This window comes from Luteibacter sp. SG786 (assembly GCF_011759605.1).
Taxonomy (GTDB): domain Bacteria; phylum Pseudomonadota; class Gammaproteobacteria; order Xanthomonadales; family Rhodanobacteraceae; genus Luteibacter.
Genome location: NZ_JAAOYX010000003.1, coordinates 114,739 through 172,409, shown reverse-complemented (window position 1 = coordinate 172,409; position 57,671 = coordinate 114,739). Strand labels below are relative to the sequence as shown.

At 66.0% G+C, this 57,671-nt stretch carries 49 protein-coding genes (1 of these 49 running past the window's edge); 26 read left to right on the top strand and 23 right to left on the bottom strand.

The genetic code is table 11. The annotated features are described in order from the left end of the window. Positions 1-231, bottom strand: partial view of a protein-export chaperone SecB gene (gene secB, locus FHS47_RS16680; RefSeq protein WP_167030705.1) — the 5' end (the start) only. It extends 261 nt beyond the left edge of the window; 231 of the gene's 492 nt are visible here — the first part of the coding sequence; it begins with the start codon at positions 229-231; its stop codon lies off the left edge, out of view. A 302-nt stretch (positions 232-533) separates the two neighbouring features. Between secB and rpmB the strand changes: the two genes are divergently transcribed. Together rpmB and rpmG are read left to right on the top strand one after the other, a co-directional pair. After that, entirely contained in the window at positions 534-770 is a 237-nt protein-coding gene (gene rpmB / locus FHS47_RS16675; RefSeq protein ID WP_089981369.1) for a 50S ribosomal protein L28, read from the top strand. A gap of 12 nt (positions 771-782) precedes the next feature. After that, positions 783-947, top strand: coding sequence for a 50S ribosomal protein L33 (gene rpmG / locus FHS47_RS16670; RefSeq protein WP_036109728.1), 165 nt, complete (start codon positions 783-785; stop codon positions 945-947). Between the two features lie 797 nt (positions 948-1,744). Here the strand turns inward: rpmG and FHS47_RS16665 are convergent. The 3 genes from FHS47_RS16665 to FHS47_RS16655 all read right to left on the bottom strand — a co-directional run bounded on the left by FHS47_RS16665 (position 1,745) and on the right by FHS47_RS16655 (position 4,403). Next, positions 1,745-2,149, bottom strand: a complete 405-nt coding sequence (locus tag FHS47_RS16665; protein ID WP_167030702.1) for a nuclear transport factor 2 family protein — start codon at positions 2,147-2,149, stop codon at positions 1,745-1,747. A gap of 41 nt (positions 2,150-2,190) precedes the next feature. Continuing rightward, entirely contained in the window at positions 2,191-3,045 is an 855-nt protein-coding gene (locus FHS47_RS16660; protein WP_167030699.1) for an AraC family transcriptional regulator, read from the bottom strand. Positions 3,046-3,209: 164 nt separating this feature from the next. Next, on the bottom strand, positions 3,210-4,403 hold the full coding sequence (locus tag FHS47_RS16655) for a fatty acid desaturase (RefSeq protein ID WP_167030696.1): 1,194 nt from the start codon (positions 4,401-4,403) through the stop codon (positions 3,210-3,212). Positions 4,404-4,638: 235 nt separating this feature from the next. Between FHS47_RS16655 and FHS47_RS16650 the strand changes: the two genes are divergently transcribed. From FHS47_RS16650 to FHS47_RS16625, 6 genes are all read left to right on the top strand, one after another. Next, entirely contained in the window at positions 4,639-5,370 is a 732-nt protein-coding gene (locus FHS47_RS16650; protein ID WP_167030694.1) for an ATP-binding cassette domain-containing protein, read from the top strand. Beyond that, complete coding sequence (locus tag FHS47_RS16645; RefSeq protein ID WP_167030691.1) at positions 5,367-6,122, top strand: ABC transporter permease subunit; 756 nt, start codon at positions 5,367-5,369, stop codon at positions 6,120-6,122. The genes FHS47_RS16650 and FHS47_RS16645 overlap by 4 nt, the downstream gene beginning before the upstream one ends. Further along, positions 6,122-7,468 carry a GldG family protein gene (locus FHS47_RS16640; protein ID WP_167030688.1) on the top strand — a complete coding sequence of 449 codons (1,347 nt, stop codon included), beginning with the start codon at positions 6,122-6,124 and terminating at the stop codon, positions 7,466-7,468. The genes FHS47_RS16645 and FHS47_RS16640 overlap by 1 nt, the downstream gene beginning before the upstream one ends. 1 nt (position 7,469) lies before the next feature. Then, positions 7,470-7,958, top strand: coding sequence for a hypothetical protein (locus tag FHS47_RS16635; protein ID WP_167030685.1), 489 nt, complete (start codon positions 7,470-7,472; stop codon positions 7,956-7,958). Positions 7,959-8,022: 64 nt separating this feature from the next. After that, on the top strand, positions 8,023-8,835 hold the full coding sequence (gene mutM / locus FHS47_RS16630) for a bifunctional DNA-formamidopyrimidine glycosylase/DNA-(apurinic or apyrimidinic site) lyase (RefSeq protein WP_167030682.1): 813 nt from the start codon (positions 8,023-8,025) through the stop codon (positions 8,833-8,835). Between the two features lie 128 nt (positions 8,836-8,963). Next, positions 8,964-9,890 (top strand): hypothetical protein, encoded by a 927-nt coding sequence (locus FHS47_RS16625; RefSeq protein WP_167030677.1) that lies wholly within the window; start codon positions 8,964-8,966, stop codon positions 9,888-9,890. 4 nt (positions 9,891-9,894) lie between these two features. On the opposite strand, the gene FHS47_RS16620 is transcribed toward FHS47_RS16625, so the two are convergent. Together FHS47_RS16620 and FHS47_RS16615 are read right to left on the bottom strand one after the other, a co-directional pair. Next, on the bottom strand, positions 9,895-10,668 hold the full coding sequence (locus FHS47_RS16620) for a hypothetical protein (protein ID WP_167030675.1): 774 nt from the start codon (positions 10,666-10,668) through the stop codon (positions 9,895-9,897). Beyond that, entirely contained in the window at positions 10,665-11,318 is a 654-nt protein-coding gene (locus FHS47_RS16615) for a thymidine kinase (protein ID WP_167030672.1), read from the bottom strand. The genes FHS47_RS16620 and FHS47_RS16615 overlap by 4 nt, the downstream gene beginning before the upstream one ends. Positions 11,319-11,630: 312 nt before the next feature. On the opposite strand from FHS47_RS16615, the gene FHS47_RS16610 reads away from it, so the two are divergent. Continuing rightward, on the top strand, positions 11,631-12,947 hold the full coding sequence (locus tag FHS47_RS16610) for a hypothetical protein (RefSeq protein ID WP_167030669.1): 1,317 nt from the start codon (positions 11,631-11,633) through the stop codon (positions 12,945-12,947). Positions 12,948-13,042: 95 nt separating this feature from the next. Continuing rightward, positions 13,043-15,034: a UvrD-helicase domain-containing protein gene (locus tag FHS47_RS16605; protein WP_167030666.1), complete on the top strand. Its 1,992-nt coding sequence runs from the start codon at positions 13,043-13,045 to the stop codon at positions 15,032-15,034. A 540-nt stretch (positions 15,035-15,574) separates the two neighbouring features. Here FHS47_RS16605 and FHS47_RS16600 read toward each other — a convergent pair. After that, positions 15,575-16,594, bottom strand: coding sequence for an AI-2E family transporter (locus FHS47_RS16600; protein ID WP_167030663.1), 1,020 nt, complete (start codon positions 16,592-16,594; stop codon positions 15,575-15,577). A 48-nt stretch (positions 16,595-16,642) separates the two neighbouring features. Next, positions 16,643-17,662 carry a hypothetical protein gene (locus tag FHS47_RS16595; protein WP_167030660.1) on the bottom strand — a complete coding sequence of 340 codons (1,020 nt, stop codon included), beginning with the start codon at positions 17,660-17,662 and terminating at the stop codon, positions 16,643-16,645. A 139-nt stretch (positions 17,663-17,801) separates the two neighbouring features. On the opposite strand from FHS47_RS16595, the gene FHS47_RS16590 reads away from it, so the two are divergent. The 6 genes from FHS47_RS16590 (at position 17,802) to FHS47_RS16565 (ending at position 26,381) form a co-directional block, all read left to right on the top strand. Beyond that, complete coding sequence (locus FHS47_RS16590) at positions 17,802-18,704, top strand: HAD family acid phosphatase (protein WP_167030657.1); 903 nt, start codon at positions 17,802-17,804, stop codon at positions 18,702-18,704. A gap of 253 nt (positions 18,705-18,957) precedes the next feature. Continuing rightward, positions 18,958-19,932 (top strand): hypothetical protein, encoded by a 975-nt coding sequence (locus FHS47_RS16585; protein ID WP_167030655.1) that lies wholly within the window; start codon positions 18,958-18,960, stop codon positions 19,930-19,932. Positions 19,933-19,964: 32 nt separating this feature from the next. After that, positions 19,965-22,562, top strand: a complete 2,598-nt coding sequence (gene plsB, locus FHS47_RS16580; protein WP_167032280.1) for a glycerol-3-phosphate 1-O-acyltransferase PlsB — start codon at positions 19,965-19,967, stop codon at positions 22,560-22,562. A gap of 58 nt (positions 22,563-22,620) precedes the next feature. Next, positions 22,621-23,370, top strand: a complete 750-nt coding sequence (gene ubiE, locus FHS47_RS16575; protein WP_167030652.1) for a bifunctional demethylmenaquinone methyltransferase/2-methoxy-6-polyprenyl-1,4-benzoquinol methylase UbiE — start codon at positions 22,621-22,623, stop codon at positions 23,368-23,370. A gap of 67 nt (positions 23,371-23,437) precedes the next feature. After that, positions 23,438-25,288 carry a M1 family metallopeptidase gene (locus FHS47_RS16570; RefSeq protein WP_167030650.1) on the top strand — a complete coding sequence of 617 codons (1,851 nt, stop codon included), beginning with the start codon at positions 23,438-23,440 and terminating at the stop codon, positions 25,286-25,288. A gap of 94 nt (positions 25,289-25,382) precedes the next feature. Further along, positions 25,383-26,381 (top strand): alpha/beta fold hydrolase, encoded by a 999-nt coding sequence (locus FHS47_RS16565; RefSeq protein ID WP_167030647.1) that lies wholly within the window; start codon positions 25,383-25,385, stop codon positions 26,379-26,381. Between the two features lie 156 nt (positions 26,382-26,537). Here FHS47_RS16565 and FHS47_RS16560 read toward each other — a convergent pair whose 3' ends face one another. From FHS47_RS16560 to ttcA, 4 genes are all read right to left on the bottom strand, one after another. Beyond that, positions 26,538-27,305 carry a YgjP-like metallopeptidase domain-containing protein gene (locus FHS47_RS16560; protein WP_167030644.1) on the bottom strand — a complete coding sequence of 256 codons (768 nt, stop codon included), beginning with the start codon at positions 27,303-27,305 and terminating at the stop codon, positions 26,538-26,540. A gap of 71 nt (positions 27,306-27,376) precedes the next feature. Beyond that, positions 27,377-28,285, bottom strand: a complete 909-nt coding sequence (locus FHS47_RS16555) for a recombination-associated protein RdgC (RefSeq protein WP_167030641.1) — start codon at positions 28,283-28,285, stop codon at positions 27,377-27,379. Between the two features lie 77 nt (positions 28,286-28,362). Further along, positions 28,363-29,550 carry an amino acid aminotransferase gene (locus FHS47_RS16550; protein ID WP_167030638.1) on the bottom strand — a complete coding sequence of 396 codons (1,188 nt, stop codon included), beginning with the start codon at positions 29,548-29,550 and terminating at the stop codon, positions 28,363-28,365. Between the two features lie 31 nt (positions 29,551-29,581). Further along, entirely contained in the window at positions 29,582-30,454 is an 873-nt protein-coding gene (gene ttcA / locus FHS47_RS16545; protein WP_167030635.1) for a tRNA 2-thiocytidine(32) synthetase TtcA, read from the bottom strand. A gap of 99 nt (positions 30,455-30,553) precedes the next feature. Between ttcA and FHS47_RS16540 the strand changes: the two genes are divergently transcribed. Both FHS47_RS16540 and FHS47_RS16535 read left to right on the top strand, forming a co-directional pair. Beyond that, the gene (locus FHS47_RS16540) at positions 30,554-30,760 is read left to right on the top strand and encodes a DUF465 domain-containing protein (protein WP_167030632.1); all 207 of its coding nucleotides are present in this window, start codon (positions 30,554-30,556) and stop codon (positions 30,758-30,760) included. Between the two features lie 4 nt (positions 30,761-30,764). Further along, complete coding sequence (locus FHS47_RS16535; RefSeq protein ID WP_167030629.1) at positions 30,765-31,355, top strand: GNAT family protein; 591 nt, start codon at positions 30,765-30,767, stop codon at positions 31,353-31,355. A gap of 138 nt (positions 31,356-31,493) precedes the next feature. Here FHS47_RS16535 and FHS47_RS16530 read toward each other — a convergent pair whose 3' ends face one another. Genes FHS47_RS16530 through FHS47_RS16515 form a run of 4 tightly spaced genes read right to left on the bottom strand, consistent with a single transcriptional unit; the run spans position 31,494 to position 35,345 of the window. Then, entirely contained in the window at positions 31,494-32,513 is a 1,020-nt protein-coding gene (locus FHS47_RS16530) for an HlyD family secretion protein (RefSeq protein ID WP_167030626.1), read from the bottom strand. 11 nt (positions 32,514-32,524) lie between these two features. After that, on the bottom strand, positions 32,525-32,722 hold the full coding sequence (locus FHS47_RS16525; RefSeq protein ID WP_167030623.1) for a DUF1656 domain-containing protein: 198 nt from the start codon (positions 32,720-32,722) through the stop codon (positions 32,525-32,527). Next, positions 32,712-34,838, bottom strand: a complete 2,127-nt coding sequence (locus FHS47_RS16520) for an FUSC family protein (RefSeq protein ID WP_167030620.1) — start codon at positions 34,836-34,838, stop codon at positions 32,712-32,714. The genes FHS47_RS16525 and FHS47_RS16520 overlap by 11 nt, the downstream gene beginning before the upstream one ends. Positions 34,839-34,853: 15 nt before the next feature. Beyond that, positions 34,854-35,345 (bottom strand): MarR family transcriptional regulator, encoded by a 492-nt coding sequence (locus tag FHS47_RS16515; RefSeq protein ID WP_167030617.1) that lies wholly within the window; start codon positions 35,343-35,345, stop codon positions 34,854-34,856. Between the two features lie 219 nt (positions 35,346-35,564). Here FHS47_RS16515 and FHS47_RS16510 point away from each other — a divergent pair, with 219 nt between their 5' ends. Beyond that, positions 35,565-36,794, top strand: coding sequence for an SGNH/GDSL hydrolase family protein (locus FHS47_RS16510; protein ID WP_167030614.1), 1,230 nt, complete (start codon positions 35,565-35,567; stop codon positions 36,792-36,794). 62 nt (positions 36,795-36,856) lie between these two features. Here the strand turns inward: FHS47_RS16510 and FHS47_RS16505 are convergent, their stop codons facing one another. From FHS47_RS16505 to FHS47_RS16490, 4 genes are all read right to left on the bottom strand, one after another. Then, complete coding sequence (locus FHS47_RS16505; protein ID WP_167030611.1) at positions 36,857-39,097, bottom strand: NADP-dependent isocitrate dehydrogenase; 2,241 nt, start codon at positions 39,095-39,097, stop codon at positions 36,857-36,859. Positions 39,098-39,270: 173 nt separating this feature from the next. Further along, a complete protein-coding gene (locus tag FHS47_RS16500) occupies positions 39,271-42,396 on the bottom strand; it encodes an efflux RND transporter permease subunit (RefSeq protein ID WP_167030608.1) in 3,126 nt (1,041 codons plus the stop codon). Between the two features lie 133 nt (positions 42,397-42,529). Beyond that, a complete protein-coding gene (locus FHS47_RS16495) occupies positions 42,530-45,772 on the bottom strand; it encodes an efflux RND transporter permease subunit (RefSeq protein ID WP_167030605.1) in 3,243 nt (1,080 codons plus the stop codon). A 70-nt stretch (positions 45,773-45,842) separates the two neighbouring features. Then, positions 45,843-47,090, bottom strand: coding sequence for an efflux RND transporter periplasmic adaptor subunit (locus FHS47_RS16490; protein WP_167030602.1), 1,248 nt, complete (start codon positions 47,088-47,090; stop codon positions 45,843-45,845). A 360-nt stretch (positions 47,091-47,450) separates the two neighbouring features. Between FHS47_RS16490 and FHS47_RS16485 the strand changes: the two genes are divergently transcribed. Further along, a complete protein-coding gene (locus tag FHS47_RS16485; protein ID WP_167032278.1) occupies positions 47,451-47,948 on the top strand; it encodes a c-type cytochrome in 498 nt (165 codons plus the stop codon). Positions 47,949-48,435: 487 nt separating this feature from the next. On the opposite strand, the gene FHS47_RS16480 is transcribed toward FHS47_RS16485, so the two are convergent. Then, positions 48,436-49,020: an ACP phosphodiesterase gene (locus FHS47_RS16480; protein ID WP_167030599.1), complete on the bottom strand. Its 585-nt coding sequence runs from the start codon at positions 49,018-49,020 to the stop codon at positions 48,436-48,438. Positions 49,021-49,068: 48 nt separating this feature from the next. Between FHS47_RS16480 and FHS47_RS16475 the strand changes: the two genes are divergently transcribed. The 4 genes from FHS47_RS16475 to FHS47_RS16460 all read left to right on the top strand — a co-directional run bounded on the left by FHS47_RS16475 (position 49,069) and on the right by FHS47_RS16460 (position 52,198). Next, on the top strand, positions 49,069-49,767 hold the full coding sequence (locus FHS47_RS16475; protein ID WP_167030596.1) for an alpha/beta hydrolase: 699 nt from the start codon (positions 49,069-49,071) through the stop codon (positions 49,765-49,767). Continuing rightward, the gene (gene zapE, locus FHS47_RS16470) at positions 49,764-50,876 is read left to right on the top strand and encodes a cell division protein ZapE (RefSeq protein ID WP_167030593.1); all 1,113 of its coding nucleotides are present in this window, start codon (positions 49,764-49,766) and stop codon (positions 50,874-50,876) included. The genes FHS47_RS16475 and zapE overlap by 4 nt, the downstream gene beginning before the upstream one ends. Before the next feature lie 90 nt (positions 50,877-50,966). Next, positions 50,967-51,413, top strand: coding sequence for a hypothetical protein (locus tag FHS47_RS16465; protein WP_167030590.1), 447 nt, complete (start codon positions 50,967-50,969; stop codon positions 51,411-51,413). After that, entirely contained in the window at positions 51,410-52,198 is a 789-nt protein-coding gene (locus tag FHS47_RS16460; protein WP_167030587.1) for an N-acetylmuramoyl-L-alanine amidase, read from the top strand. The genes FHS47_RS16465 and FHS47_RS16460 overlap by 4 nt, the downstream gene beginning before the upstream one ends. 64 nt (positions 52,199-52,262) lie before the next feature. Here FHS47_RS16460 and ltaE read toward each other — a convergent pair whose 3' ends face one another. Continuing rightward, on the bottom strand, positions 52,263-53,273 hold the full coding sequence (ltaE, locus tag FHS47_RS16455; protein WP_167030584.1) for a low-specificity L-threonine aldolase: 1,011 nt from the start codon (positions 53,271-53,273) through the stop codon (positions 52,263-52,265). A gap of 139 nt (positions 53,274-53,412) precedes the next feature. On the opposite strand from ltaE, the gene FHS47_RS16450 reads away from it, so the two are divergent. Both FHS47_RS16450 and FHS47_RS16445 read left to right on the top strand, forming a co-directional pair. Further along, entirely contained in the window at positions 53,413-53,910 is a 498-nt protein-coding gene (locus FHS47_RS16450) for a gluconokinase (protein ID WP_167030581.1), read from the top strand. A gap of 64 nt (positions 53,911-53,974) precedes the next feature. Continuing rightward, positions 53,975-55,198: an MFS transporter gene (locus FHS47_RS16445; protein ID WP_167030578.1), complete on the top strand. Its 1,224-nt coding sequence runs from the start codon at positions 53,975-53,977 to the stop codon at positions 55,196-55,198. Here the strand turns inward: FHS47_RS16445 and FHS47_RS16440 are convergent. Next, entirely contained in the window at positions 55,191-57,647 is a 2,457-nt protein-coding gene (locus FHS47_RS16440) for a glucose/quinate/shikimate family membrane-bound PQQ-dependent dehydrogenase (protein WP_167030575.1), read from the bottom strand. The two genes, FHS47_RS16445 and FHS47_RS16440, sit on opposite strands and share 8 nt — an antisense overlap. Positions 57,648-57,671 lie beyond the last annotated feature (24 nt).

Genomic DNA, 57,671 nt, shown 5'->3' with positions numbered 1-57,671 from the left:
GCCCAGGTTGCAGGTGAGCGTGAGGCTCAGCACCACCTCGAAGAGGTCGTTGCCGAGGTCGACGGCCTTGTGGCCCAGGTTGAGCTGGACCTGGGGCTGTGCTTCGGTCTCGCCCATTTCCTGGAACACCTGCGGGGCGTTCGGGGCTTCGAAGGAGGCGTCCTTCACGTAGATCTTCTGCAGCACGAGCTGCGGCTGGCCGGCCTGGCCGTTGGCGTTGATGTCTGCCATTGCGTGGTCCTCGAAAGAGCGTCGTGTGGGGTCGTGTGCCGCTGGCACGAAAGCACGGATTGTTTCACACAACCCGCCGCGCCGCACAGTCCGGCTTGCGTGCGGGCCCCGGCTTCTGAGAGAATGCCCGGCTTCCCTATGCCAGCCCGACACGTCGGGAAAGTCCGTTACGCGATGCGGGCTTATACGGGCGGAAGCGCACCACCCTCCAGCCATCGCGTGGCAGCCGGTCGAACGGCACGCCGCTGGGCCGATGCCGTCCTGGCCAAAGGGCGGTCCAACGAATCTATAAGGAGGCCCCCATGGCCCGTAGATGCCAAGTCACCAATAAGGGTGTGCAGACCGGCAACAACGTCTCGCACGCGAACAACAAGACCCGCCGCCGCTGGCTGCCGAACCTGCATGAGCGCCGCTTCTGGGTCGCCAGCGAAAACCGCTGGGTGAAGCTCCGCGTTTCCAACCACGCGCTGCGCACCATCGACAAGAACGGCATCGAGGCTGTGCTGGCCGACCTCCGTTCCCGCGGCGAAAAGATCTAAGGAGATCGAACCATGGCAAGCAAGCGCGATAAGCACCGCCTGATTTCCACCGCGGGCACCGGTCACTTCTACACGACCACGAAGAACAAGAAGAACACCCCGGAAAAGATGGTCTTCATGAAGTACGACCCCGTCGTCCGGAAGCACGTGGAATACAAGGAAGGCAAGATCAAGTAAGCGCCCCGCGCTTCGGATCTTCTGAAAAACCCGCCTCACGGCGGGTTTTTTTTAGGTTCATCGCGGAAGTCCGGGAACGCATGCCGCATGCAAAGGTTCATTCGCCATGGCGAATGCATGTGCCCTAGCGGCTGGCGCCGCCGTCAGCTTTGGCGGTGAGGCCAGAGCCTTCGCCGTCCACCCTCGCTGCTCAGACAGGTCCTCCGCGTTCGGCAAGGAGGGGCCGCTGACGCGGCCCGTTTATCTATCTGGCCTTCGGCCGCTCTCTTGTGCGGAACTCGCCTCGAGGATGGACACCGAAGACTCTCCCCATCTTTGAGGTGGCCTGTCCGGAGAGCCGGCACAGCCCAAGCCAGCCGCTGCGAGCGGGATTGCATCGCCTCACCACACCCCGTGAACCTCGGCCAGGTCTTTCGTGACTTCGGGAGAATTCCTTGTGGCGACCCCTGCCGCGCCTCGAGCATCGCTCGCGCAGGCCACCGCCTCGGACGCCCGCCGCTCTCCCATCACGCGCCCGCACCGCCCGGAAGGGTCCTTGGTGTCCACCCTCGAAGCGAGTTCCGCACAAGTGAGCGGCCGAAGGCCGATAAGCACATGGGCCGCGGCAGCGGCCTTCCTTTTCGAACGCGGAGGACCTGTCTGAGCAGCGAGGGTGGACACCAAGGGCCCATGCGAAACGCTCAGGTGCATAGCGCTTTGGCGATACCGGGCAAGTGAACGCCACGACGACTCTGTCGAAACCAGAGGCTTCGACTCGACGCCCTTGCTGCCTCCGGTAACACTTGAGGAATCCTTCTTTATGGCAAGCACGCACCAGGCGACGGCTGGAAGACGCTTCTGTCGCGCACGATCAATCCGTCGGAAACGGTAATGAACGCGGCGATCGGCACTTCAAACGGTTGCCCGCCCGCCGTGCCCCGGGAGTGGAACAGCACCGCCACCCGATCGCCCTGCACCACCATCTCGTCGATGGTGTCGACGATATCCGGCGCGTCGTCGAAAAGTGCCTGGTAGGTGCGCCGCACATCCTCGTGCCCGCGCCGCGGGGCACAGAAGTCGGGCGACAGCAGCTCGGCATCGGGCGCGTATGCAGCGACCATGGCCGCGGCGTCGTGGCGATTGAATGCGTCAAACATGGCGCGAACCACGCTGGCGGCGTCCTTGCACTCCCCCGCGACGGCGGACGTGCCGACGATCAGCATGGCCGTGGCGACTCCCATGGCTTTCATCATTTGAAGTCCTCTCACAGGGGCTGCAACGGCAGGTAGATGTCCGTGCGGAGTGCGTGCTCCGGCGTCGATTCGGGATCGTCGATGTAATGGTGGAAAAGTGGCGCATCGGCAGGCTCCCGACCCGAGGCCGGCAGCCAGTCCCGATAGAGCGCCGCGCACGCTGCGTCGATACCCGCGTAGGGGCCAATCACTCGGGTGACCGCATGATCCCCGCCGTCCAGGACCATCACCTCCAGCGGTGCCGGCGGCGGTGGGCAGGCACCCAGATCCAGTCCCGCGAAGAAGACGGGGACCTCAGCGGCCTCGGGGTCGTTCCAGGGCACCCCGTAGATGCCGCGCAGTGCCTCCAGGCACCCCTCCCCTTCGGCCCATGCCCATGGCACCTGGAAATCCTCGGCAATGTCGCTGTCGGTGTAGGCGCCCGTCCGCCGCATCGCCACGATGGATAGGGGCTCCATGTGCACGACCCTCACTTCGAGCAGGGAAGCCGCCGGGGGCGAGCCAAGCGCGGGAGCCGCCCACTCCGTGGAGGCGACACGGTACTCGCTCGGCGTGGCACCGTAGGCCGCGCGGAAGGCCCGTGCAAAGGCCTGCGCAGAGGCAAATCCTGCGGAAAGCGCGATATCGGTGATCGGAGCGGCGGAGGTCCGAAGCTGATGCGCGGCGTGTTGCAGGCGCAACCGGCGAATGCTCGCCGCGACGGTCTCGCCCACCATCGCCGTCCAGAGGCGATGGAAATGGAACGGCGACATGGCCGCCACCTCCGCGAGCCGATCGAGCGACAGCGGCTCGTCGAGGTGGGCGGCCAGATGGTCGGCCACGCGTTTCAGCCGGGACTCGAAGCGATTGACGGTTGTCGGTTTCATGGGCGCAAGATAATGCGCCCCGAGGGCAGCCAGCGTTACATAGCTTGCGCTTTTTACGGCCCACTGCCGCGGGATCGCCGGCGTAGCCGACTTCCCAATGAAGAACCGCAAAAAAAAACCCGCCGTCTTCCGACGGCGGGTCAGGCTTTGCCGCGCAGCGACGCTTATGCGCCGACGGCGGAATAGCCCTTCAGGCGCTGGGCGAACTGCTGGAGCGAGCGGATGCCGCTCTGTTCCGCTTCGACGATCCACTGCTGCAGCGCCTTCAGCGACTTCTCCGCGCCACGCTCTTCCATCAGGGCGACAAGACGCGCGCGGAAGTCGCAGACCGTCTTGAGGGCCGGGCGGTTGGCCAGCGCAGCCTGCAAGCGGTCACGGGCGTCGTTGTCGAGCCAGCGGCCGCCGTCGGCCAGCGCGCGGCGCAGCCGGCGCGGCACGGACTTGATGCTTTCGCCGGCCTGGCCCATCTCCTCGCGCATCGTCGGAAGGATGACGTTGCGGTAGTAGTCGGTGGTGGCCTGGAAGCGCAGCGCAAGCACGCCCTTGAGCGTTTCGGCGTCCGGCAGGTGCACGTTCGGACGGATGTTGAGCGTGGGCGCCACGCGCAGCACCTTGGCCAGACCCACGAAGCGCAATCCGCAGATGGCCACCCAACCGATGTCGAATTCCCACTTGCGCAGGGCGAACTTCGCCGAGCTGGGGAACGCATGGTGGTTGTTGTGGAGTTCTTCGCCGCCGATCCAGAAGCCCCACGGCGAGATGTTGGTCGCGGTGTCGGAGCTTTCGAAGTTGCGGTAGCCCCACCAGTGGCCGAGGCCGTTGACGAAACCGGCGGCCCAGAACGGGATCCACACCATCTGGATGGCCCAGATCGCCATGCCCACCACGCCGAACAGCGCGATGTTGATGATGGCCATCAGGGTCGGGCCCCAGTACGGGTGACGACCGAACAGCGTGCGCTCGAACCAATCGTCCGGCGTGCCGCGGCCGTACTTTTCCATGTCCGCCTTGTTGTAGCTGGCTTCGCGGTAAAGCGAGACGCCGTCGAGGAAGACCTTCTTGATACCGAACACCTGCGGGCTGTGCGGATCTTCCTCCGTCTCCACCTTGGCGTGGTGCTTGCGGTGGATGGCCACCCACTCCTTCACGACCATGCCCGTCGTCAGCCAGCCCCAGAAGCGGAAGAAGCCGTTGAGCGTCCAATGGAAGTCGACGCCGCGATGAGTGGCGCTGCGATGGTAGTAGAGCGTCACGGTGAAAATGGTGAGCTGCGTGACGACCAGCAGATAGACCAGCATCTCCCCCCAGCTTGCGCTGGTGAGGCCGTTGGCCAGGAAATCGAGCAGGGTGTCGAGCATCGGAGTCGTTACCGCACGGGTAGTTAGGGAGTTTTGCCGTACCAGTCTAGCGAGCCGTCGCCATACCCACCAGCATGGAAACCGGCAAATTGTGAAGAGGGCTGTTGTCGGACCGAGAGGCCATTGCGCACAATCGCCTGATGACAGCCCCTCCCGATATTCAGACAGGTCAACGCCTCTTGGCACGATCCGCACACGATGGCCGCCGTAGCGCGGCGATCGGCGACGTAAGCGCATGAGCGTGGCACCGTTGCTGAATGTCGAGGGCGTGTCCCGGCGCCGGGCCGGACGCGCGGCCGTCATCGACGTGTCCTTTTCCCTGAACGCCGGTGAAGTCATGGGCCTCCTGGGCGTCAATGGAGCCGGCAAATCGACGTCTCTGGCCATGCTCGCCGGCGCCCTCCGGCCGGATACGGGCGGCATCCGGCTCCGGGGGGAGGACTTCGTGGCCCATCCCGGCCTCGCCCGCCAGCTGGTCGGATGGCTTCCCGAGAACGCGCCGTCCTGGCCCGAGTTGTCCGTCGAGGAACACCTCGTGGCCTTTTCCCGGCTGCGCGGCGCCACCCGTCCGGCGGCGCGCCGGGCCGCCGATGCGATGATCGAACGGCTGCGGCTAGGCGATCTGCGCCGGCGGCTGGCCGGCGTACTGTCGCAGGGCCAGCGGCAGCGCCTGGGCCTTGCCTGCGCCCTCGTGCACGAACCGGCCCTCATCATTCTCGACGAACCCGCGAACGCACTGGATCCGGTGCAGGTGGGCGAACTGCGCCGGCTGATCCGCGAACGCGCCGCTGCGGGCGCCGCGGTGATCCTTTCCACGCACGTGCTGGCGGAGGTGCTGGCCGTGTGCGACCGGGTAGCCATCCTCCACGAGGGGCGCCTGCGCCACGACGCGCCGCTGCGCGGCGACGAAGGCGGGGCCGCACTCGAGGCCACCTTCTTCGCCATCGCCACGGGAGCGCCCGCATGAGCACCCTCGCCGTCGCGCGCCTCGAACTCCGCCGCCTCGCCGTGCGCCCCCTGGCCTGGGCACTGGCCGCGCTCACCATCGCCTGGCTCGCCTGGACCTTCATCCTGGGCCTGGGCCAGTTCCTCGGCGCGCAGGTGAAGCTGGCGGCCGTCGCCGATGCCCCCGGGTTCACGGATCTCGTGGCGATTCCCTTGCTCGCCGAACTGGCGAAACTGGCCTTCCTCGTCGTGCCCCTGATGACGATGACCCAGCTCGCCGGAGAACGTCGCGGCGGCACGCTCGCCCTGCTTGCCTCGACCGGCCTCTCGCCGCGGCACATCGTCATCGGGAAGTACCTCGCGGTGCTCGTCTGGCTGGGGCTGTGGCTGCTCGCGACCGTGGTCATGCCGCTCGCCGTCGGCGCGGAATCCACGGCCGACTGGGGCAAGCTGGCGGCGGCCACGCTCGGCACCGCACTGCTTCTGGCCACGCTCGCGGCCATCGGCATCGCCTGCTCCGCCGCCACCTCGTTTCCCGCCATCGCAGCGGCAATGGCGCTGATCGTCACGCTGATCCTCTGGACCATCGACCGGGGCGCGCAGGCCGCCGGCGTGACCGGCGGCTTCCTCGAGTGGCTCACGATGGCCACGCATCTGCAGAACCTGCTGCGCGGCCTCGTCGTGACCAGCGACCTCGTGTGGTTCGCCCTAGCGATCGCGTTGTCGTTGGCCCTCGCCATACGCCGTCTTGGCGCCGACCGGGAGCGCCAGTGATGCGCCGTTTCGACCGCTGGTTCGTCGTCATCGGGCTTGTCGTCGCGACAGGCTGCATCGGTTTCCTGAGTTCCCGGCACGCGTGGACGTTCGACTGGACGCGCGGCGCGCGTGCGAGCCTCGCCCCCGAGAGCGTCGCGGTGCTGGAAAAGCTCCGCGGCCCGGTCGACGTCGTCGGTTACATCTCGCCTACGGGCCCGCTTCGCGAACAGATTGCCGCCGTCATGGAGCGCTACGTAAGGGAAAAGAACGATCTTCGCCTCTCCTTCGTGGATCCCGACCTCGATCCCGCGGCGTCGCGTCAGTTGGGCATATCCGGCGATGGCGCGCTCCTGGTTCGCTACGCGGGCCGCGAAGAGCGCGTGGAAAGCCCCATCAACGAACGCAACCTCTCGAATGCACTTGAACGACTGGCGCGAGGCGGTGAACGCATCGTCGCCTTCGTCACGGGCGACGGCGAGCGGCAGGCCGATGGGCACGCGAACGCGGACCTCGGCACCTTCATGAGCCAGGTGGAACGCCGTGGCATCCGCGCGGTGCCGCTCAATTTCAGCCAGACCCGCGGAGTGCCGGAGCATACCGACCTCGTCGTGCTCGCCAGTCCGGTCGCACCGCTGCCGACGGCGAGTGTCGCGGCGCTCGTCGACTACGTGCGCGGGGGCGGCAACTTGCTGTGGCTGACCGAACCGGACAACCAGGACCTCGGCACCGGCCCGCTGGCCGACGTGCTCGGCATCCGCGTCCTGCCCGGCGTGCTCGTCGACGGCCAGGGCAGTACGCTCAACGTGAACGATCCACGCATCGTGGTGCTCGGCGACTACCCCTTCCACGCGATCACGCGGGCGTTCCGCGACACGACGCTATTCCCGCAAGTGTCGGCCCTCGCGCAGGTGTCGGCACACGAATGGGCCGTCGTCCCGTTCCTGCGTTCGGGCGAGCGCAGCTGGACCACCTTCGGCGGCATCGACAACGACAAGCCTTCGACGGTCGCCTTCCATCCCGAAGCGGGGGAACTCAAAGGCCCCCTCGACTTCGGCTTCGCGCTGAACCGCCTGTCGCCGAGTCCGGCGAAAAGCGAGCAGCGTGCCGTCGTCATCGGCGACGGCGACTTCCTCTCGAATACCTATGTCGGTAACGGCGGCAACCGCGCCCTGGGAGAACGCATCCTGGACTGGTTGCTCGGCGACGACGTGCTCGTCGACCTTCCCTCCCGCGGCGCGCCCGACCGGGTGATTTCCCTGTCGCAGGACGGCCTCAACCTGGTGACCTTCGGCTTCCTCGTCGCTCTTCCCCTCCTTTTGCTCGGCCTCGGTGGGGGCATCGCGTGGCGCCGGAGGCGGCGCTAAGGTGAAGGCCCGACTCGTCGGCATCGCATGCGTCGTCGCGCTCGTCGCGGCGGTAGCGTGGCAGTGGCGCGCCGACGACGCCGACGCTCGCGCCCATACGCTGACCGGGCTCGACCCGGACGCGGTGCGGCATATCGACGTGGAGCTGCGCGGCATGCCCGGCCAACGTTTCGACCGGCATGATGGCCATTGGACGAGCGCGGGCGCGAAGGCGGACGAAGGCCGCGCGGAGGACCTTGCATCCCTTGCCGCCACGCCTGTCGCCTCCTGGCGGGCCGCTTCGGAATTCGACACGGCGAAGATCGGCCTGTCGCCGCCCGTGGCGGTGCTCGTGCTCGACGACGTGCGCCTGGAGTTCGGCGACATGACCGCGCTCGGCAAGCAACGCTATGTGAAGGTCGGCGATCGCATCGCCATCGTTCCCGCGCAGGCGTTACCGCGCGCGCCGCGCACGGCGTCGCTGCCGACGACGGCCGGGGGCTCGCCTTAGCGGGTCGCTTGCCGGGGAACCGGCACGGCTTGCCAGCGGCGCCCCCGCGCCCCATCTTTCCGCCATGCCTGAATTACCCGAAGTCGAAACCACCCGCCGCGGCATCGCCCCGCACGTGTCGGGCCGCCGCATCACCGGCGTCGTGCTGCGCCGTCCGGACCTGCGCTGGCCGATTCCTCCGGAAATCTCGGCGCTGCTGCCCGGACAGGTGATCGACAATGTCGAGCGCAGGGCCAAGTACCTGTTGCTGCGCACCCGGGCGGGCACCGCGCTGTTCCACCTGGGCATGACCGGGGTGCTTCGTGTCCTGCCTGCCGATACGCCCGCGGGCAAACACGACCATGTGGATATCGCGCTCGACTCCGGCCAGATGCTGCGCTTCACCGATGCGCGCCGCTTCGGCGCTCTGCTCTGGCAGATGCCGGGCGAAACGCACGAACTGCTCGAAGGCATCGGCCCGGAGCCGCTCACCGACGCATTCGACGGCGACCTGCTCTGGAGCGTCTCGCGTGGCCGTTCGGCGGCGGTAAAGACCCTCCTGATGGACAACGCCGTCGTCGTCGGCGTGGGCAATATCTATGCAAGCGAGGCCCTCTTCGCCGCCGGCATCGACCCTCGCACGCCGGCGGGCAAGGTCTCGCGCGCGCGCTACGCAAAGCTGGCGGGCGAAGTGAAGCGCATCCTCGCCTACGCGATCGAACGGGGCGGCACCACCTTGCGCGACTTCATCTCGCCCGATGGCGCCCCGGGTTACTTCTTCCAGGAACTGTACGCGTATGGCCGTGCCGACAAACCGTGCAAGGTTTGCGGCAAGGCCATACGCGTGGCAACGCTCGGCGGCCGGGCTTCGTTCTATTGCCCGGGCTGCCAACGTTGAGCGTCAGGGCTCCAGGTACACGTACGTGAATTAGGGCCAGGAACTACAAGCCGCGATGGCGTTGCCCTACGGTGGCGCGAGGGCGCGCCTTCCTAGACTCGGGTTTCCCATCAAGGAAAGCCCGCATCATGACGTCCAACTCCCTGGTCACCCGAGCGGTGTGCCTTCTCGCCATCGCCTGGCTGGCCGACACCGCGCGTGCCCAGGCGCCCATTTCCAAGGATCTTCCCTTCGATCGTTACACCTGGGTCACGACCCACAATGCTTTCACCAGCAATGGCCTCGTTCCCAACCAGAGCCAGACGATCGCGCAACAGCTGGAGGCAGGGGTCCGCGCATTCATGCTGGACCTTCATTACTACGACAAGCGTGTGCGCCTTTGTCACAACCGATGCACCGGACCGTCGTCGGTGCCACTGGCCGACCTGCTCAACGACACGATCCGCCCTTTCCTCGAGCAGAACCCGGACGCGATCCTCACATTGCAACTGGACGACTTCACCGAACGACAGCAACTCGTAGCCGAACTGGACCGCGCCCCGTTTCTCGCCGGCGCGACGTTCGACCCGTACAGCTGGTCGACTCCCACCTGGCCGACCTATGCGGACATGGTGAAACGCGGGCAACGCGTCCTGATCTTCAGCCTCAATCGCGACCAGAGCGGCACACTCATGACACGCGGGGGCGGCGTGACGATCATGCCGAGCGAGGACTTCACCGTAGAGAACTACTGGAGCCTGGGGACGACACCCTTGCAGCACGACCGCCGTTGCTACAGCCGATGGGGAGCGAGCCGGCCGCTGTCCACGCCCGAGATCGAGGAAAAGCCCGGCTGGCCTCCGCTCTTCACGATGAACCAGTTCCATGGCCTGCCGGTGCGTTCGCACGCGTACTACGACAACGCGTTCGAAGCGTTATGGGACCGCTACACGAAATACTGCCAGCCGGCCGCGAGGCGCAAACCCAACTACGTTGCCGTGGACTTCCACGAGGAAGGAGACGCGCATGCATTCGTCGAGTGGCTGCAAGCGCAGCCACACGACGCCGGCCCCTGACGCGTCAGTCGGGCCAGCGCATCGCCGCGTGCGTATTGTTGAAACGCGGGTCTTCCTCGTCGCCGGAGAGTTCGACCGAGAGTCCGCCCGCCACGCCGTCCACCTCGATCGGCTGGGCCGGATCGAAGTGGGCACCGAGTGCGCCAAGTTCCACGAAGCGTTCCGACAGAGCGCCGGCGCGGTCGATCTCGCGATCGGGCACGTTCGTCAGGCTGATGTCGGGGCGGCCGAACTTGCGCATGCCGCGCGTGCGTATCCAGGAGCGGCCCTTGGTTTCCTCGGGGCTGCACAGGATGAGCACGTGATGACGCGGCGGCGCACCGCCTGGTACCAGGTAGTGCTCACGCCAGGCAGCGGCGTCGAAAAGCGTCAGGATCTGCGGATCGACCACAGCCTTGCCGCCGATGTCGGTCAGCGCCGCGACCACGCCCAGCGTGTCACGCAGGTAGTCGAGGCGGTCGCGGTCGGGAAAGCGGCCGCGTATGGCCACGACGTGCGGCGCGGCCTTGGCCTCCTTGAAGGCCTCGGCGTTGTCCTCGCGCAACAGCTCGCCAAGCGCACCCGACAACGGATAACCCTCCCAGCGCGACAGCACCGCATTCTGGAAGCGCTGCAACTCGACGCCCTCGGGCAGCCCCGGGCTGCCGTAGCGCGCGGCCGGGATGGCCAGGTCCTCGGGAAAGGCGCCAAACACGAAGAAGAGCAAGACGGCCTGCTCGTCGCTCGGCTTCCAATAAGGGCGCGGCCATTCGGCGGCGTTGGTCGTCGTCTCGGTCACGCGTGGTTTCCTTCTTCCGAATCGTTTTCGCCGAGCGGCAGCACGGGCTGTTGCAACTCGATCCTGCCGTCGCCGCCGGTGATGCTCTTGAACTCGGCTCGGCTCACCGAGACATAGCGGTCGTTGCCCCCGATCTCAACCTGGGGGCCCTGGGTGACCGCGCGGCCGTGCTCGTCCACGCGCACCACCATGGTGGCCTTCTTCCCCGAGTGGCAGATGGTCTTGATCTCATCAAGATTGTCGGCCCAGGCAAGCAGGTACTTGCTTCCCTCGAACAGTTCACCCCGGAAGTCCGTGCGCAGGCCATAGGCGAGCACGGGAATGCCCAGGCGGTCCACCACATCCGTGAGTTGCCAGACCTGGGACTTGCTCAGGAACTGGGCCTCGTCGACCAGCACGCAGTGGAGGGGCCCGCGCTTGCCGATATCGGCCTCGACGACGGCGAAAATATCTTCCTCCGCCGCAAAACGCATGGCGCGGGCCTGCAATCCGATCCGCGATGCGACCACGCCCTCGCCATAACGATTGTCGAGCGCGGGAGTGAGGATGAGCGTGCGCATGCCGCGCTCGTGGTAGTTGTGCGCGCTTTGCAGCAGGGTGGTGGTCTTGCCGGCGTTCATCGCCGAGTAATAGAAATAGAGCTTGGCCATGCGGGTCTGGTCCGGTCGTGACCGCCTATGGTAACGAAACCGGCAGGGTGGCTTGGCCGACTCTGAGCCCGGGTGAGGAAAAATCTCACAGACCACCCTTCCTCCTGCCGACGCCCCCTACCTTACCGGCTGCTTGCACCGCCCGCCGAACCGTTGGTGGAAGCGGCCTGGCGCCACGGCGAGGCTAACGCCAACCCGGTGTCGCAGTAATGACATGCGAGGCATCGCAGGATCGCTCCCGCGGCGGTAGCCATCCCCAGGACTGCCTCAGCAAGGTGCTGATTGCCGCTTTCCCAACGAAAGGATTCCATCATGCGTCCACGCATCCTCTACCCCCTCGTGGCGGCTCTCTCGCTTTCCCTTCCCCTACTGGCACAGGCCCAGAAAGCCGCCCTGCCGGTTCCGCTGGACAAACCGCTCAACCAGCTGACCTGGACGGCCACGCACAACGCGTTCGCCTATAGCACACCGATCGCCCGCAACCAGGACAACGACATTCGCACCCAGTTGAACGACGGTGTAGGAGCATTGATGCTCGACCTGTGGGAGCACGAGGGCCGTGTCTATCTCTGTCACACCGCATGCACGAGTCTTATCAACACCCGCATTCGTACCTTGGCCGAGGTGCTCAATGCGGACATCTTGCCGCATCTGCGGAACCACCCGAACACCATCCTCACACTGTTCCTCGAAGACTACGTATCGCCGGACAAGGTACAGGCCGAGCTCAACGCCGTGAGCGGCCTTGCCGGCATGACCTTCGATCCATCGCAATGGCCGGATAGCCGCGAGTGGCCCACGGTCGCTCAGCTCGTGGACAAAGGCCAGCGGCTTCTGATCTTCACCGGAAGCCCATCCATCGCGGGCGACTACAACGTACCTGGCGGCAAGGCGACCTTCATGTTCGGCCAGGACGGCACCGTGGAAAACTATTGGAGCCTGGGCGATACGATCTTCCAGCATGACTGGTCGTGCCGTAGCCGATGGGACTACATTCCCCTTGACGCGAAGCATGTCGATTTCCGGGGCAAATCGTGGCCGCCCCTCTTTGTCATGAACCAGTTCCACGGGCTGAGCCAAACCCTGCATGCCCGCTCGGACAACAACCTGTCCAACCTCTGGATGCGGGTCGAGGACCAGTGCCGCGCAGCCTCCGGAAAGACACCCAATTTCATCGCGGTCGACTTCTATCATCAGGGCGACGCACTTGAATACGCGGCCACGTTGAACCACGGCGGTATCGTGCTGTGGGAAGGGAAGAATGCGACAGAGGACGCGGTATGCGCCATCCCCTATACCGGCGACCCGCTGCGCTTTTCGTTCAAAGACAGCAACGCACCCATCAAGGGTTGCGAGAACGACGAAGCGAGTTCCGCCACGTTGCTCAACCTGAAGGCGGGATCGACCTTCACCGTGTTCGACTCGCCCAACGAGTCGCGTCAGGACGACTGGACGACCGTTCTCGTCAAGCGTGACATCGTGCGCGTCGACATCGGCTCCTTCGAGCAGAACGTGGACAACGCCGACATACGAGTGACCCACCACCGGTATAACGGCCTGGACAGCAAAGTCTCGTTCATATCGCTCGCCACCGGGGAAGCGGCACTGGCGGTTCCGCCAGGGAAGTAGCGCGGCACGACCGGGGATGCCCCCACCCGCCAGGTGGGGGCGTTCGCGGTGCCCACCTGCTACCATCCGTGGCCTGGCCCGTCCCGGTCGATCCCATGCTCAATCCCCAACAACACGCGGCCGTCGAATACTGCGACGGCCCCCTCCTGGTGCTGGCCGGTGCCGGCTCCGGCAAGACCCGCGTCATCACGGAAAAGATCTCGCACCTCATCTCGCGCCGGCACCTCGCGGCCGAGAAGATCGCCGCCATCACCTTCACCAACAAGGCGGCGAAGGAAATGCGCGAACGCGTCGGACGGCTGATTTCCGACGATGCCGCGAAGGCGCTCACCGTCTGCACCTTCCACGCGCTGGGCCTGAAATTCCTCCAGATCGAGCACGATCGCGCGCGCTTGCGCCGCGGCTTTTCGGTGCTCGATGCAGACGACAGCGCCAACATGATCAAGGAGCTGTCGCCGAAGGGCGTGAAGCCGGAAGTGATCCTCGGCATCCGCAATCTCGTCGGCCGCGCCAAGAACGCCGGCATGACACCGGAAGAGGCGATGGCTTCCGCGCGCAGCCCGCGTGAGATCGAGGCGGCCACCATCTACGATCTCTACCAGCAGCGTCTCGCCGCATTCAACGCCGTGGATTTCGACGACCTCATCCGCCTGCCCCTGCGCATCCTCGAAACGGACGACGACGCCCGCGCCATCTGGCAGGAGCGCCTGCGCTACCTGCTGGTCGACGAATACCAGGACACCAATGACGCCCAGTACCGCCTGCTGAAAGCCATCGCAGGGCCGAAAGCGCGATTCACCTGCGTGGGCGACGACGACCAGAGCATCTACGCCTGGCGCGGTGCGAATCCGGAGAACATCGACCAGTTGGGCCGCGACTTTCCGCAGTTGCGCGTCATCAAGCTCGAGCAGAACTATCGCTGCGCGAAGCGCATCCTGCGCGCGGCGAACCACCTCATCGCCAATAACCCGCACGTGCACGAGAAGAAGCTCTGGAGCGACCATCTCGAAGGGCCGCCGATCCGCGTGCTGGAATGCAAGGACGGCGACCATGAAGCCGAGCGGATCGCAGCCATCGCGTTCAATCTGCACGAGAAGTACAAGGACAAGGGCGTTCGCTGGGATGACTTCTGCATCCTCTATCGCGGTAACTTCCAGGCTCGCGCGCTCGAGAAGGCATTGCGCCTGGCCCGTGTGCCGTATCACCTGAGCGGCGCGCTCTCCTTCCTCGACCGCGCGGAAGTGAAGGACGTCCTCTGCTACTTGCGCCTGCTTACCAACCCGACCGACGACGCCGCCTTCCTGCGCGTGGTGAACGTGCCGAAACGCGAGATCGGCGCCACCTCGCTCGAAAAACTGGGGCAGATCGCGCAGTCGCGCAATGCGTCCCTGCTCGATGCCGCGCGCAGCGACGCCGCGCTGAAAACCATCGCTCCGCGAGCCGCCTCGGCCCTGGCCGGGTTCGCCCGCCTGATGGACGAACTGCGCAGCCACGCCGTGCACGAAAGCGCGGCGGACCTGGTGAATTCCGTCATCGAGAAATCCGGCTACGGCGCGCATATCGCGGCATCCACGCCCGACGAGACCCTGCGTGAGCGGCGCCTGGGTAACCTGCGGGAACTGATGGACTGGTTCCGGGCCATGGGCAAGGACGGGGGCCGCACTGGCGACATCGCGGCGCAGCTGGCCCTGCTCAGCCACGCCGACCGCGACGATCCCGGCAACGCGCTGCGCATGATGACGCTGCACTCGGCGAAGGGCCTGGAATTCCGCTTCGTCTTCATCGTGGGCTGCGAGGACGGCACGCTTCCCCATGAGGGCGCCATCGATGAAGGCCGGCTCGACGAGGAACGGCGCCTGATGTACGTGGGCATTACCCGCGCGAAGGAAATGCTCACCCTGTCCTTCGCGGCGAAATCACGCAAGTACGGCGAGATCCTTTCCAACGATCCCAGCCGGTTCCTCGCCGAACTGCCACAGAACGACCTGCACTGGGATGGCAAGGACCCTGAGGCGGATGCCGAGGTGAAGAAGGAAACGGCTGAAACGCACATGGCGCGCATCCGGGCGATGCTGGCCGGAGGCTAAGGGTCTCGGTTCTTCTCGTGCGCGTCTCGCCGGGGGGCTTCCGGGCTGCGCGGTCGCATGGTGGGAGAGCCGCAGGCGTTCGATGTGGTGGCCTGCTTGAGATGTGACACGGTGCCCCGACAAGGGACCGTCAGGAGCTGCTAAAGGCCTGACCAAGGCTTACAGGGCGAGGCGATGCGATTCGATGCTGTGCCGGTCGTGCCTACCGTCTATGCCGTTCCGCTCTCCGGACACTTTGCTTCAGTCATGGGGAGAGTCTTCGGTGTCCACCCTCGAGGCGAGTTCCGCACAAGTGAGCGGCCGAAGGCCAGATAGATAAACGGGCCGCACTAGCGGTCCCTCCTCTACGAACGCGGAGGACCTGTCTGAGCAGCGAGGGTGGACACCGAAGGCTCTGGCCTCACCGTCCGAGCCGACGGCGGCGCCAGCCGCTGGGCACACGCATTCGCCTTGGCGAATGAACCGCTGCATCCGGGCAGCGTCCCCGGACTTCCACGAATAACCGAAAGAAGGCCGCCGCAGGCAGTGCGGCGGAAGTCCCTAGATAAGCCGCTCCGCCTCCAGCTCGCTCTTCAAATACGCGTAATAGATCGGCGCCGCCACCAGCCCGGCAAGGCCGAAGGCCGCCTCGAGGACCAGCATGGCCACGAGCAACTCCCACGTGCGTGCACGGATCTGCCCGCCGACGATGCGCGCATTGAGGAAGTATTCGAGCTTGTGCACGACGATGAGGAAACCCAGCGCGGCCACGCCGACCCATAGCGACACCGACAGGCCCGCGATGGTGATGAGCACGTTGGACACAAGGTTGCCCACGACCGGCAGCAGGCCGGTGACGAAGGTGACGATCACCAGGGTCTTGGCCAACGGCACGTGCACGCCGAACGAAGGCAGCGCCACCAGGAGGAAGATCGCCGCCAGGGCGGTGTTGATGGCCGAGATCTTCAACTGCGCGAAGATGATGTTGTGGAAGGCATGCGCAAGGCGCCGCGTACGTGTCGACAGTTCGAACGACAGGGGACGCGCGGCGCGACCGCCCGCGCCATGGGATACCGCCACGATCGCGCCCAGCACCAGGCCGATCACGATGTGTACGAACACCCGCGCCGCCGTGGTGCCCACCAGACGCAGGTCCGCCGCGTGCTCGTGCGCCCAGGCCATGCCCTGCTCACGGAAATCGACGAAGCTGTCGGGCAGGTTCGTGGTCAACCACGCCGGCAGTTGTTCGTGCGCCTTGGTGAGCAGCGGCAGGAGCTTTTCGTCCCAGAGACCCTGCGGGTCGCCGAGATCGCGGCGATAAAAGGCCAGCGTGGCAACCACGAGCAGGATGATCACACCCACCACGACGGCCGTGACCAGCGCCACGGCAATGGGGCGTGCACGCTCGTTGGGGGCGATGCGCCGGATGAGCGGCGTGAGGCTTTCCACCACCTCGTAAACGAGCAGTCCAGCCAGCAATGCCGAGATGAGGTGGAGCCAGAGCACCGCCCACAGGGCGACCGCCGCCAGCACGTAGGTGGCGATACGAAGGTTACGCGTGTCCTGCGGTTTGCCGACCATGCCGGGACTCCTTGGGGTGGCGCGATTCCAGCAGGCGATGGATGAACGCTAGATCAAGCGCTCGGCTTCGAGTTCAGCCTTCAGGTAGGCGTAGAAGATGGGCGCCGCCACCAATCCGGGCAGGCCGAACGCGGCCTCGAACAGCAGCATCGCCACGAGTAGTTCCCATGCGCGGGCGCGGATCTGTCCGCCGACGATACGGGCGTTGAGAAAGTATTCGAACTTGTGGATGACGATGAGGAAAGCCAGCGCGCCCAACCCCACGTATAGCGATACGGAAAGGCCGACGACGGTGATCGCCGTATTCGAGAGGAGATTGCCGATGACCGGCAGGAGTCCGACCACGAACGTGATGACGATGAGTGTCTTGGTCAGCGGCAGGTGCACGCCGAACATGGGCAGGACGGCAAGCAGGTAGATACCGGTGAAGAGCGTGTTGAACAGCGATATCTTGATCTGCGCGAACACGATGTTGTGGAACGCGTCCGCCAGGCGCGCACTGCGCAGGCTCAGTTCGGCCGCGAAAGGCCCGATCTGGTGCGTGGGCCGCGCACGGCTGAGGGCCACGATGGCACCAAGCACCAGACCGATGATGATGTGCACCACCACGCGCGCGGCTTCCTTGCCGGCAAGTTGCAGCGTCACCGCATGCGAGCGCGCCCAGTCCATGGCGGTGATGCGGAGCGCGTCCACGCTCTCCGGCAGGCGGTCGACCACGGCCGGAGGCAGCTGCTGCCGCGCACGCTCCACCAGCGGCATGAGGCGGTTCTGCCAGAGGTCTTCCGGGTTGCCGATCTCGTTGCGGAAGAAGCTGATGCCACCCAGCACCAGAAGGGTGAGCAACCCCACCACGACCACCCCGACCAGCGCCACGGCCAGTACCCGCGCCCGGTCGCCCGACAGACGCCGGCCCATGAGGGGCGCGGTCGATACCACCACCTCGTATACCAGCAGGCCCGCCAGCAAAGCCGGCAGGAGGCGCAGGTAGAGCACGAGGAAAAGGCCGAGCCCGGCGGCGATGTAGCTGGCGATGCGCACGGCTCGTGTCCGCGAATTGGCGGCTTCCATGGACGGTCCCGTCGTGGATGAGCGCGCAGTCTGTCAGGACGCAGGGGGGCGTGGGAAGCGCGCCCCCGCCTTCACAGTGTCGTAAACTCGCCCGACAATCGCCGCCCTCGGCGCGCGATGCGTCATCCAAGGGGTTTCCATGCTGAAGTTCGTTCCGGCCGCCGTCGCGCTCGCCCTTTCGCTGGCGGGCTGCGCCCACACGCCACCCGCCGCGCCCGCTCCGGCCCCCGCCCCGGAGGCCGCTGCGCCCGCGTCAGCCGGCCCGGCGGCGGACGACAACCTCAACGCGGTTGCCTGGACGCAGAACGCCAGCGAGCACGACTTCATCTACCTGCAGACGTACCGCAATGCGCAGGAGAAACTCCTCAAGGCGAAGAGCGATCCGACCTGGGACGCACTGCCGAAAGATGACCGGGCGGCGCATGCATCCCTCAAGGGACTGAAGCCCGCCATCGTCCTCGACATCGACGAAACCGTGCTCGACAACTCCCCCTACCAGGCGCGACTCATCCGCTCCGGGGGCGAGTTCAACGAGGCGGACTGGGCCGCGTGGTGCAAGGAGGCCATCGCGCGTCCCCTGCCCGGCGCGCTGGCGTTCACGAAGTTCGCCGCGGCGCACGGGATCGCGGTGATCTACATTTCCAACCGCGCCAAGGACCTCGATGACGCCACGCTCGCCAACCTGCGCGCGGCCGGCTTCCCCGTGGCCGGCAAGGATTCGTTCCTCGGCCTCGGCACGTTCGTCGAGGGCTGCGAACAGGTGGGCAGCGAGAAAGGTTGCCGCCGCCAGCGCGTGGCGAAGGATTACCGCGTGCTCATGCAGTTCGGCGATCAGATCGGCGACTTCGCGAACGTGTTGGGCAATACGGCGGAAGGCCGGGAGAAGGCCATGGCGCCGTATACCGGTTGGATCGGCGAACGCTGGTTCGTGCTGCCCAACCCGACCTATGGTGCATGGGAAAGCGCGTTGTTCGACAATGACCACGACCTGCCGCGCGCGGAACGGCGTCAGAAAAAGATCGATTCGCTTCGCGCGAAATAAATCAACAACTTAGATGTCATAAGCTGACATATTGCTTTAGCAATGTCAGCCAACTATCATTTCTCACGCCGAAACCTGTGGCGCCAAAAGCAATGCAGGCAAGGCCATTTCCCTTTCCGGCTTCGGGCTGGATAACCCCGTGAGACCTCGCGTCTCCGGGGTTTTTCTTTTTCGGCCTCCGGAACTCGGGTACCTGGGCTACCCGCCCGTGTATCCTCCACCTCCCCCAAGCCCATCGCGCCGCCCGAACCCCATGCGCCGCCATCGTTCCATCCTTCGTATCGCCCTCGTCCTGCTCGTCGTGCTCCTGGCTGCCTGCAACAAGCAGAAAGAAGCGCCCGGCACGCCGGGCGGCGGATCCCCCGAGGACGCCACCCGCGAATCGCTGGCGCTGTTGCGCGACGGCAAATTCGACCTCTTCTGGAAGCACGCCCTGCCGCCCGCGGATTTCGCCGCCTTCAGGGCCGACTGGCCGCGCCTCAACGCCGTTCAGACGTCGGTGGAGCCGGACGACAAGGCGAAGTTCGAGGCAGGCGTGAAGCGCCTCACCGAGCCGGATGCGGAAAAGAAGCTCTTCGCGCAATTGCGGCCCACGCTCGTCCGCTTCGAGCGCGACTACAAAGACCAGATGCCGCTCGTCGCGGGCATCGGACAGTCGATGGCACTCACGGCGATCGACCAGGCGAAAGACCTCACGCTGTCGCAGAAGCGGCAGCTGCGCGAAGCGGTGAACGTGGTCGGCCCCTGGGCCCAGACGGTGCCCTGGGGCGATCAGGCAAAGGCCAAGGAGGCCATCGCCATCGTCGTGGACACCGCCAGAAAAGCGGGGCTCTCCACGCCGGAAGCCTTGCATGCCATGAATTTCGAGCAATCCATGGCCACCTGGTCCACGGCATGGCTCGGTTTCAAGCGACTGCTCGACGTTTACGGGCTCTCCGTCGACAAGAGCTTCGACTCCGTGAGCATCGACACGATCGAGAGCAGCGACGGATCGGCCCACGTGAAGATCACCTACACGTTGCTGGACAAGCCCATCCAGACCGACGCGACCCTGGTCCTGCTGGACGGGCGCTGGTATGACAGCGATCTGCTCCAGCGCGTACGGGACGAACATGCCAGGCTGGCGCCCCCGGCGCCCGCCTCCAGCGTGCCTGCGCCGTCGGGCACCGCGTCCGCGCCGGGCTCGCCGATGTCGGGCGCACCGGTCGCGGACGCCAAGGGCCGCTGAAGCCTTACAATCCCGGGATGTCCGAAATGCAGATGAGTGCGGATCCGCACGTCCACGTCGCCCGTTCGCCCTGGTGGTTCAAGCTGCTGGGTCGCATGCTCGAACCCTGGGTGCGCATCAAGCGCGATCCCGCCGAACCCGCTGGCCTCCTCGGCAGCGGTGCGGCCGTCTGCTATGCCATCGAGCGCGACGGCACCTCCGACGCGCTGATCCTGGAGCGCGCCTGCCGCGAGGCGGGCCTGCCCAGCCCGATGCAGTTGCTCGACCTGCCGGGCCGCCGCCGGCGCTCGGTATTTTCCCTGAGCCGCCGCCATGGCTGGCTGTTCGGCCGAACCGACGCGCGTGGTCCGCGCGAGCCCATCGGCCAGCTCATCCGCGCCATCGAGGACGATCCGTCGCGCGACATCCAGATCGTGCCGGTGTCGATCTACGTCGGCCGCGCACCCAATCGCGAAAGCGGCTGGTTCAGCGTGCTGTTCGCGGAGAACTGGCTGGTCGTGGGCCGCTTCCGGCGCATGCTCGCCCTGCTGCTCAACGGGCGCGACACCGTCGTGCACTTCTCGGCGCCGGTGTCGCTGCGCAGCGTGCTCGCGGAATCGCGCAACCTCACGCCGGAGCGCCTCACGCGGAAGATCGCACGCGTCCTGCGCACGCACTTCCGCCGCATCCGCGCCGCGGTGATCGGCCCCGACCTCTCGCATCGCCGCACCGTGGTAGACGCCGTGCTGAACACACAGCCGGTGCGCGACGCCATCGCCGCCACGGCGAGCAAGGAGAACATCACCCTTGCGAAAGCGCAGCGGCGCGCGCGCGATTTCGCGCTGGAGATCGCCGCGGACTATTCGCATCCGGTCGTGCGGTCCACGTCGTTCCTGTTGTCGAATTTCTGGAACAAGCTCTACGACGGTATCGCCATGCACCACTTCGACAAGGCCCGCGCGGCGGCGCCCGGGCATGAAGTGGTGTACGTACCCTGCCACCGCAGCCACACGGACTACCTGCTGCTGTCGTACCAGTTGCACCATTCCGGCGTGGTGCCGCCGCATATCGCGGCGGGCGTGAACCTGAACCTCCCCGTGGTGGGCCCGATCCTCCGCCGGGGCGGCGCCTTCTTCCTGCGCCGCAGCTTCAAGGGCAATGCGCTGTATTCCGTCGTGTTCAACGAATACCTCGCGCAGCTCGTGGATCGCGGCGTGCCGCTGGAATACTTCATCGAGGGCGGCCGGTCGCGCACCGGCCGGCTGCTGGCGCCGCGCGCCGGCATGCTGGCGATGACCGTGCGCGCCTTCCTGCGCGCGCCGCGCCGTCCCGTGCTGTTCCAGCCCGTGTACATCGGCTACGAAAAGCTGATGGAAGGCAAGTCGTACATCGGCGAACTCTCCGGCAAACCCAAGGAAAAGGAATCCCTGCTCGGACTCCTGCGCGGGCTCAAGGTGCTGCGCCAGCGCTATGGCCACGTCACGCTCAACTTCGGCGAACCCATCCTGCTCACCCCCCTGCTCGACGAAGCGGCACCCGATTGGCGTGCGACAACCGCCGACCCCGACGTGAAGCCGGAATGGATGAGCAGCGTGGTGGACGATCTGGCCGAACGCATCCAGGTGAATATCAACCGCGCGGCAGACGTGAACCCGATCAACCTGCTCGCGCTCGCACTGCTGGCCACACCCAAGCACGCCATGGCCGAGAACGACCTTCTCGCCCAGCTCGAACTCAGCAAGGCCCTGTTGCAGGAACTGCCTTATTCCGACCGGGTCACCCTCACCCCGATGAACCCGCAGGGCATCGTGGCCTACGGCGAGCAGATGGGCTGGATCCGGCGCGTGCGCCACCCCCTTGGCGACGTGCTGGTCGCCGAGGGCGAACAAGCCGTGCTGCTCTCCTATTTCCGTAACAACGTGCTGCACCTGAACGCCGCGGCGGCCTGGGTGGCCGCCTGCTTCCTCAACAACCGGCGCATGTCGCGATCCTCGGTGATGCGTCTGGGCCGCATCATCTATCCGTTCATCCGGGGCGAGCTGTTCCTGCCATGGGACGAAGACGGCTTCGCCGCGCAGGTGCAGGAAACCATCGAGTTCTTCGTCCGCCGCGGTATCCTCGAAGCCAGCGGCGAGGGCCGGGTGCTCGAGCGCGGCCCCGGGCAGGACGACGGTGCGTACCAGCTGAGGGTGATCGCGCGCAGCATGCTGCAAGCCTTCGAGCGCTACTACATCGCCATCGCGGCGCTGGTGAAGAACGGTCCGCACACGATGAGCGCCGGCGAACTGGAAACGGCGTGCACGCTCACGGCGCAGCGCTTGAGCCTGCTCAACGAACTGTCGGCACCGGAGTTCTTCGACAAGGCGCTTTTCCGCGGCTTCATCCAGAAGCTGCGCGAAGCGAAAGTCGTGTGGACCGACCCCGACGGCAAGCTGGATTTCAGCGAGACACTGGAAGACATGGTTCGGGACGCACGCGTGATCCTCGCTCGCGAAGTGCGCCATTCGATCCTCAAGATCACGCCCGGCGGCGACAACGACCGCGACCTCGATGCAAGGCCGCCGGTCGATCCGGACGATGGCTCCGCCGGCGAGTCGCTACACGACCGACACGTGGCCAACGAACGCGAAAGGCACGACAGGCACCACTGATCCCCTGCAGGCACGCCTCCGCCCGACACCACAGACCCAACGCGAGTACCATCCCCGCATGGACAACGAGAAAATCACGCATTTCGGCTTCCGCGACGTTCCGGTGGCCGACAAGCAGAAGCTGGTCGGCCAGGTGTTCACGTCGGTGGCTCGCAACTACGACCTGATGAACGACCTCATGTCGTTCGGCATCCATCGGTTGTGGAAGCGTCATTTCGTGGCCGTCAGCGGCGTTCGCCGTGGCGATCGCGTCCTCGACCTGGCCGGCGGCACGGGCGACATCGCCGCCCTGCTGAAGCCGGTAGTGGGCGACGAGGGCGAAGTGGTGGTCGGTGACATCAACGCGGCCATGCTGGGCGTGGGGCGCGACCGCCTCACGGACCGCGGGCTCGTTTCCGGCTTGCGCTGGGCGCAGATGAACGCAGAAGCCCTGCCCTTCCCGGACAACAGTTTCGACGCCGTCACCATCGCCTTCGGCCTGCGCAACGTCACGGACAAGGACAAGGCGCTCGCGGACATGCATCGCATCCTGAAGCCCGGCGGCCGCGCGCTCGTGCTGGAATTCTCGAAGGTGCAAAGCCCCGTGCTGTCGAAGCTCTACGACGTGCATTCGTTCAAGATCCTGCCGCGCCTCGGCCGCCTGTTCGCCAACGATGCCGACAGCTACCAGTACCTCGCCGAATCCATCCGCAAGCACCCGGACCAGGAGACGCTGAAGGGGATGATGCTGGGCGCGGGCTTCGGGCACGTGGAAGTGCGCAACCTGAGCAACGGCATCGTGGCCATCCACCGCGCCTACAAGTTGTAAGCCTCCGAGGCCTGCGCGTCGGCGCGGTGGCATACTGGGGGTCTTCCTCAACCGGATGATCCCAGCGATGCGTCTGCTTCCCGTCCTAGCCCTCACCATGGCGTTCCCCGTCGTGGCCCTCGCCGCCGACCCGCATTCCTACGCCCAGCCGGACGCCGTGCGCGTCACCCATCTGGACCTCGATCTCAAGCTCGACTTCGGCAAGCGCGAGCTGGCCGGCAACGCGACGCTGAAGCTCGACTGGAAGGACGCGAAGGCGAAGAATCTCGTGCTCGACACGCGCGACCTGAAAATCGCCGGGGTCGAGGCGGTCGATGCGTCCGGCAAGGGCACGCCGCTCAAGTTCGCGCTGGCCCCGCGCGACAAGGAGTTGGGTTCGAAGCTGACCATCGCCGCGCCGACGCATCCCGCGGCAGTACGGATCAACTACGCGACGGTGCCCGAAGCGTCCGGCCTGCAATGGCTCACGCCGGAGCAGACTGCCGACAAGAAGCAGCCCTTCATGTTTTCGCAGTCGGAATCCATCCACGCGCGCTCCTGGGTGCCGCTGCAGGATTCCCCCGCCATCCGCTTCACCTACGACGCGCACATCACCGCGCCGAAGGATGTACGCGTGGTCATGAGCGCCATCAACGACGCGAAGCACCCACTGGACGGCAACTTCTCCTTCGACCAGCCGCACCCGATTCCGTCCTATCTCCTCGCCATCGCGGCGGGCGACATCGCGGTGAAGGAAACGGGCCCGCGCAGCGCGGTGTATGCCGAACCCAGTATCGTCGGGAAGGCCGCACACGAATTCGAAGACACCGAAAAACTAATCGCCACCACCGAGAAGCTTTACGGGCCCTATGCCTGGGGCCGCTACGACATCCTGGTGCTGCCGCCGTCATTCCCCTTCGGCGGCATGGAAAACCCGAACATGACCTTCGCCACGCCGACGGTGCTGGTCGGGGACAAGAGCCTGGTCTCCCTGGTGTCGCACGAGCTGGCGCATTCGTGGTCGGGCAACCTGGTGACGAGCGCCGCATGGCGCGACATCTGGTTGAACGAGGGCTTCACCACCTACGTGCAGGGCCGCATCACCGAGGCCGTGTACGGCAAGGCGCTTGCCGACGAAGAAGCCCTGCTTTCGGCCCGAGCCCTGCAGAAGAGCATCGGCCACATGCCCGAGAACGTGCAGAAGCTCACGCCCGACCCGCGGGGCATCGGCGCGGACGACGCGCTTTCCAGCGTCGCCTACGACAAGGGGTCATGGTTCCTGCGCACGTTGGAACAGCGCTTCGGGCGTGAGACCTTCGACGCCTACCTGAAGGGCTATTTCGCGCACTTCGCCTTCCAGAGCATCGATACCGACACGATGTTCGCGTACATGAAGGCCAACCTGCTCGACAAGTATCCGGGCAAGATGAGCGAAGCCGAAGCCCGCGCCTGGATCTGGCAGCCCGGCATTCCGAAGGACGCCCCGCTGCCGTCGTCGCCGCGCTTCGATGCCATCGACCGCGAACGCACCGACTTCCTGTCCGGCAAGCTCGCCGCCGACAAACTCGACGCGAAGGGCTGGAACACGCAGGAATGGATGTATTTCCTCGACCGCCTGCCCGACGTGACCCCGCTGGCGAAGATCAAGGAAATCGACGCCGCATGGCACCTCACCGGCACGCCCAACGCCGAGATCGGCATGCGCTGGTACGCGCACGCCATTGCCGCCGGCGACAAGGACGTGTGGACGGCCGCTGCCGAACACATGACGCGCATCGGGCGCCTGTACCTCACCACGCCCGTCTACCGCGCCTTCGCCCGCACGCCGGAAGGCCTTGCCTTCGCCAAGCAAACCTATGCCAAGGCGAAAAGCGGCTACCACCCGATGACCCAGCAGGCCGTGGAGCGCATCCTCGCCGGCAAGGATCGGCAGCACTAACGCAAGATTTCGCGCCGCCCGCGAGGGCTCGCACTTGCATCCTCCAGCGACGCCCCGCATCTTGCGGGGCGTCCTTACGTTCCGGGTTCCCTTCATGGCCAAGATTCCCCCCCTCGCCACCGCCGACAACCGACCGCTCTGGCAGCGTCTGCTGCTACGCCGGCTGAAGTTCCTGGTCGTCGTGGCCGTGGTGCTCGGTCTGGGCGCAGGCATGGTCTATGTTTTCGCACCGGGCCTGCTGCTGAAGGCGGATGCGGCACGGCAGGCGATGTCCGCACACCTGGAAAAAAAGAGTGTCGTCGCAGGCGACACCACCTGGTCGTACTACGAGGGCGGCGAAGGCCCCACCATCGTGCTGCTGCACGGATTCGCGGTGAACAAGGACGTCTGGCTCGAGATGGCCAAGGGACTCACCGATCATTTCCATGTCGTGATTCCCGACCTGCCCGGCTGGGGCGATTCGTCGCGCATCGACGGCGGCGATTACGGCATCGACGCGCAGGCCGACCGCCTCGAACCATTCGCCGCGGCGATCGGGGCGCAGCGCTTCCTGCTCGTGGGTCATTCCATGGGGGGCGCCATCGCAGGCGTCTACGCGCAGAAGCATCCGGAGCGCGTCGCCAGCCTGGTACTGATGAGTTCGCTCGGACTCACGTTCAAGGAAAACGACTTCGCCCGCGAGGTGAAGGCCGGAGACGATCCGTTCATCTATCACGACCGCGCGGGACTGGAAGCCCTGCTCGCACGCCTTTTCGTCAAACCGCCGCAACTCCCGGGCCGTGTCGAGGACGCGCTGATCGCGCGCAACGAGAAAGACCACGCGTTCATCGAGCGCACGTTCAACGAACTGAAGCAGCCGGCGCAGGCGTTCTCGCTCGACCCGGTGATCGGCAAGCTCCCCATGCCGGTGCTCGGGCTGTGGTGCCATGACGACAAGATCATCGATGTGTCCGCGCTCGACACGCTACGCGCGGGGCTGACGAGTTCACCGTCGATCGGCGCCACGGTCATGAACGGCTGCAACCACATGCCGATGCTCGAAAAGCCGGTGGAAACCGCGCGCATTCTTACGGGGTTTGCGCTGGCGCATTGAGCATTGCGGCTCGGTCTACCGAGCCGACCTCTCGTAGGAGCGCGCCCTGCGCGCGACAACTCTTCGCGAAACGCCGAAGGTCCTGTCGCTTTCGGCTTCAAAAGCTGTCGCGCGCAAGGCGCGCTCCTACAAGCTTGCCTTGGCCGCGCCGATGGCTCAGTCAGCCACGTCGGCGATCAGGCGATCCAGCTGCCGCTTCAAGGCGCTGCCGTTCGCGCGCAGCCAGGCGCGCTGTTCCTTGTGGTCGGGGAATACGCTTTCCACCCAATGCCAGAAACGCGGCGAGTGGTTGCGCACCTTCAGATGACAGAGCTCGTGCACCAGCACGTAGCGCAGCGCCGCGGGCGGCGCGAGGGCCAGGGCCAGGTCGAGATTGATCCTGTCACGCGTATCCAGACTGCCCCACAAGCTCTTCAACGGCCGGATGCGCAACGCGGTGGGCGCCGCATTGATCTGCGGTATGTAAGCCGGCAGCCAGCGCGAGACATCGCGACGGATCTGTGCTTCGAAGTGAGTGGCAAGCAGCCCCCGTGCCACCAGTAGCGCCCGTGTGTGCGGACGGGGAATGCTGAGTACCAGGCTTCCCGGCTCGTGGTCCACGCGCGGATACGTGCCTTCCGCCCAGTCGAGAACGACGTCCTCGCCCCGGAACGGGAAGGTGGTGGGCACGCCGACACGCAAGGACGGCAGCGGCACGGCGTCGAGGTGGAACTCGCCCAGCTTCTGTTCCAGCCAACCGGCGTGGTGGCGCAGGAAGGCGGTCATCTGCGCCACGTGGGTGCCGTTCGGGTACGTGAGACGCGCCCCCTTGGGGGTGACCGTGAGGCGCAATCGACGGGCACGCGGGTGCGCCGCCTTCAGCACCCTTATGGTGCCGCCGGTGGGGGTTGCGAGTTCCAGCCAGTCGCCGTCTTCCGATGCCATGAGAGCGAGTCTCTTACCGATCCCGCGAACATCCCACCCACCCGTATCGCCGCCTGCGACACCCGGGCCGGTCACTCCGGCCGCGGGAGCTTGAACCATTCTTCCAGCTTGCCCAGGAGGCGCTCGTATTCCAGCGCCATGAGGGCGAAGTTGGCGTCCATCTCGGCGGCGGCGGACTCCGGGCTGTCGGCCTGTTCGTCCAGTACCACGTCGGTGAACTTGATTTTACGCAGGATGAGGTCTTCGCCAAGTACGAAGGAAATGCGGTCGTCGAACAACAAACCCAACTGGAACACTTGTTTGCCGGTACGCAGGTGCTCCCGAATCTCATCGGTGTCGAGATCCTGCCGACGGCAGCGCGCGATGGCGCCGGAGGCCGTGGCCGGGTCGCGCAGCTCGCATTCGTCGCCCAGCGACAAGCCAGCCGGAAGCTCCCCTGTGGCCACCCAGTGGGTCATGAGGATGCGGGGCGATTCCTCCGGCGCCAGCGGCACGGCGGGGAAACTGCCCAGGGCCTCGCGGATCTGGCTCAGGGTGTTTTCGGCCGACTTGCGGCTGGAGGTATCCAGTACCAGCCACCCGCTCTTCCGATCGGCGTAGGCCCGCATCCTCGAACTGCGCACGAAAGCCCGGGGCAGCAGCTCGTTCATCACGTCGTCCTTGATCTTCTTGCGTTCCCGGCCGCTCACCTTGCGGCCTTCCTCCTCGGCGATCTTCTGCACGCGATTGGCCAGTTCGTCGTTCACGACCGACGACGGCAGCAGCTTATCCTCGCTGCCCACCGTGACCATCGTGTTGCGGCCCACGACGTGGGTCAGGCCTTCCTCGTTGCGGCCCAGCGGCGAGACGAAACCGCGTGTGGACATTTCCATGGGCCCCACCGGGCGCAGGCGATGCTCGGGAAGCACCTCGTCGAGGCGCTCGAGGTCGGCGGCCACCGGCTCGGAAAAGCGGAACAGCGTCAGGTTGCGAAAGAACATGTATCGACGAATCTCATGCAAAGGAATGGCACCGGCGGTCGCGGAGCGGCCGCCGGCGTGACGATCGGTGAATCCGCTTACACGACGCGTGCGATGGCGTCGGCCACGCGGTCGAGGTTGCCCTCGTTCAGCGCCGCGACGCAGATGCGCCCCGTGCTCACGGCATAGATGCCGAACTCCGTGCGCAGCCGCTCTACCTGGGCGGCGCTGAGGCCGGAATAGGAGAACATGCCGCGCTGCCTTTCGATGAAGGCAAAATCGCCCACCTTCGACAGCCGTTCGGTCAGGCCACGGCGCATCGCGCGGATACGCTCGCGCATCTCGCCCAGTTCGGTTTCCCACGTGGCGCGCAGCTCATCGTGGTTCAGCACGGCGGACACCACGGCCGCGCCGTGCGTCGGCGGGTTGGAGTAATTCGTGCGGATCACGCGCTTCACCTGCGACTGCACGCGCAGCGCCTCATCGTGCGACGCCGTGACGATCGACAGGGCGCCCACGCGTTCGCCGTAAAGAGAGAACGACTTGGAAAAGGAACTTGCGACGAGGAAGGAAACGTCCGCCTCGGCGAACAGGCGTACCGCCGAGGCATCGGGTTCGATACCGTCGCCAAAACCCTGGTATGCGATGTCGAGGAACGGCACGAGGCCGCGCTCGCGCACGGTGGACACCACACGCTGCCAGTCGCCGGCTGTGAGGTCGACGCCGGTCGGGTTGTGGCAGCAGGCGTGCAGGACGACGATCGCGCCGGCCGGAAGTTTCGCGATGGCGGCGAGCATGCCTTCCACGTTCACGCCGTGGGTGGCCGCGTCGTAGTACGGGTATTCCACCACCTGGAAGCCGGCGCCTTCGAACAGCGCACGGTGGTTCTCCCAGCTGGGTGTGCTGATCGCGACCGGCACCGATGGATTCAGGCGCTTGAGGAAATCCGCGCCCACCTTCAGTGCGCCCGTGCCGCCCAGGGACTGCGCGGTCACGACGCGGCGGTCGGCCAGCAGCGGGGAACCGGCACCGAAAAGCAGCTTCTGCACGGCCTGGTCGTAGAGCGCGATGCCGTCGATGGGCAGGTAGCCACGCGGCAGCGCCGCGTCCACGCGCGCTTTCTCGGCTTGCCGCACGGCGCGCAGGAGCGGCACGTGGCCGTTCGCGTCGTAATACACGCCGACGCCCAGATTGACCTTGTCGGGGCGGGTATCGGCACCGAAGGCCTCGTTGAGGCCGAGGATCGGATCGCGCGGGGCGAGTTCGACGGAAGAGAACAGGGTCATGTCGTGGGCCTTGGAACGTATGAAAGGAAGGTCATTCGGTATCGCCGGCGGCGTCGCTACCCGCCAGCCAGGCATGGACGTCGGCACGCGGTGCGCCGTCGCGCGCCCCGAGCGCCGCGAAATCGAACAGATTGCGGTCGGTCAGCTGCGACGGCGCGATGTTGCCCATGGCGCGGAAGATCGTCTCGCTGCGCCCCGGGTGCGACTTTTCCCATTCGGCGAGCATGCGCTTGACGACCTTGCGCTGCATGTTCTCCTGCGACCCGCAAAGATTGCAGGGAATGATCGGGAACTGCCTCGACTCCGCATAGGCCGCGATGTCGTCCTCGCGGCAATACGCCAGCGGGCGGATCACCACGTGACGACCGTCGTCGGACAGCAGCTTGGGCGGCATCGCCTTCAGGCTGCCCTGGTAGAACATGTTCAGGAAGAACGTACCGAGAATGTCGTCGCGGTGGTGACCCAAGGCGATGCGGGTCACACCGTTCGCCGCAGCCCATTGGTAGAGCGCCCCCCGACGCATGCGCGAGCAAAGGCTGCACATCGTCTTGCCCTGGGGGATCACGCGGGTGACAACGCTGTAGGTGTCCTGCTCGATGATGTGAAACGGCACACCGCGCGCCGTGAGGTACTCCGGCAGCACGTGGGCGGGGAAATCCGGCTGCTTCTGGTCGAGGTTCACCGCCACCAGCTCGAAGCGCACGGGCGCCTTCGCCTGCAGCGACAGCAGCATGTCCAGCAACGTATAGGAGTCCTTTCCGCCGGAAAGGCACACCATCACCTTGTCCCCTTCCTCGATCATGCCGTAGTCGGCGATGGCCTGGCCGACCTGGCGGCGCAGGCGCTTGGCCAGCTTGCCGGCTTCGTAGGTCTGCTTGCGGGTCGGGTCTGGGATGGCGGACATGCTGCGATGGGAACCTGGGAGGGACCCCCATTGTAGCCGCTGCGGCCGGCCCCGCCTGGCGGTACAATCGCCCCTTCCTTCCTCCGCCGGCCCAATGCGATGCAGGTTCAGGATCCCGCACAGCTCGCCCAGCGCCTCGCCGAACTGAAGGTGGAGCACCGCGACCTCGACGCCGCCATCGACCACCTGGCGGCCGCCATCAGCCGGGACGAACTCCAGCTCACCCGCCTGAAGAAGCGCAAGCTGCTCCTGAAGGACACCATCGCCCGGATCGAAAGCCGCCTCATCCCCGACCTGGACGCCTGAGACCATGGACGCCGTTCGCCTGGAAAACGAGTACGTCACGCTGGAGCCGCTGGCCCTCGAACACGTCGAGGCGCTGGAGCGCGCGGCGGGCGACGGCAATCTGTGGGACCTCTGGTTCACCTCGGTGCCCGCACCCGGGCGCATGACCGACTACGTCGAAGCCGCCCTGCGCGGCCAGGAAGAGGGGCGCATGTCGCCCTGGGCCGTGCGCGAGAAGGCCACCGGCCAGATCGTCGGATCCACGCGGTTCTACGACATCGTGCCCGACCCAAGCCGCGTCGCCATCGGCTACACCTGGTACGCCCGTCGCTGGCAACGCAGCCACGTAAACACGGCCTGCAAGCACCTGCTGCTCTCCCACGCCTTCCTGAACGTGGGCGCCGTGGCGGTGGAGTTCCACACCGACGCGTACAACCAGGACTCGCAACGGGCGATCGAGAAGCTGGGCGCGAAGCGCGAAGGCGTCCTGCGCGCCCACAAGCGTCGCAACGACGGATCGCTGCGCGACACGGTGTGCTACAGCATCCTCGCCGCCGAATGGCCCGACGTGGACAAGTGGTTGCAGCTGCGCCTGCGTCGCCTCGCGCCGCTGTAGGAGCCGCCATGGCGGCGAGGAACACTCGCGACACCGTTCATCGCGCCCTGTGGGAGCCGCTTCAGCGGCGATGGGTGCTTGCGGCAAGAGTGCCCGCTGCCGCGGAATCGCCGGCGTAGCCGGCTCCCACAGAAGTCTTCAGCGGCTGGCCACGGCGTCCGGGTGCGAAGGCCGCACGATGAGGGTCGCCGTCATGCCTGCGGACAGCACCGTGCCCGGCGGCAAGTGCGCCGTGTCGATCTTCACCCGTACCGGCACACGCTGCGCCAGCCGCACCCAGTTGAAGGTGGGATTCACGTCGGCGAGAAGATCGCTGCCGGTGGGGTTGTCCGCATCGGTGATGCCATGCGCGATGCTTTCCACCGTGCCGTGCAACTGGATGCCGCCGCTCATGAGACGGATGTCCACCGGATCGCCCACGCGCAGACCGGGCAGCTTCGTCTCTTCGAAATAGCCATAGATCCAGTAGGAATCGCGGTCGATCAAGGCCAGGCGTGGTGTTCCAGCGTTCGCGTAATCGCCCACCCGAACGTCCAGGTTGGTGACATAACCGTCCACCGGCGCGAGCACGCGCGTGCGATCCAGGTTCAGTTGCGCGGAAGCCAGCTCCACTTGTGCCTGGGCCACCGCCGCCAGCGCCTGCTGCTGTGCGGCGCTGGCCTGCTTCGTGCTGGCCTGGGCCTGCTGCCAGCCCGCGCGCGCGGCGTTTGCGGCCGCCGCGGCATTGGCCTTGTCTTCGGCGGAAATCACATTGTTGATGAGCTTCTGCCGGCGTTCCGACTGGGCCTCGTACATCTCGTAGTTCGAGCGGCTTTGCTGAGCGCCGGCGGAGGCGGCGCTGATGTTCGCGCCGGCGGCACGGGCGGCGGCCTCGGCGGCGTTGAGGTTCGCCTTGGCCTGCGCCACGGCGTTCTCGTAGCGGGCCTGGTCGACCACGAACAATACGTCGCCCTTCTTCACCGTCTGATTGTCGAGAACCCGCACGTCGGTGACGATACCCGCGACGTCCGGCGCGATGCGCACGATCTCCGCACGTACGCGGCCGTCGCGCGTCCACGGCGAGTACATGTAGTGCTTCCACAAGGCATGCGCGACGAACGCGGCGGCCAGCACGACCACAGCGGTGACGGCGAAACGGACGAGATTGGCGAATTTCATCACGAGGTCACTCAGTACAGGAACAGCGCGAAGGCGCCGAAGACGCACACGAACACGGCAAGCCGGAACAATGCCGGATGCCAGACGAGGCGATACAAACCGAAACGGCCGGCCACGGCGTCGAGCAGCCACCACACCAGCAGCGCGAGCAGGAAGAAGACGAGCAGCCCGGGAACCAGGGCGTCGCCCAAGGCGATTTCACGAGGCATGGGCAACCTCCTTGGCGAGAGGGACATCCGGCATGTAGGCGGCGAGCACGGATTCACCGTCGAGCAGCGCCATGCGGACAAGGTGGAGATGGTCGAGCAGGTAGCTGGTGCCTTCATGCTCCCCGACGCTCGCGATGGCCGTGGCGACCGCATCGCGCGCAAGCAGGTAGCCTGCCGCGTCCGGATTTTCATAGAAGCGCGCCAGCGTGCGCAGTGCCGCGTCGAGGTAGGGCAACAGCGTAGAAGGCAAGTTCTGCCGCGACATGTCGTGACGAAGCTCGATGAGTGCCCTGCCTGTCTCATGCACCGCCAGGGCCCATGCGATGAGCGCGCGCGAGTCGGCGCTACCGGGTTGGGTCTGGGCTACCACCTGGCTCACCAGGTCGTGGTTGACGCTCTCGAAGCGATGGCGCAGCCCGGGAAGCGGAGCCTCCGCGGCCAACGCCACCTGCGCACGCAAGCGCGCAAGCTGGCGCCGGCGCAGCCACGCACTGCCGATGGCCGGAGGAATGACCATGAAGGAGATGGCCGCTGCCCCAAGACCGACCACCTGGGCGATGGCATCGTTGATGAAGTGGGCCGGGTCATACGTCTGCAGGTTCTTCAGCGCCAGGACGTACGCGAACCCCATGGCCCATCCCAGGCCATACGATGCCAGTGACGGCGTCATCATCATGACCAGTCCCACCGCGAGGAAAGGCGTAACGCCTGCGACCATCAACGGATAGCCGTCCAGTTGGGTGAGCACGAAGAACTCGCATACGAAGGCCGCCGTCATACCCGACAGATAGCCCAGCATGACGATCCAGGTGACGCGGCTCGGGTTCGGTGTGCTGGCGAAAAGGCCGGCGAAGACCGTTGCCAGAAGCATCGCGCTGGCGCCCATGGGCCACGCGCTGGCGATCCAGAAGGCGCCGAGCACAAGCATGGTGAGGGTGGTGCGGGCCGTCGCAATGCCGGCGCCCAGGAAGTCGTTTCCACGATCGAAACGCACGCGTTCCGCCGAACCTGCGATGACCCTCGGCGCTTGCAGGGTTGCAGCGGCGTCCACGTAATCGTGCAGTTCGTCGACAAAGCGAAGCAACAGTGTCGCCCCGGTGTCGAAGTCACGCAGGTCCTGCGCATCGTCGAGCGACGCGCGCAAGGCGGGCGCCGCTGCCCGCATGCTGTCGCGCGCCGCCGCCAGGCGCGGCAACAGTACTCGCGCGGCCGCACCGGCCTCGATGGGGGCGTCGAGGGCACTGCCGATCGGCGCGTAAAGGCGGATCAACGTCTTTGCCGCCGTGTCGCGACGGGCCCGCTGCAGGCGATTGATGAGGTGATGCACGGAGTGAAACGTGGTGGACGTTGCCATGAAACGCTGATTGAACAGTCGCAGATGATTGCTGCGCGCACGCGCTTCGGCGTCCTCGAAGATCACTGAACTGCGCAGGTCTTCCAGCATCACCGCATTGCGGACGAAGCGCAGGTGTGCCCTTTCCATGGATTCACGAGGAATGGCCCCGCCCGTGCTGTCGCGGATGAATTCCACGAAGTGCGCGAACTGGTCGCGCGCGGTGCGGCGCAGCACGTCGCGCATGCGACTGGGAAACACTACATCGTTCACCGCGGCGCTCACCAGCAGCCCAAGCAGCACTTCGCTGATACGGGCCGTTGCCGAATCGAATACCCCCAGCGGATTCTCGATAACGGGAATGGCAACGATGGCCGCGGTGTAACCGCCAAGCACGAAGGCGTAGGACTTGAAGTTACGGTAAAGGGTGGCACCGCCCGCGCACACACCGATCCATAGCGAAAGCACGAGGAGGAAAAGGTCGCGTTGCTGCGGGAAGAAGGCCACGATGCCAACCGCGACCACCGCACCGGCAAGCGTGCCGATGGCGCGATAGAAACTCTTCGCCAGTACCATGCCGGACTGGCGGTTGGCGACGATGATGGTGGTCAGCATGGCGGTGGACGGCGAAGGCAGTTCCAGGCGCATGGCGATCCACCCTGTCAGGAAGAACGCGATGAGCGTCTTCACGACGAACAGCCACACTGCGGCCTCTTCGCGGAAGGTCTCTACCACCATGTCGCGCGTAGGCAGCGAACGGGGCGTGATGTTGGCGGCGGCCATGGTGCGTGCCCTCCCCTACTCCCCGAAACCAGCCAGCATCTTCTTGAGCAGAACCTCGAGCTGATCCTGTTCGCCGGCGGTGAGGTTACGCGTCTGCTTGTGAAGCAGCGTGACGATGCCGGGAAGGAAGCCGTCGATGAGCGCAAGGCCTTCCGGAGTCAGCGTAAGCGTGACCTTGCGCCGGTCGGTGTCGCTGCCCGAGCGCGCCACATAGCCTTTCTCGCAGAGCTGCGTCGTGAGGCGCGTGATGTTGGCCGATTTCTCCCCCGCAGCGTCGGCCAGCGCAGACGGATGCATGCTGTTGTCGGGGGACCCGTACAGCATCATCAGGATGTTGTACTCGGGGTGGTTGAGCCCGTAAGGCCGCAGGAGCGCGTTCGCCTCGTCGTGGATTTCCTTGAACAGGTGCTTGATCAGGCGCACCAGCACCGCCGGTCCCCGCGGGAAATCGGGGTATTTGGCCCGGGTGACGTCCAGGCGGGCTTCAGTGGGGGCGAAGGCGCTCATTACGAGGCTCCTGAGAGGTTACCTCATAAGTATATAGTTCATTTATGTATATTCAATAGCTGTAGTTTTCGGCTATCAGCGGGGGCCGGGCTGGCTACCGCCTTTCTTGCCTACAGGCACAAACGGAGCCGGCCGACATTCGCCTGTGGGCGGGTCCCCGGAACATGAGACGGCCGGCACCTTCGCCGGTGGTCGTTCCCGATGACAAGGAGTCCCCCCGTGAAAATCCTGACCAGCCTCATCGGCATGGCGGCGATTGCCGCCTGCCTGCCCATCCATGCCCAATCCACCCCTCCATTCGAGGTGGGCCTCGCTAAAGTCGCCAAGCCGGCCTATCTGCGTTGCGTGTACCCGGCACCTACGGCTTCGTCCCCCACGGCGACCGGCTATATCCAGGCGAAAGACTTTCTACTGCACGGCAACTGGGCGGGCATCAGCCTGAATCCCGGTGCGAATCTTTTCTATACGGACCACCGCCCGGACGAACTTCGACGGGTGTGCGAGCAAACGCTGCGGGACTTCGGCATCGGGGAGCGCCCCGTGCAGTGGACCGCGGCGAGCAGCGACCGCAGTTATCACCACCAGATCTGGTACGACGGCACGCTGTCCCACAACGGCGCCGTCGAGCGCATCGTGGCGTTTGGCGACAGCCTCAGCGACACGGGCAACTTCCACAACCTGTCGCAATGGGCGATCCCCGCCGAGCGCTCATGGTTTCTCGGCCGCTTCAGCAATGGCCCCGTGTGGACGGAATACCTTGCCGACATGACAGGAATTCCGCTCAACACATGGGCCATCGGCACGGCCGAAACGCAGGACACGACGTTCGTCGACGGGCTGGAATCACAGATCGATTCCTTCGAGCGGTACATGAGCAGGACAACCGGCTATGACACATCTCGCACCCTGTTCACCGTGCTCGCGGGCGCCAACGATTTCATGAGCGACAAGCGCCAGGATTTCGCCTCGGTGGGAACGGCAACGCGACAACTGGAAGCATCGCTCGTTCGCCTGGGCCAGCTGGGCGCACGGAAGATCGCGCTGCTCAACCTGCCGGACATCGCCCGTGTGCCACGCTATCGCGGCAACGCATCGAAAGCCGCCCTCGTCGGCGAGAAAGCGCGTCGCTACAACCAGGCGTTGCCGGCCATCGTAGCGACGATTCGCGAACGAACCGGCATGGACATTCGCCTGATCGACATCGCCACAATGTTCGATGAGCTGCTTGCCGACCCCGCCGCGGAGGGCTTTAACAACGTCGTCGATGCGTGCCTGGACATCGAGGACACGAAGCTCCATTACGCCACCGGACGCCCGATGCGCAGGGCCTGCACGCCGCACAGCTATGTATTCTGGGATCTCGTGCATCCGACAACCGCGGTGCATCGCCTGATCGCGCAGAGGGTCAATGCCGAGGTGGCCCGCGACTGGGGCCTCGACCACCGTTGAAAACGGGCGTTTGCGTCACCGAAGCGCTCCTGCCACGGGGCAGGAGCGCCTTCCACCGGCGCTTACCTGCTCGCCGAACGCAAGCCGTCGATCACGGCGTTCAGCGTCGCGCTCGGACGCATCGCGGCGCTGACGCGCTGCATGTCGGGGTGGTAGTAGCCGCCGATCTGCTGCGGCTTGCCCTGCGCGCCGATCAGCTCGGCGTCGATCTTCGCCGTGTTCTCTTCCAGCGTTTTCGCGACGCCGGCGAACTTCGCCTTCAGGTCCGCATCGTCGTCCTGCGCGGCGAGGGCCTGGGCCCAGTACAGCGCGAGGTAGAAGTGGCTGCCGCGGTTGTCGATCTCGCCGACCTTGCGCGCCGGCGACTTGTTGCTGTCGAGGAAGCGGCCGTTCGCCTGGTCGAGGGTTTTCGCCAGCACGCGGGCATGGCGGTTGTCGTAACGCTCGGCGAGATGTTCGAGGGAGGCGGCCAGCGCGAGGAATTCGCCCAGCGAATCCCAGCGCAGGTAACCCTCTTCCACAAACTGCTGCACGTGCTTCGGTGCAGAACCGCCCGCGCCCGTCTCGAACAGGCCACCGCCGGCCATCAGCGGCACGATGGAGAGCATCTTCGCCGAGGTACCCAGTTCCATGATCGGGAACAGGTCGGTGAGGTAGTCGCGCAGCACGTTGCCGGTGACGGAGATGGTGTCTTCGCCCTTGCGGATGCGCTCGAGCGAGAGCTTCGTGGCGTCCACCGGCGAGAGCACGCGGATGTCGAGCCCGGCAGTGTCGTAATCCTTCAGGTAACGCTCGACCTTCGCGATCACCTGGGCATCGTGCGCACGGTGGCGGTCCAGCCAGAACACGGCGGGCGTGGACGAGAGCCGGGCGCGCTGCACAGCGAGCTTCACCCAGTCCTGGATGGGCGCGTCCTTGGTCTGGCACATGCGCCAGATGTCGCCCTGCTCCACCGCATGCTCGAACACCACCGAGCCGTCCTCTGCCACCACGCGCACGGTGCCGTCGGCAGGAATCTGGAAGGTCTTGTCGTGGGAGCCGTATTCCTCGGCCTTCTGTGCCATGAGGCCCACATTGGGCACGCTGCCCATGGTGGCCGGATCGAACGCACCGTGCGCGATACAGTCCTCGATCACCGCCTGGTACACGCCGGCATAGGAACGGTCGGGAATCACGGCCTTGGCATCCTGGAGCTTGCCTTCGGCGTTCCACATGCCGCCCGAGTCGCGGATCATCGCGGGCATGGAGGCGTCGACGATCACGTCGCTGGGTACGTGCAGGTTGGTGATGCCCTTGTCGGAATTCACCATGGCCAGCGCCGGGCGCCGCGCGTATTCGGCCTTCAGGTCGGCCTCGATGGACGCGCGCGTAGGCGCGTCCAGCTTGTCGAGGCGCGCGTAGAGGTCGCCGATGCCGTTGTTGGCATCGAAGCCCACCTGCTTCAGCGCGTCGGCGTGCTTCGTCAGCACATCCTTGTAGAACTCGCGCACCACGATGCCGAACATGATCGGGTCGGAGACCTTCATCATGGTGGCCTTGAGGTGCAGGGAGAACAGCACTCCCTTGGCCTTGGCGTCGGCGATCTGGGCGTCGATGAACGCGGCCAGCGCCTTCCGGCTCATGACGGCGGCGTCGACGATCTCGCCGGCCTTTACCGCAACCTTTTCCTTCAGGACCTTCGTCGTGCCGTCCTTGCCGACGAATTCGATGCGCAGGCTGCCGGCCTTGTCGAGCGTGGCGGACTTCTCGCTACCGTAGAAGTCGCCGCCATCCATGTGGGAAACATGGGATTTCGAATCGGGCGACCACTTGCCCATGCGATGCGGGTGCTTGCGGGCATAGTTCTTGACCGAGAGCGGCGCCCGGCGGTCGGAGTTACCCTCGCGCAGCACGGGATTCACGGCGCTGCCCATGGCCTTGCCGTAGCGGACGTTGGTTTCCTTTTCCTCGTCGGTGGACGGGGCATCCACGTAATCGGGCAGCGCATAACCCTGCGACTGCAATTCGCGGATGGCGGCCTTCATCTGCGGCACAGAGGCGCTGATGTTCGGCAGCTTGATGATGTTGGCCTCCGGCCGGGTGGCCAGTTCACCCAGCTCCGCGAGGTGGTCGCCGATCTTCTGCGCATCGGTGAGGCGGTCCGGGAACTGCGCCAGGATGCGGCCGGCCAGCGAGATGTCGCGTGTTTCCACGGTCACGCCGGCGGTTCCGGCGAAAGCCTCGACGATCGGCAGGAAGGAAGCGGTGGCGAGGAACGGCGCTTCGTCGGTAAGCGTGTAGATGATCTTGGGCGAACTGGACATGATTCGGCGAGCCTTGTGCTTGAGTGGGCCAGGTCATGGACTGGAAACCTGTCCATTGTGGCCCGACTGGCGCCGGAGGGGGAAGCGACGATGGGTGCTCACGACAAGCTGGCCCGCTGCCGCGGGATCGCCGGCATAGCCGGCTCCCACAATAGGGCCGGCTCCCACAGGGTTCAGGATGCCTTGGCCAACGCGGCCCGGCGGCGTTCCAGCCGCCGCGCCTTGCGCGCCTTCCAGCGCTCCGACAGGCACGCGAAGATCACGTACAGCGCCGGGGTGGACAGCAGGGTGAGGCTCTGCGAGATCACCAGGCCGCCGATCATGGCGATGCCGAGCGGGCGGCGCAGTTCCGAGCCCTCGCCCAGGCCGATCGCCAGCGGCGTGGCGGCCAGGATGGCCACCATGGTGGTCATCATGATGGGTCGGAAGCGAACCAGGCAGGCCTCTCGAATGGCTTCCTTGTAGCTCAAGGCGTGGTCGCGCTGGGCCACCAGCGCGAAGTCGATCATCATGATCGCGTTCTTCTTCACGATACCGATGAGCAGCACCAGCGCGATCATCGCCACCACCGACAATTCGGTGTCGGTGATGACCAGCGCCGCGAGGGCGCCGACACCTGCGGCGGGCAGCGTGGAAATGATCGTCACCGGATGGATGAGGCTCTCGTAGAGCATGCCCATCAGGAGATACACGACGACGATCGCGGCGAGGATCAGCAGGGGCATGTTGCTCTGCGCCTGCTGGAAGCGACCGAAGCTGGTGCTGGTGTCGAGGCGAATGCTGCCCGGCATGCGCATGCCTTCCACGGTCTTCTGGATGATTTCCATGGCCTCGCCCATGCTCACGTTGGGCGCGAGGTTGAAGCTGACGCTCATGCTTGTGTACTGATCCTCATGCACGATCTGCGTCGGGGCGAGGCCCGGTTCCTGGCGCGTCACGGCCGAGATGGGAATCATGGCCCCGGAGCTCGAACGCACATAGATCTGGTTGAGCGCCTCGGGCGTGGCCGCCATCTGCGGCAGCGCGTTGATGATGACGCGGTACTGGTTGATGTCGGAGTAGATCGTGGAGACGGCACGCTGCCCGAAGGCGTTGTACAGGGCGCCGTCGATATCGCCGACGCCGATGCCCAGACGGGCGGCGGTGTCGCGGTCGATCACCATGTTCTGGCGCAGGCCAGCCGCATCGATGTCGCTGCCGACATCCTTCAGCATCGGATTCTTCTTGAGCGCGTCCACCAGCTTCGGCACCCACTCCTGCAACTCGGACACGTCGTCGCCCTTCAGCGACACCGAATACTGCCCACCCTGCGAGCTGCCGCCACCGCCGCCTGTCGGCAGGTCCTGGATGGGGCGCAGGCGCAGGTTGAGGTCCGGGAACCTGTCGGCTTTGGCGGAAAGCCGGTCGAGCACGGCGAACGTGGTTTCCTTGCGCCCTTCGGCCATGGTCTTCAATTCGATGTTGAAGAACCCGCTCGATCCGGTGCGGCTGGTGCCGAGTCGCGAGCCGACTGCCTTCACCGCGGGGTCGGCCAGCAGCATATCGGTGATGCGCGCCTGCCGTTCCTTCATCTCGCCGAACGACACGGTGGAACTGGACGTGGCACGCGCGCCGATCAGGCCGGTGTCCTGCGGCGGGAAGAAGCCGCCCTTCACCATGCCGAAGAGAACGATGGTGACGCCCACGAGAACCAGCGGCGTGAGCGCCATCAACAGCGCGTGACGCAACGTCCAGTCGAGCGCCCGCCGGTACATGCCCAGCATGCGCTCGTGCCCGCGCTCCAGCGCACGGCCCAGTCGTGACTGCGGTTTCTCGTCCTTGTGCGCGGTGAGGAAATGCGCGCACAGCGATGGCGTAAGCGTCAGCGATACCAGCGCCGACACGACGATGGCCGACACCAGGGTGACGGTGAACTCCTTGAAGAACATGCCGATGACGCCGGGCGCCAGCAGCAGCGGAATGAACACCGCGATGAGGGAGCCGGTAATGGAGACGATGGTGAAACCGATCTCGCGCGCGCCGAGCAGAGCCGCCTCGAAACGGGGGATGCCCTCGTCCATATGGCGGATCACGTTCTCGATCACCACGATGGCGTCGTCCACCACGAAACCGATGGCGATGACCAGCGCCAGCAGCGTGAGGTTGTTCAACGTATAGCCGAAGGCATACATCGCGATGAACGCGCCCGCGAGCGATAGCGGCACCGCCAGGCCGGCGATCAGCGTCGGTGCCAGGCGGCGCAGGAACAGCGCCATCGTCATGATGACCATGGCCAGGCTGATCAGCAGGGTGGCCTGCACCTCGTGCAGCGAGGCACGGATGGTGGGCGTGCCGTCGAAGAAGGAATGCAGCTGCACACCGCCCGGCAGCCATGTCTGCATCTGCGGCATCAGGCTCTTCACCCGGTCCACCGTCTCGATGACGTTGGCGTCCGCCTTCTTGTAGACGTACATCAGGATGCCGGGCCGGCCGTTGAACCAGGCGGCCTGGTAGGCGTCCTGCTGGCCGTCGTACACCTTGGCGATGTCGGACAGCCGGATGGGCACACCGTCCTTCACGCCGATGATGAGCTTCGCGAACTCATCGGCCTTGTGCAGCGAATCCGTGGCGGTCACTGCCATCGTGGTGTGTCCGTCGCTCAGGAATCCCTGTGGCGAGGTGACGTTGGCGGCAGTGAGGGCATTGCGCAACTGGTCCGGCGAAAGCCCCATGGCGTTCAGCGCACGCAGGTTCACGTCCACGCGGATCGCTGGCGTGGCGCTGCCGGCGATATCCACCGTGGCGATGCCTTCCTGCTGTCGCAGGCGCTGGGCCAGCACCGAATCGGCGATGTTGTAGAGGTCGGTGGGCGCCACCGTGTCCGAGGTGAGCGCCAGCACGATGATCGGATCGTCGTTCGGGTTCGCCTTGGTGTACGACGGCTGGTTCAACAGGCCGCTGGGAAGGTCCGGCTGGGCGGCGTTGATCGCCGCCTGCACATCGCGCGCCGCGGAATCGATGTTCACGCCGTTCTGGAAGAACAGGAGCACGAAGGTGCTTCCCTCGGAACTGTTCGAGCGCATCGACTCCACGCCGGGCACTTGGCCGAGGTGGCGCTCCAGCGGAGCGGCCACGGTGGACGCCATCGTGCTCGCATCCGCCCCGGACTGCTGGGCCTGAACAAAGATCGCGGGGAACTGGATATTGGGCAGCGCGGCCACGCCGAGCAGCGCATAGCAGATGATGCCGACCGCGAAGATGCCGATCGCCAGCAGGGACGTGCCGATGGGGCGGCGGATGAACGGGCCGGAGATATTCATTGCGGGGACGGGCTTGTGTGGGGCATGGAAAGGCGGGGCATCCGGTCCCTAACGCGCCAGCCGAAAAAAGGTTTCGCCGGACGGCGAACCGTCCGGCGAATGGGTGGTTGCTTTGCCCCCCGCGTGGGCGCCATCAGCCCGCGGCTTGGGGGTGGGCGTCGTGCGCCAGGGCGCGTCGTCGCTTGCGCTCGGCCAGCCAGTCGGAGAACCGCTCCATGTACAGGTAGATCACCGGCGTGGTGTAGAGGGTCACCAGCTGCGAAAGCAGCAGACCGCCCACGATCGAGACACCCAGCGGCTTGCGCAGCTCCGAGCCGATGCCGTTGCCCAGGGCCAGAGGCAGGGCGCCGAGCAGGGCCGCCGCCGTGGTCATCATGATCGGCCGGAAGCGCAGCAGACAGGCGCGGCGGATGGCATCCGCGGCATTCATGCCCGTGCGCTTCGCCTCGATGGCGAAGTCGATCATCATGATCGCGTTCTTCTTCACGATACCGATCAGCAACACGATGCCCACGATGCCGTCCACGGAGAGGCTCATGCCGCAGAGGAGCAGCGCCAGCAACGCACCCACGCCAGCGGGGGGAAGCGTGGAGATGATCGTCAGCGGATGGATGTAGCTCTCGTAGAGCACGCCCAGCACGATATAGATGACGATGATCGACGCGAGGAGCAGCAGCACCTCGTCGCCCACCGACGAGGAGAACTCGGCAGCCTTGCCGATGAACTGGCCGCGCACCTGCGGCGGGAAGTTCAGCTCCTTCTCCACTTCGTGGATGGCGTCCACCGCGCTCGACAGCGAGTACCCGGGTGCGAGGTTGAACGAAATCGTCACCGAGGGCAGCTGCTGCAGGTGGCTGACCACCAGCGGCGCGCTCGTGACCTGGGCGCTAGCCAGCGCAGCCAGCGGAATCGTGCCGCCGGCACCGACCTGGAAGCCCACGTTGCCTGTATTGCCGATGCCCGCCGGGGTCGCCGAGTTGCTCGAGGCGAGCTGGCCGAAGCTGGTGGCGTTGGAACCCGTGAGCGCGCCGTTGCCGTTGCCGCGCACGGTGAGCTTGTTCAGCAGATCGGTGCTGTTGCGATACTCCGGCGACACCTCCAGCACCACGCGGTACTGGTTCAGCTGGGTGAAGATGGTGGAGATCTGGCGCTGGCCGTACGCGTCGTAGAGCGTGTCGTCGATCGTCTGCACCGGCACGCCGAGGCGGCTGGCACTGTCGCGGTCGATGGTGAGCTTCAACGCGTTGCCCTTGTCGGCGAGGTTGTTGTCCACGTCGGCCAGTTCGGGCCGCTTGCGGAGTGCCGAGGTCATCTGCTGCGCGTAACCGGAGAGCTCGCTCGAGTTCACGTCCGACATCGAGTACTGGTATTCGGTGGCCGATACCTGGCTATCCAGCGTCACGTCCTGCACGGGTTTCAGATACAGCGCCACACCGGCCACGTTCGCCACCGCGCGCTGCAGGCGCGGCAGCACCTCGTCGAGACCGTCGCGATCGCCGCGGTCCTTGAGCACCAGCGAGATCTGGCCCTGGTTCAAGGTGGGATTGATGGAGCCGGCACCGATGAAGGCTGCGACGCCGGATACCGCCGGGTCCTTGGCCAGTGCGTCGGCCACCGCCTTCGTACGCTGCTCCATCTGCGGGAACGCCACGTTCTGGTCGGCCTGCACCACGGCGGTGATGAGACCGGTGTCCTGCTCGGGCAGCAGACCCTTGGGGATCACGATGTAAAGCACGACCGTCAGTGCCACGGTGAGGCCCGCGACGATCATGGTGAGCGGGCGGTGGTCGAGCACCCAGTCCAGGCTGCGGCCGTAGCCTTCCACGATGCGCGACCACGTGGTGTGCTTGCCCGCGGCGGCGGCATGTTCGTGCGCGTCCTCGGCGTCGGGAAGCTGGTCGGCCTTCAGCAGGTACGCGCACATCATCGGCGTGAGCGTCAGCGACACGAGCATGGAGATCGCGACGGCGATCGTCAGCACCCAGGCGAATTCATGGAACAGTCGCCCGGTGACGCCCGGCATCAGCAGCAGCGGCAGGAACACGGCGATCAGCGACACGGTCAGCGACAGCACCGTGAAACCGATTTCCTTCGCGCCAACCTCGGCGGCCGTCTTTGCGTCCTGGCCCTGCTCGATATAGCGGACGATGTTCTCGATCATCACGATGGCGTCGTCGACCACGAAGCCGGTGGCCACCGCGAGCGCCATGAGCGAAAGGTTGTCCAGCGACATGCCCGCGAAGGCCATGACGCCAAAGGTGCCCATCAGCGACAGCGGCACCGCCACCGACGGGATCACCGTGGCCCACAAGCGGCGCAGGAAGACGAAGATCACCGCCACCACGAGGCAGATGGTGAGGATGAGCGTGAACTGCACGTCCTCCACCGAGGCGCGAATGGTGATGGTGCGATCGGAGAACACCTTCAGGTGCACGTCGGCAGGCAGCACCTTCTGCAGATCCGGAATGGTCTCGCGGATTTGCTGCACCGTCTGCACGATGTTCGCGCCCGGCTGGCGGCGGATGTCGAGCAGCACGGCAGGCTTGCCGTTGGCCCATGCGGCCAGCTGGTCGTTCTCCACGCCGTCGATCACGTTCGCCACGTCGGACAGGCGCACCGGTGCGCCGTTCTTGTAGCTGATGATGGTGCCCTTGTACTCGGCGGCATCGACGAGCTGGTCGTTCGTGCCGATGCTGTACGACTGCGTCTTGCCGTTCAGCGTGCCCTTGGGAGCGTTGACGTTGGCCTGGGTGAGCGCGCTGCGCACGTCTTCCATGGTGAGGCCGAGGTTCGCCAGCTGCGCCGGGTTTATCTGGATGCGCACGGCCGGGCGCACGTTGCCGGCGATGGAGACGAGGCCCACGCCCTGCACCTGGGAGAGCTTCTGCGCCAGGATGGAGTCGGCGAAGTTGTTCACGTCGCGCAGCGGGCGCGTGTCCGAGGTGAGCATCAACGTCATGATCGGCGCGTCGGCCGGGTTCACGCGGTTGTACACCGGCGGATAAGGGAGGTTGTTGGGCAGCGTGCCGCGCGCCTGGTTGATCGCGGCCTGCACGTCCTGCGCCGCGATGTCGATGTCGCGGTCCATGTTGAACTGCAGGATGATCGTCGACAGGCCGGCCGACGAGTCGGAGCTCATCATGTTGAGGCCGGAAATCTGGCCGAAATTCCGCTCCAGCGGCGTCGTGACCAGTGCGGCCATCGTCGTGGCGCTCGCACCGGGGTACTGCGTGGTGACCACCAGGCTCGGCGCGTCGATCTCCGGCAGCGCCGATACCGGCAGCTGGCGGTAGCCGAGGATGCCGAGCAGCAGCACCGCCACCATGAGGAGTGACGTGGCGATGGGCCGGCGGATGAAGAGTGTCGAGAAACCCACGGTGTGTTCCTGGTATCGGGACCGAAGCGGTCCATGGTCGGCGCGCCCGTCATGGGCGCGCCGCGCGCTGTCAGCCGCCGCGACGTCCGCCCTGGCGGCCCTTCTTCGCCGACGCCTTCTGCAGTTCCTCAGCGGTCGGCGCGGCCGGCACCTGGCCCGGCGCCAGCGGCTGTACCTTCGAACCCGGCTTGAGGCGGAACTGGCCTTCGGTGACCACCTTCTCGCCGAGCTTCACGCCCTTGCTGAGCAGCACGTGGCTGTCGCCGACTTCGCTGGCGGTTTCCACCGGCTGCATCTTGACCGTGTTGTCGCCCTGCACGAGGTACACGTAGTCGCCGTCGGGGCCGCGCTGCACCGCCTGCGCGGGCACCACAAGGCCGCCCTTCACCGTGCGCACGCGCACGCGTGCGTTCACGAACTGGCCCGGCCAGAGTTCGGTCTTCTGGTTGTCGAAGAGCGCACGCAGGCGGAAGGTGCCGGTCGTCGTGTCGATGGTGTTGTCGATGACGTCGAGGCGGCCGGTGGCCACCACGTGCGCATCGACGCGATCGAGTGCGTCCACTTCCAGGGCCGTGGACGGGTCGTCGCGCATGGAGCTGCGGACCAGGTCGAGGTTCTTCTCGGGCAGGTTGAACGACACGTAGATCGGGTGGACCTCGGTGAGGGTGACGATCGAATCGGTGGTGGAGACGATATTGCCCACGTCCACGGCGCGAATGCCGGCGAGGCCGTCGATCGGTGCGACGACCTTGGTGAAGCCCAGTTGCACCTGCGAGGCGCGAATCGAGGCCTGGTCGGCCACGACGGTGGCGTTGGCCTGGTCGAGCGTGTTCTTCAGGTTGTCGAGGTCCTGCTTGGACACGTACTGCTGGCCACCCTTGCTCACCAGGTTCTGCGAACGCTCGAGGTTGTTCTTCGCGGTGGCGGCGGCGGCCTGGTCCTGGCGCAGTTTCGCCGTGGCCTGGTCGTACTGCGACTGAATGGTGCGCGGATCGATTTCCGCGAGCACCGTGCCAGCCTTCACTTCCTGGCCTTCCTGGAAGTTCAGCTTCATGAGCTGGCCGCCCACCTGCGGGCGCACGACCACCGAATTGCGGGCCTGCGCGGTACCGGTGGCGACGAGGTACACCGGCACGTCCTGCGAGACGACGGGGACCACGGTGACCGGCACCGGCGGCTGGTCGCCCTGCCCCTCGCCGTTGGCCTTGCCCTGTGCATTGGCATCGGTGCCGTGGTGACCCAGGCGGGGAACGATGAAAATGCCTGCTATCACCAGAACCACGATGACCGCCAGCGCGATCTTCCAAAAACGCGACATGCAACACTCCCAGGATGAATAGCCGGACGACTCACGGTTCCGCCCGATACGCCGTGTGCCACGGGGGTTTATACCCCCAAAACGTGAATGATAGACGGCGCCAATATAGGTGTAGGGGAACGGCATTGAACAATGCCGGTTGACAGGGGTGTGCCATGACTGACGGCATGTATCGACCCCGCCCCCGCGGGCATCCGGAAGGGGACCGCTGACTCCCGCGGAGGTTCCGTTATACTCCCTGGGTTCGACGCCGCCATTGCGGCCGGCAGGCACGCCGGATCCCGGGGAGGGGGACGGCACACCCAAAATCAGTGGAGTCAATGCGTGAGCGGTTCTCCGAGCAAGTCCGACCAGAACTTCATGCGTCAGTTCTCATGGCTGACCGCCGGCCTCAGTGTCCTGGCCCTCGTCCTGATGGTCATCGCGTATGCCATCTACAGCAACATTCCCAAGGAGCAGGACCCTGCGGTGGCCAAGCGCACCGAGGCCCGCATCGCTCCCGTGGGCGGCGTCTATGCCGGTGACACGGGCCGCGCCGCCATGCTGGCCGCCCAGGAAGCCGCCGCCAAGGCAGCCGCGTCGCAGGTGGCCTACGGCGGCAGCACCGACGGCAAGACCATCTACGACAACCTCTGCCACAGCTGCCACACGGCCGGCGTGGCAGGCGCGCCGAAGCTCGGCGACAAGGGCGCCTGGGGCGGCCGCATCGCCCAGGGCATTGCCACCCTCACCAAGCACGCCATCGAGGGCTACACCGGCCCCGACGGCAACCACATGCCGGCGAAGGGCGGCAACCCGGCGCTGACCGACGAGCAGGTGGGCAACACGGTGAAGTGGATGGTCGACCAGACCAAGTAATTGTTCCCTCGCTTCTCCCAAAAAGCCGCGATCATGTCGCGGCTTTTTGTTCTTCGCGGAATGCAGCGTGGCTTCGGTGTACGGAATTCCTGTGGGGTTCGCTTCGTAGGGTGGGCTCGCCTTCGGCCTCGCATCGGCGCCTGTGTCGTGGCTTGGGAGCCAGTAGCCGACGGTGCGGGTTCTTGGTGGGAGGGCCGAAGCAAGAGCCGATGAGGTGCTTTCGTCTCTTGCCGACCGGGGCGCTGGGTGCCTGCTTTCGCAGGCACGACGGTAGGTGGGGCGCTGCGGGACTGTCGCATCGCGCTCCTGTGGCGGCCGCTTCGCTTTGTGTGGGAGCCGCTTCAGCGGCGATGGGGTGCTCGCGGCAAGCTGGCCCGCTGCCGCGGGATCGCCGGCAGAGCCGGCTCCCACAGAGAGCAACGCGCTCCTACAACGCGGGAGAGATTCCCACCCACCGTCGTGCCTGCGAAGGCAGGCACCCAGCGCCTCACATGCCCGCGATGCGGGCTTCCGCGAAGCGGCGGAGGTCGGGGAAGAAGTTCGCGAAAGTTCTTTCGAGTTCGGCCGCCTGCGCCTGCAGGACAGGCACCCCGTCGGCCACGGGATTGGCCCGCGAGAGTCGCTGCGATAGCCCCGCGAAGGCGCCGGCCACGCGCTCGACGTTGGCATAGCCGGCCGGCAGGTCGTGTCGATCCATATAAGAGAGGAAGCGCTTCAGGCCGTCCGGGAGGATGGCCTCCGCGGCGTGCAGTTCCGCGCGCAGGCTTCGCGAGAACGCATCGAGCGGCATGTCGCTCCAGGCCGCGAAATCGCGGGCCAGCAGGTGGTCGAACCACACGTCCAGCAGGATGCCGGCATAGCGACGGAACGGGGGCTGCATGCGCTCGCGCGCCGCGCGCACCTCGGGATGGGCGTCGGTGAACGTGTCGATGGCCCGGTGCAGATGGATTCCCTCGCGAACGCGCGGCGGCAAGGCCGGATCGGGCGTACCGTGGACGAAATCGCCCAGCACGCCGCCGAGCCTGAGTTCGGCATCGCCCCCGGCCAGGTAGGCATGGGCCAGCACGTTCACGGCGCGTCTCCGCCGCGGGGCATGCGGTCAGCGGGTATCATGGCGGGCATGAGCGATCTACTACCTGCAGCGCCGGAACGGTTTCCGGCCGAGAACGCCAGCTTCGCGCTCGCCGGCCCGGCGGGCAAGCTGGAATGCGAAGCGAAGCCCGCCTCGCACGACATCGCCCGCGATGCCGTCGCCGTGATCTGCCATCCGCTTTCCACCGAAGGCGGCAGCATGCACAACAAGGTGGTGACGATGATCGAGCGCTCGCTGCGCGAGTCCGGGCTCGATACCGTCATCTTCAATTTCCGCAGCGTCGGCCGTTCGGAAGGCAGCTTCGATCACGGCAAGGGCGAGAGCGATGACCTCGCGGCCGTTGTCGCGTGGGTTCGCAAGTCACGGCCTGGCGCGGCCCTCTGGCTCGCCGGGTTCTCCTTCGGCAGCTACGTGACCCTGCTCAACGCGGTACGCCTCGGCGCCGACGCCCTCATCAGCATCGCGCCGCCCGCGGCCGGACGCAGCTGGGATTTCTCCCGGATCGACCTGCCGGCGTGCCCCTGGCTCGTGGTCATGGGCGACGCGGACGAGATCGTCGAACCGCAGGCCGTCTACGACTGGGTGGACAGCCTGCCGGAAGCCAATCGCCCGCAGTTCGTGAAGATGGAAGAAACCAGCCACTTTTTCCACCGCCGCCTGATGGACCTGCGCGGCGTCATCAAGAACGCGGTGAAAGACTGGCTGCCAGGGCCACGCGACGCATGACCTGCACGGAAGCGACCCCCGGCGAACGCTACCGGGACGGCATCGCCGGGCATCGCTGGGAATCCGATCCCGCCCAGCTTCCGGTGATCGCGGAATTCGATCGCCTGCACGCGGCCTTGTGCTCGCCGCAGCCGGGTAACGGCGGCCTGTTCGGCCGTCTGCGTACCATGCTGGGGAACGAACCGCGCAAGGTTGTGCCCGGGCTGTACCTTTGGGGCAGCGTGGGACGGGGCAAGACGTTCCTCATGGATCTCTTCGTGTCCAGCCTCTCGCCCGGCCTCGCCCTGCGCCGCCACTTCCATCGCTTCATGCTGGAGGTGCACGCCACGCTGCGGGAACTGGGCGACCGGCAGAATCCCCTCGACGAGGTCGCCGAGCGGCTTGCCGCGAAATGCCGCGTGCTGTGCCTCGACGAGTTCCTCGTATCCGACATCGGCGACGCAATGATCCTTGCCGGTCTTCTGGACGGCCTCTTCGCACGGGGCGTCAGCCTCGTCACGACATCCAACACGGCGCCACCCGGCCTGTACAAGGACGGCCTCCAGCGAGCCCGTTTCCTGCCTGCCATCGCCGCCATCGAAAGGCACTGCGTGGTGCACGAGATGGTCTCGCCCAGGGATTGGCGACTGCGCGCGCTGAGCCAGGCGCCCGTGTACCTCGTGCCGCCGGGTGCCGAATCGGAGCGTTCACTTGCCCGAATCTTCGCCGACCAGGCCCAGGGCACGATCGTGGAAGGCGGCACGATCCACTTGCAAGGGCGCGACGTGCCCGTGCGCAAGCGAGCGGACAACATCGTGTGGTTCGATTTCGCGGCGTTGTGCGAGGGCCCGCGCGCCGTCGCCGATTACATCGAACTGGCGAAGGCTTACCCGATGGCGATCCTTTCCAACGTGCCGCAGTTCACCATCTACACGGAGAACGAGGCCAGGCGTTTCGTCCTCCTGGTGGACGAGTTCTACGACAGGAGCGTGAAGCTGGTGGTGTCCGCCGCCGCGCCGATTACCGAGCTGTACGACGGCACGAAGTTGCGCGCGGAATTCGGCCGCACCGAATCCCGGCTCATCGAAATGCAGAGCGAGGCCTACCTCGGCCGTGACCATAAACCCTGAACCGAGGTGGACGGAACCGGCTGGTCCGTCGCATCCTTCTACCTTCATGCTTCATGAGCGGGTCTTCCGCGCCATCTGACGAGGTACGCCATGGAACAATGCGAGCTGGTCCCCGGTCGGGGCATTCGTTGCGGCAAGACAGACATCTTCTTCGGCATGCCGCGAGCACGGCTGCGACAGGAACTCAACCACAAGGCGCCGAACGCCGGCGAATCCATGTGGGACGACGAAGACGAATACACCGACGGCGACGGCGCCGAATGGCTTCGCCTGCGCTTCCTCGACGACAAGCTCTGCGACATCGAGGTGCTGGGTGGCAAGCTCGCACACGAGGGCATCGAGCTCCTCGACACCGACATGCCCGCGCTCAGGAACGCCCTGAAGGCAAGCGGCATGGCGCTGGAGAAAACCGAATGGCTCACCGAGGGCCATGACTGCATCGACCTCCAGATCGTGGTGGCCTCTCGCGAAGACACTGGCGACGCCGGCGACGAGATCGCATGGGTCATCACCAGCAGCGATTTCCGCGTCGAATGACACTGCCGCTCGCGCATCGGCGCCTCCTCGGGTCTGCTTTCGCCCTGGCGGCGATCGCCGTCCTCGCGGGCTGCGCCGGCTCTCCGCGCGTTCGGCCGGAGCGCAGCGCCCTCGCCCAATGGGTGCCTTCGCCCAACTACAACGCCCGCAAGGCGCAGATCATCGTGCTGCACCACACGTCGATCGGCAACGCGAAGGAATCGTTGCGCGTGCTCCGCACGAGCAACAGCGAGGGCCAGGTCAGCGCGCATTACCTCGTCGAGGCCGACGGCCACATCGACCAGCTGGTGGACGACGGCGACCGCGCGTGGCATGCCGGCGCATCCCGCTGGGCCGGCATGACCGACCTCAATTCCTCGTCGATAGGCATCGAGATCGACAACGACGGCGAATCGCCCTTTACCCAGCCGCAGATCCAGTCGCTGGTGAAACTCCTGGCCGACCTCACCTCGCGCCTGGGTATCCCGCGCGAGGCCGTGGTCGGACACGGCGACATCGCGCCGGGGCGCAAGACCGATCCCAGCGCGCTGTTTCCCTGGGCCACGCTCGCCAGCTACGGCTTCGGCCTTTGGCCCGATCCGGTGCTGATCCCCGCGCCGCCGGCCTTCGACAGCCTGGCCGCCATGCGCCTGGTCGGCTACGACGTCTCCGAGCCGCGTGCGGCCATCGCCGCTTTCCATCGGCATTACCGCGCGATGGAAAGCGATGCCCCGCTCGACGCGACGGATGCGGCCATCCTCTATTCGCTGCAGCGGAAGTTGATGGCGCCGCGTCCTGAACGGTAGAGATCGCGGACAAGGCTTCGTCGCCTTGTTGGCTCTTCGCCGCTGAAGCGGCTCCCGCACGTCTTCAATAGGCGAACGACGCGAATGCGTCGATGGTGCGCTCGATCGCGGCGTCGTCTATGTCCAGGTGCGTCACCAGACGGATCGACGGCAGGTAACCGATGCTGAGCCGCACGCCATGTGCTGCCATGTGCGCGGCGAGGTCCTTCAGTCGCGCCGCCGGCACATCCACGAAAACCATGTTCGTATGGCAGCCCTTGACGATAAGTCCGTCGACGCGGCGCAGACCTTCCGCGAGGCGGGCGGCCCGCGCATGATCGTCGGCCAGTCGCGCCACGTGGTGGTCGAGCGCGTGCATCGCTGCCGCGGCCAGCATCCCCGCCTGGCGCCAGCCCCCGCCGGCCACCTTGCGCCAGCGCCGGGCGCGATCGATCAACGCGGCACTGCCCAGCAACACCGAACCGACCGGCGCGCCGAGCCCTTTCGACAGGCAGACCGACACGCTGTCGAAAGACGCCGCCACATCGCGAGCCGGGCGGCCATAGGCGATCGCGGCGTTGTACAACCGCGCCCCGTCGAGATGAAAACCCAACCCGCGCCGCGTGGCCAGCGCGCGCGCTTCCGCAAGGTACGCAAACGGCAAGGGGCGGCCATGCCAGGTATTTTCCAGTGCGAGCAACCGCGTGCGCGCGAAATGCGGATCGTCGGGCTTGATGGACGCTTCGACCTTGTCGAGGGGAAGCGTTCCGTCGGCTTCCTGCGCGATCGGCTGGGGCTGGATCGAACCGAGCACCGCCGCGCCACCACCTTCGAAGCGATACGTGTGCGCATCCGCACCGACGATGTATTCGTCGCCGCGCTCGCAGTGGCTCATGAGGGCCAGCAAGTTGCTCTGCGTGCCGGTGGGGACGAACAATGCGGCGGCGAAGCCCAGGTCGGCCGCCAGGCGTTCCTGCAAGGCGTTGACGGTAGGATCTTCGCCGTAGACGTCGTCGCCCACCGGAGCGCGCAGCATCGCCTCGCGCATGGCGTCGGTGGGTTGGGTGACGGTGTCGCTTCGCAGGTCGATGAGCATGGTCGCGTGAACAGTAAAGAGTGAACAGTGAACCGTAAAGAGCGAACCGTAAGTCCACCGCTAGCGTTCCACAAGTGCGCTACCGCTCACCGCTCACGGTTCACTGTTCACGCTTCACGCCGGATGGCATCATCCGGCCATGATCACCATCGTCATGGGCGTGTCCGGCAGCGGCAAGAGCACGATCGGCGAAGGCCTGGCCACGCGGCTCGGGCAAGCCTTCGTCGACGGAGACAGCCTGCATCCGCAGGCGAATCGCGAAAAGATGGCGCGCGGCATCCCGCTCGACGACACCGACCGGCAGCCCTGGCTCGCGGCCATCGTTGCCGAGATGGACAGGCATCGGGCCGCCGGGGAGTCGCTGGTGATCGCATGCTCCGCTTTGAAGCGAAGCTATCGCGATATCTTGCGAGCCGGCCACGACGACGTGCGCTTCGTCTACCTGCGCGGCGCACGGGAACTGCTGGCCGAACGTCTTGCCCGGCGCGCGGGTCATTTCTTCGATCCCACCCTGCTCGACAGCCAGCTCGCGACGTTGGAGGAACCCTCGGAAGAGGAGGCCCTGCGCGTCGAGGTCGGCCTGCCGCCCGCCGATGTGATCGAGTCCATCATCCGCGCCAGTTGCTCGAACGCGTAAGGTCACTGGCTCCGCCGGCGGTCGCGTGTTCTCATAGGCAGTCCCCGTACCCCAGGAATGCCCCATGCAAGCCCCCGTCGACGCGGCGCTGGACGGCCGTCGCGCAGACACGACCGTCTTCGGCGTGATCTTCGCGATCAGTTTCTGCCACCTGCTCAACGACATGATGCAGTCGCTCCTTCCGGCGATCTATCCCGGCCTGAAATCGGACTTCCAGCTGGACTTCGGCCAGATCGGGCTCATCACCCTCACCTACCAGATCACCGCATCGATCCTGCAGCCGCTGATCGGCCTTTACGCAGACCGGCGTCCGACGCCACTGGCGCTCCCTGCCGGCACGCTGTTCTCGCTGCTCGGGCTATTGGTGCTCTCCAGGGCGCACGCGTATCCGATCCTGCTGCTGGGCGCGGCGCTGCTCGGCATGGGTTCTTCCGTATTCCATCCGGAATCATCGCGCGTGGCACGCATGGCCGCGGGTGGGCGGCACGGGCTCGCGCAATCGCTGTTCCAGGTGGGCGGCAATGCCGGCCAGGCGCTGGGCCCGTTGGCCGCGGCACTCGTGGTCGTTCGCTGGGGCCAGTCGAGCCTCGCGTTCTTCGCACTGCTTGCCCTGCTGTCGTGCGCGGTGTTGTGGAATGTGAGCCAGTGGTACCGCCACCACGGGTTGCCGCGCATGAAGATCGGCGCCGGTGCCCGGCAGCACGCCGCGCCCGCCAGCGCCGAAGCGCGGCGCGGTATCGCCGTGCTGCTTGCGCTCATCTTCTCCAAGTACGTGTACCTCGCGAGCCTCACGAGTTATTTCACCTTCTACCTGATCCATCGCTTCGGTGTGTCGGTAGAGAGTGCGCAGTACTACCTGTTCGCGTTCCTGGGCGCGGTGGCCGTCGGCACGATCCTCGGCGGGCCGTTGGGCGACCGTATCGGGCGCAAGCGCGTCATCTGGTTTTCCATCATGGGCGCGCTGCCGTTCACGCTGCTGCTGCCGCACGCCAACCTCTTCTGGACGGCACCGCTCGCCATCGCCATCGGCCTGATCCTGGCCTCGGCGTTTCCCGCGATCGTGGTGTTCGCGCAAGAGCTGGTGCCGGGCAAGGTCGGCATGATCTCGGGCCTGTTCTTCGGCTTCTCGTTCGGCATGGGCGGCCTCGGCGCGGCGGTACTGGGCGAACTGGCCGACCACATCGGCATCGAGGCCGTGTATTCGATCTGCTCGTTCCTGCCCGCGATCGGATTGCTGGCGGCGTTGCTACCCGAACCGACGCGCGCGGCACGCGCGCCGGTCATTTAGGCAACGCATACACCACCACCCAATCGCCCAGCTTCGTGCCGAGCGAGCCATGGCCACCCGCGCTCACCAGCACGTACTGGCGTCCGGAGCGGTCGGCATAGGTCATCGGTGTGGCCTGGCCGCCTGCGGGTAGCCGGGCTTCCCAGAGCTTGCGCCCCGTGCGTACGTCGTAGCCGCGGATGTAATTGTCGAGCGTCCCGGAAAGGAAGGTGACGCCGCCGGCCGTGGTCACCATGCCGCCCATGCTCGGCACACCGAGGGGCATCGGAATGGGCAGCGGCGCGCTGTCGACGATGGTGCCGTTCTTGTGCCGCCACATCGTCTTGCCCGTACGCAGGTCGACGCCGGCCACATAGCCCCACGGGGGCGCCTGGCACGGAATACCCAGCGGCGAGAGGAACGCCTTCAGCTCGATGGCATAGGGAATGCCCTTGGCCATCTTCACGCCTTCGGTCTCGCTCTTGGCCGGCCCGAGTTCCATCTGCGCCAGTTTTTCCTTCGGAATGAGACGGGACTGGAATGCCATGTAGCTCGGATTGAGGAGCATGAGCTGGCGTGCCGGATCGACCGAGATGCCGCCCCAGTCGAAGACACCGAAGTTGCCGGGGAACACCAGCGAGCCCTGCTCCGACGGCGGCGTGAACATGCCGTCGTAGCGCAGGGAGCGGAAGCGCACGCGGCACCAGAGCTGGTCGAGCGGCGTGGTGCCCCACATGTCTTTCTCGCGCAGGTCGGAGGGTGCGAAATTCAGGTCCGACATCGGCTGCGTGGGCGCCGTATGGTCGCCGGGCACCGCGCCCTGCGGACGCGGAACCTCGCGAATGGGAACGATCGGCGTGCCATCCCGGCGGTCGAGCACGTAGATGCTGCCCTGCTTGGTGGAAGCGAGCAGCGCCGGCTTCATGCCGTCTGCCGTCTGCATATCCATCAAGGTCGGCTGTCCGCCGATGTCCATGTCCCAGAGGTCGTGGTGCGTGAACTGGTAGTTCCACCTGACCTTGCCGGTGGCGATGTCGAGCGCCACGATGCCCGCGCCGTATTTTTCGGAAGCTGGCGTGCGGCCCGCGGCATACTGGTCGGGCGTCTGGTTGCCCATCGGCAGGTACACCATGCCAAGGTCTTCGTCGACGCTGAACAGCGACCAGACATTCGGCGCGTTGCGCGTGTAGGTGCCGCCGGGCGCGATGGGTTCGGTGGCGTCGGGATTGCCCGGATCCCAATTCCAGACGAGGTGGCCGTCGTGCACGTCGAAGGCGCGGACGACGCCCGATGGTTCGTTCGTGGATTCGTTGTCGGTAACGTGACCGCTGATGATGACAAGATTCTTCGTGATCGCCGGTGGTGAGGTCGAGTAGTAACCGCCGGGCGTGAAGGGCCCCAGGTTCGCGCGGAGATCCACGGTACCGTGGTCGCCGAAGTCGTCGCAGGGCTGGCCGGAATCGGCGTTGAGGGCGATCAGGCGCGCATCGGCGGTGGGAATGAATATCCGCCGGGGACAGATCGCGGACACGGACGCCGGTGCCGGCAGGGATGCCGTGGACGCCGCGGCAGGCGCGCCACTCGTCGTGGCCGGCGCGGGAATCGTTGCATCGGCGTACTTCGCGTCGTCGTGATACGAAACACCGCGGCAGGTCATGTGCTCCCAGTGCTTGAATCCCACCGGGCTCTGGATCCTGGGATCGAATTCCCACCGTTTCTGGCCCGTTGCCGCGTCCAGTGCAATCACCTTGCTGTGCGGCGTGCACAGGTACACGGTGTCGCCGATCTTGAGCGGCGTGTTTTCCAGGGTGATTTCCGTCGGATCGTCCGGACCCGGCATGTCGCCGGTGCGGAACGTCCATGCCACCTGCAACTGCCCGACGTTGGCGGGGGTGATCTGCTTGAGCGGCGAATAGCGTTGCCCATACGCCGAACCGCCGTAATCGGTCCAGTCGGCATCCGGCTGCCACGACCTGTCGCCTTGTGCACCGGACACCTCGGTCATCGGCAGTTCGCCGGCCAGATCGGGTTCCGGATGCAAGGCGCCGGCCACGCCGACAACCGCCACCACGAGCAGCGAGAAAGCGAGGAACCCGCCTCCCGTTCCCCGTGACGTCTCGTACAGGCTGTCGCGATGGAGTCCGCGCCTTGGCCAGGGCAGGAGCAGCCACAGCCCGAGTGCGAACCAGACATCGAGACGGGGCAGCAACTGCCACCAGTCGAGCCGCACCTCCCAGACCGACCACGCCGACGTGGCGATCAGGAACAGGCCATAGATGGGCACAGCCGCGCGCACGCGGAACAGCAGCAGCGCGGCGACCACAAGCGTGGCGGCACCGGCGACGAGGTAGTAGGCCGAGCCGCCAAGATTCACCAGCTTGATGCCGCCCAGCAACGTCGCAGCACCGACCAGCGCGAAAACGAACGCCGTGAACAACGTGGCCGGATGGTGTCTCCTTGCGCGCCTCACGATGGCCTCCCAGGCGAACGACGG

Excerpts from the sequence above, each read along its gene's own strand:
- rpmB (WP_089981369.1), top strand. The coding sequence starts at position 534 with ATGGCCCGTAGATGCCAAGTCACCAATAAGGGTGTGCAGACCGGCAAC.
- rpmG (WP_036109728.1), top strand. The coding sequence starts at position 783 with ATGGCAAGCAAGCGCGATAAGCACCGCCTGATTTCCACCGCGGGCACC.
- FHS47_RS16665 (WP_167030702.1), bottom strand. The coding sequence starts at position 2,149 with ATGCTGATCGTCGGCACGTCCGCCGTCGCGGGGGAGTGCAAGGACGCC.
- FHS47_RS16660 (WP_167030699.1), bottom strand. The coding sequence starts at position 3,045 with ATGAAACCGACAACCGTCAATCGCTTCGAGTCCCGGCTGAAACGCGTG.
- FHS47_RS16655 (WP_167030696.1), bottom strand. The coding sequence starts at position 4,403 with ATGCTCGACACCCTGCTCGATTTCCTGGCCAACGGCCTCACCAGCGCA.
- FHS47_RS16650 (WP_167030694.1), top strand. The coding sequence starts at position 4,639 with ATGAGCGTGGCACCGTTGCTGAATGTCGAGGGCGTGTCCCGGCGCCGG.
- FHS47_RS16645 (WP_167030691.1), top strand. The coding sequence starts at position 5,367 with ATGAGCACCCTCGCCGTCGCGCGCCTCGAACTCCGCCGCCTCGCCGTG.
- FHS47_RS16640 (WP_167030688.1), top strand. The coding sequence starts at position 6,122 with ATGCGCCGTTTCGACCGCTGGTTCGTCGTCATCGGGCTTGTCGTCGCG.
- mutM (WP_167030682.1), top strand. The coding sequence starts at position 8,023 with ATGCCTGAATTACCCGAAGTCGAAACCACCCGCCGCGGCATCGCCCCG.
- FHS47_RS16625 (WP_167030677.1), top strand. The coding sequence starts at position 8,964 with ATGACGTCCAACTCCCTGGTCACCCGAGCGGTGTGCCTTCTCGCCATC.
- FHS47_RS16615 (WP_167030672.1), bottom strand. The coding sequence starts at position 11,318 with ATGGCCAAGCTCTATTTCTATTACTCGGCGATGAACGCCGGCAAGACC.
- FHS47_RS16610 (WP_167030669.1), top strand. The coding sequence starts at position 11,631 with ATGCGTCCACGCATCCTCTACCCCCTCGTGGCGGCTCTCTCGCTTTCC.
- FHS47_RS16605 (WP_167030666.1), top strand. The coding sequence starts at position 13,043 with ATGCTCAATCCCCAACAACACGCGGCCGTCGAATACTGCGACGGCCCC.
- FHS47_RS16600 (WP_167030663.1), bottom strand. The coding sequence starts at position 16,594 with ATGGTCGGCAAACCGCAGGACACGCGTAACCTTCGTATCGCCACCTAC.
- FHS47_RS16595 (WP_167030660.1), bottom strand. The coding sequence starts at position 17,662 with ATGGAAGCCGCCAATTCGCGGACACGAGCCGTGCGCATCGCCAGCTAC.
- FHS47_RS16590 (WP_167030657.1), top strand. The coding sequence starts at position 17,802 with ATGCTGAAGTTCGTTCCGGCCGCCGTCGCGCTCGCCCTTTCGCTGGCG.
- FHS47_RS16585 (WP_167030655.1), top strand. The coding sequence starts at position 18,958 with ATGCGCCGCCATCGTTCCATCCTTCGTATCGCCCTCGTCCTGCTCGTC.
- plsB (WP_167032280.1), top strand. The coding sequence starts at position 19,965 with ATGAGTGCGGATCCGCACGTCCACGTCGCCCGTTCGCCCTGGTGGTTC.
- ubiE (WP_167030652.1), top strand. The coding sequence starts at position 22,621 with ATGGACAACGAGAAAATCACGCATTTCGGCTTCCGCGACGTTCCGGTG.
- FHS47_RS16570 (WP_167030650.1), top strand. The coding sequence starts at position 23,438 with ATGCGTCTGCTTCCCGTCCTAGCCCTCACCATGGCGTTCCCCGTCGTG.
- FHS47_RS16565 (WP_167030647.1), top strand. The coding sequence starts at position 25,383 with ATGGCCAAGATTCCCCCCCTCGCCACCGCCGACAACCGACCGCTCTGG.
- FHS47_RS16560 (WP_167030644.1), bottom strand. The coding sequence starts at position 27,305 with ATGGCATCGGAAGACGGCGACTGGCTGGAACTCGCAACCCCCACCGGC.
- FHS47_RS16555 (WP_167030641.1), bottom strand. The coding sequence starts at position 28,285 with ATGTTCTTTCGCAACCTGACGCTGTTCCGCTTTTCCGAGCCGGTGGCC.
- FHS47_RS16550 (WP_167030638.1), bottom strand. The coding sequence starts at position 29,550 with ATGACCCTGTTCTCTTCCGTCGAACTCGCCCCGCGCGATCCGATCCTC.
- ttcA (WP_167030635.1), bottom strand. The coding sequence starts at position 30,454 with ATGTCCGCCATCCCAGACCCGACCCGCAAGCAGACCTACGAAGCCGGC.
- FHS47_RS16540 (WP_167030632.1), top strand. The coding sequence starts at position 30,554 with ATGCAGGTTCAGGATCCCGCACAGCTCGCCCAGCGCCTCGCCGAACTG.
- FHS47_RS16535 (WP_167030629.1), top strand. The coding sequence starts at position 30,765 with ATGGACGCCGTTCGCCTGGAAAACGAGTACGTCACGCTGGAGCCGCTG.
- FHS47_RS16530 (WP_167030626.1), bottom strand. The coding sequence starts at position 32,513 with ATGAAATTCGCCAATCTCGTCCGTTTCGCCGTCACCGCTGTGGTCGTG.
- FHS47_RS16525 (WP_167030623.1), bottom strand. The coding sequence starts at position 32,722 with ATGCCTCGTGAAATCGCCTTGGGCGACGCCCTGGTTCCCGGGCTGCTC.
- FHS47_RS16520 (WP_167030620.1), bottom strand. The coding sequence starts at position 34,838 with ATGGCCGCCGCCAACATCACGCCCCGTTCGCTGCCTACGCGCGACATG.
- FHS47_RS16515 (WP_167030617.1), bottom strand. The coding sequence starts at position 35,345 with ATGAGCGCCTTCGCCCCCACTGAAGCCCGCCTGGACGTCACCCGGGCC.
- FHS47_RS16505 (WP_167030611.1), bottom strand. The coding sequence starts at position 39,097 with ATGTCCAGTTCGCCCAAGATCATCTACACGCTTACCGACGAAGCGCCG.
- FHS47_RS16500 (WP_167030608.1), bottom strand. The coding sequence starts at position 42,396 with ATGAATATCTCCGGCCCGTTCATCCGCCGCCCCATCGGCACGTCCCTG.
- FHS47_RS16490 (WP_167030602.1), bottom strand. The coding sequence starts at position 47,090 with ATGTCGCGTTTTTGGAAGATCGCGCTGGCGGTCATCGTGGTTCTGGTG.
- FHS47_RS16485 (WP_167032278.1), top strand. The coding sequence starts at position 47,451 with ATGCGTCAGTTCTCATGGCTGACCGCCGGCCTCAGTGTCCTGGCCCTC.
- FHS47_RS16475 (WP_167030596.1), top strand. The coding sequence starts at position 49,069 with ATGAGCGATCTACTACCTGCAGCGCCGGAACGGTTTCCGGCCGAGAAC.
- zapE (WP_167030593.1), top strand. The coding sequence starts at position 49,764 with ATGACCTGCACGGAAGCGACCCCCGGCGAACGCTACCGGGACGGCATC.
- FHS47_RS16465 (WP_167030590.1), top strand. The coding sequence starts at position 50,967 with ATGGAACAATGCGAGCTGGTCCCCGGTCGGGGCATTCGTTGCGGCAAG.
- FHS47_RS16460 (WP_167030587.1), top strand. The coding sequence starts at position 51,410 with ATGACACTGCCGCTCGCGCATCGGCGCCTCCTCGGGTCTGCTTTCGCC.
- ltaE (WP_167030584.1), bottom strand. The coding sequence starts at position 53,273 with ATGCTCATCGACCTGCGAAGCGACACCGTCACCCAACCCACCGACGCC.
- FHS47_RS16450 (WP_167030581.1), top strand. The coding sequence starts at position 53,413 with ATGATCACCATCGTCATGGGCGTGTCCGGCAGCGGCAAGAGCACGATC.
- FHS47_RS16445 (WP_167030578.1), top strand. The coding sequence starts at position 53,975 with ATGCAAGCCCCCGTCGACGCGGCGCTGGACGGCCGTCGCGCAGACACG.